The organism is Jatrophihabitans sp. (assembly GCF_035474675.1).
GTDB lineage: Bacteria > Actinomycetota > Actinomycetes > Mycobacteriales > Jatrophihabitantaceae > Jatrophihabitans_A.
Window position 1 is genome coordinate 1 of record NZ_DATINC010000062.1, and the last position, 42,780, is coordinate 42,780.

Annotated in this window: 46 protein-coding genes and 1 pseudogene; 34 read left to right on the forward strand and 13 right to left on the reverse strand. The window is 71.6% G+C overall.

Annotated elements, in window-relative coordinates; translation table 11 throughout:
* Nucleotides 1-344, forward strand: a pseudogene (locus tag VLJ82_RS07310) (hypothetical protein); the annotation flags it as partial.
* Complete coding sequence (locus VLJ82_RS07315) at nt 337-1,239, forward strand: lysophospholipid acyltransferase family protein (RefSeq protein WP_408662675.1); 903 nt, start codon at nt 337-339, stop codon at nt 1,237-1,239. The pseudogene VLJ82_RS07310 and the gene VLJ82_RS07315, both read left to right, overlap by 8 nt.
* Nucleotides 1,240-1,303: 64 nt before the next feature.
* Here the strand turns inward: VLJ82_RS07315 and VLJ82_RS07320 are convergent, their stop codons facing one another.
* The 3 genes from VLJ82_RS07320 to VLJ82_RS07330 all read right to left on the reverse strand — a co-directional run bounded on the left by VLJ82_RS07320 (nt 1,304) and on the right by VLJ82_RS07330 (nt 4,466).
* On the reverse strand, nt 1,304-2,158 hold the full coding sequence (locus tag VLJ82_RS07320) for an HAD family hydrolase (RefSeq protein ID WP_408662676.1): 855 nt from the start codon (nt 2,156-2,158) through the stop codon (nt 1,304-1,306).
* Nucleotides 2,159-2,215: 57 nt separating this feature from the next.
* On the reverse strand, nt 2,216-3,508 hold the full coding sequence (locus VLJ82_RS07325; protein ID WP_408662677.1) for a DUF5667 domain-containing protein: 1,293 nt from the start codon (nt 3,506-3,508) through the stop codon (nt 2,216-2,218).
* Between the two features lie 124 nt (nt 3,509-3,632).
* Entirely contained in the window at nt 3,633-4,466 is an 834-nt protein-coding gene (locus tag VLJ82_RS07330) for a sigma-70 family RNA polymerase sigma factor (RefSeq protein ID WP_408662678.1), read from the reverse strand.
* A 259-nt stretch (nt 4,467-4,725) separates the two neighbouring features.
* Here VLJ82_RS07330 and VLJ82_RS07335 point away from each other — a divergent pair, with 259 nt between their 5' ends.
* The 6 genes from VLJ82_RS07335 (at nt 4,726) to VLJ82_RS07360 (ending at nt 11,353) form a co-directional block, all read left to right on the forward strand.
* Nucleotides 4,726-6,327, forward strand: a complete 1,602-nt coding sequence (locus VLJ82_RS07335; RefSeq protein ID WP_408662679.1) for a class I adenylate-forming enzyme family protein — start codon at nt 4,726-4,728, stop codon at nt 6,325-6,327.
* Between the two features lie 3 nt (nt 6,328-6,330).
* The gene (locus tag VLJ82_RS07340) at nt 6,331-6,588 is read left to right on the forward strand and encodes a glutaredoxin family protein (protein WP_408662680.1); all 258 of its coding nucleotides are present in this window, start codon (nt 6,331-6,333) and stop codon (nt 6,586-6,588) included.
* A 169-nt stretch (nt 6,589-6,757) separates the two neighbouring features.
* A complete protein-coding gene (locus tag VLJ82_RS07345; protein ID WP_408662717.1) occupies nt 6,758-7,492 on the forward strand; it encodes a redox-sensing transcriptional repressor Rex in 735 nt (244 codons plus the stop codon).
* A complete protein-coding gene (locus VLJ82_RS07350) occupies nt 7,489-8,862 on the forward strand; it encodes a glutamyl-tRNA reductase (protein ID WP_408662681.1) in 1,374 nt (457 codons plus the stop codon). The genes VLJ82_RS07345 and VLJ82_RS07350 overlap by 4 nt, the downstream gene beginning before the upstream one ends.
* Nucleotides 8,862-9,803, forward strand: a complete 942-nt coding sequence (gene hemC, locus VLJ82_RS07355; protein ID WP_408662682.1) for a hydroxymethylbilane synthase — start codon at nt 8,862-8,864, stop codon at nt 9,801-9,803. The genes VLJ82_RS07350 and hemC overlap by 1 nt, the downstream gene beginning before the upstream one ends.
* Entirely contained in the window at nt 9,800-11,353 is a 1,554-nt protein-coding gene (locus VLJ82_RS07360) for a uroporphyrinogen-III synthase (RefSeq protein ID WP_408662683.1), read from the forward strand. The genes hemC and VLJ82_RS07360 overlap by 4 nt, the downstream gene beginning before the upstream one ends.
* A 117-nt stretch (nt 11,354-11,470) precedes the next feature.
* On the opposite strand, the gene VLJ82_RS07365 is transcribed toward VLJ82_RS07360, so the two are convergent.
* The 6 genes from VLJ82_RS07365 to VLJ82_RS07390 all read right to left on the reverse strand — a co-directional run bounded on the left by VLJ82_RS07365 (nt 11,471) and on the right by VLJ82_RS07390 (nt 17,213).
* Nucleotides 11,471-11,623 (reverse strand): hypothetical protein, encoded by a 153-nt coding sequence (locus VLJ82_RS07365; protein ID WP_408662684.1) that lies wholly within the window; start codon nt 11,621-11,623, stop codon nt 11,471-11,473.
* A 53-nt stretch (nt 11,624-11,676) separates the two neighbouring features.
* Nucleotides 11,677-12,216 (reverse strand): hypothetical protein, encoded by a 540-nt coding sequence (locus tag VLJ82_RS07370; RefSeq protein ID WP_408662685.1) that lies wholly within the window; start codon nt 12,214-12,216, stop codon nt 11,677-11,679.
* 344 nt (nt 12,217-12,560) lie between these two features.
* Nucleotides 12,561-13,175, reverse strand: a complete 615-nt coding sequence (locus VLJ82_RS07375; protein WP_408662686.1) for a DUF6318 family protein — start codon at nt 13,173-13,175, stop codon at nt 12,561-12,563.
* A gap of 177 nt (nt 13,176-13,352) precedes the next feature.
* Nucleotides 13,353-14,000: an FMN-dependent NADH-azoreductase gene (locus VLJ82_RS07380; RefSeq protein ID WP_408662687.1), complete on the reverse strand. Its 648-nt coding sequence runs from the start codon at nt 13,998-14,000 to the stop codon at nt 13,353-13,355.
* Between the two features lie 293 nt (nt 14,001-14,293).
* Complete coding sequence (locus VLJ82_RS07385) at nt 14,294-15,562, reverse strand: ArgE/DapE family deacylase (protein WP_408662688.1); 1,269 nt, start codon at nt 15,560-15,562, stop codon at nt 14,294-14,296.
* Between the two features lie 7 nt (nt 15,563-15,569).
* Nucleotides 15,570-17,213 (reverse strand): AMP-binding protein, encoded by a 1,644-nt coding sequence (locus VLJ82_RS07390; RefSeq protein ID WP_408662689.1) that lies wholly within the window; start codon nt 17,211-17,213, stop codon nt 15,570-15,572.
* 80 nt (nt 17,214-17,293) lie between these two features.
* Here VLJ82_RS07390 and hemB point away from each other — a divergent pair, with 80 nt between their 5' ends.
* The 13 genes from hemB (at nt 17,294) to ccsB (ending at nt 28,650) form a co-directional block, all read left to right on the forward strand.
* Nucleotides 17,294-18,295, forward strand: coding sequence for a porphobilinogen synthase (gene hemB / locus VLJ82_RS07395; protein WP_408662690.1), 1,002 nt, complete (start codon nt 17,294-17,296; stop codon nt 18,293-18,295).
* Nucleotides 18,296-18,311: 16 nt separating this feature from the next.
* Complete coding sequence (locus VLJ82_RS07400; protein ID WP_408662691.1) at nt 18,312-19,103, forward strand: GNAT family N-acetyltransferase; 792 nt, start codon at nt 18,312-18,314, stop codon at nt 19,101-19,103.
* A 64-nt stretch (nt 19,104-19,167) separates the two neighbouring features.
* Nucleotides 19,168-20,046, forward strand: coding sequence for an ABC transporter substrate-binding protein (locus VLJ82_RS07405; RefSeq protein WP_408662692.1), 879 nt, complete (start codon nt 19,168-19,170; stop codon nt 20,044-20,046).
* Entirely contained in the window at nt 20,046-20,936 is an 891-nt protein-coding gene (locus VLJ82_RS07410) for an amino acid ABC transporter permease (protein WP_408662693.1), read from the forward strand. Before VLJ82_RS07405 ends, VLJ82_RS07410 begins: the two co-directional genes overlap by 1 nt.
* Complete coding sequence (locus tag VLJ82_RS07415) at nt 20,933-21,730, forward strand: amino acid ABC transporter ATP-binding protein (RefSeq protein ID WP_408662694.1); 798 nt, start codon at nt 20,933-20,935, stop codon at nt 21,728-21,730. Before VLJ82_RS07410 ends, VLJ82_RS07415 begins: the two co-directional genes overlap by 4 nt.
* Nucleotides 21,731-21,775: 45 nt before the next feature.
* Nucleotides 21,776-23,080 carry a glutamate-1-semialdehyde 2,1-aminomutase gene (gene hemL, locus VLJ82_RS07420; protein ID WP_408662695.1) on the forward strand — a complete coding sequence of 435 codons (1,305 nt, stop codon included), beginning with the start codon at nt 21,776-21,778 and terminating at the stop codon, nt 23,078-23,080.
* Nucleotides 23,077-23,724: a histidine phosphatase family protein gene (locus tag VLJ82_RS07425; protein WP_408662696.1), complete on the forward strand. Its 648-nt coding sequence runs from the start codon at nt 23,077-23,079 to the stop codon at nt 23,722-23,724. The genes hemL and VLJ82_RS07425 overlap by 4 nt, the downstream gene beginning before the upstream one ends.
* Nucleotides 23,725-23,852: 128 nt before the next feature.
* The gene (locus VLJ82_RS07430; RefSeq protein WP_408662697.1) at nt 23,853-24,050 is read left to right on the forward strand and encodes a hypothetical protein; all 198 of its coding nucleotides are present in this window, start codon (nt 23,853-23,855) and stop codon (nt 24,048-24,050) included.
* Between the two features lie 26 nt (nt 24,051-24,076).
* Complete coding sequence (locus VLJ82_RS07435) at nt 24,077-24,442, forward strand: hypothetical protein (protein ID WP_408662698.1); 366 nt, start codon at nt 24,077-24,079, stop codon at nt 24,440-24,442.
* Between the two features lie 130 nt (nt 24,443-24,572).
* Complete coding sequence (locus VLJ82_RS07440; RefSeq protein ID WP_408662699.1) at nt 24,573-25,169, forward strand: TlpA disulfide reductase family protein; 597 nt, start codon at nt 24,573-24,575, stop codon at nt 25,167-25,169.
* Between the two features lie 9 nt (nt 25,170-25,178).
* The gene (locus VLJ82_RS07445) at nt 25,179-25,946 is read left to right on the forward strand and encodes a cytochrome c biogenesis CcdA family protein (protein WP_408662718.1); all 768 of its coding nucleotides are present in this window, start codon (nt 25,179-25,181) and stop codon (nt 25,944-25,946) included.
* Nucleotides 25,947-27,581 carry a cytochrome c biogenesis protein ResB gene (resB, locus tag VLJ82_RS07450; RefSeq protein ID WP_408662700.1) on the forward strand — a complete coding sequence of 545 codons (1,635 nt, stop codon included), beginning with the start codon at nt 25,947-25,949 and terminating at the stop codon, nt 27,579-27,581. It abuts the gene before it with no gap.
* A 1-nt stretch (nt 27,582) separates the two neighbouring features.
* Nucleotides 27,583-28,650, forward strand: a complete 1,068-nt coding sequence (gene ccsB / locus VLJ82_RS07455; RefSeq protein WP_408662701.1) for a c-type cytochrome biogenesis protein CcsB — start codon at nt 27,583-27,585, stop codon at nt 28,648-28,650.
* A 66-nt stretch (nt 28,651-28,716) separates the two neighbouring features.
* Here ccsB and VLJ82_RS07460 read toward each other — a convergent pair whose 3' ends face one another.
* Entirely contained in the window at nt 28,717-29,007 is a 291-nt protein-coding gene (locus tag VLJ82_RS07460) for a PLD nuclease N-terminal domain-containing protein (RefSeq protein WP_408662702.1), read from the reverse strand.
* A gap of 95 nt (nt 29,008-29,102) precedes the next feature.
* Here VLJ82_RS07460 and VLJ82_RS07465 point away from each other — a divergent pair, with 95 nt between their 5' ends.
* The 7 genes from VLJ82_RS07465 to VLJ82_RS07495 all read left to right on the forward strand — a co-directional run bounded on the left by VLJ82_RS07465 (nt 29,103) and on the right by VLJ82_RS07495 (nt 35,430).
* On the forward strand, nt 29,103-29,753 hold the full coding sequence (locus VLJ82_RS07465; protein WP_408662703.1) for an ArsR/SmtB family transcription factor: 651 nt from the start codon (nt 29,103-29,105) through the stop codon (nt 29,751-29,753).
* A complete protein-coding gene (locus VLJ82_RS07470; protein WP_408662704.1) occupies nt 29,750-31,015 on the forward strand; it encodes an MFS transporter in 1,266 nt (421 codons plus the stop codon). The genes VLJ82_RS07465 and VLJ82_RS07470 overlap by 4 nt, the downstream gene beginning before the upstream one ends.
* 20 nt (nt 31,016-31,035) lie before the next feature.
* Nucleotides 31,036-32,490: a menaquinone biosynthesis decarboxylase gene (locus VLJ82_RS07475; protein WP_408662705.1), complete on the forward strand. Its 1,455-nt coding sequence runs from the start codon at nt 31,036-31,038 to the stop codon at nt 32,488-32,490.
* 120 nt (nt 32,491-32,610) lie between these two features.
* Nucleotides 32,611-33,450 carry a menaquinone biosynthesis prenyltransferase MqnP gene (gene mqnP, locus VLJ82_RS07480; protein WP_408662719.1) on the forward strand — a complete coding sequence of 280 codons (840 nt, stop codon included), beginning with the start codon at nt 32,611-32,613 and terminating at the stop codon, nt 33,448-33,450.
* Nucleotides 33,447-34,136: a UbiX family flavin prenyltransferase gene (locus VLJ82_RS07485; RefSeq protein WP_408662706.1), complete on the forward strand. Its 690-nt coding sequence runs from the start codon at nt 33,447-33,449 to the stop codon at nt 34,134-34,136. Before mqnP ends, VLJ82_RS07485 begins: the two co-directional genes overlap by 4 nt.
* Before the next feature lie 12 nt (nt 34,137-34,148).
* A complete protein-coding gene (locus VLJ82_RS07490) occupies nt 34,149-34,607 on the forward strand; it encodes an Lrp/AsnC family transcriptional regulator (RefSeq protein ID WP_408662707.1) in 459 nt (152 codons plus the stop codon).
* Between the two features lie 82 nt (nt 34,608-34,689).
* Nucleotides 34,690-35,430: a 4'-phosphopantetheinyl transferase family protein gene (locus VLJ82_RS07495; protein WP_408662708.1), complete on the forward strand. Its 741-nt coding sequence runs from the start codon at nt 34,690-34,692 to the stop codon at nt 35,428-35,430.
* A gap of 4 nt (nt 35,431-35,434) precedes the next feature.
* Here VLJ82_RS07495 and VLJ82_RS07500 read toward each other — a convergent pair whose 3' ends face one another.
* Together VLJ82_RS07500 and VLJ82_RS07505 are read right to left on the reverse strand one after the other, a co-directional pair.
* Nucleotides 35,435-35,821, reverse strand: a complete 387-nt coding sequence (locus VLJ82_RS07500; RefSeq protein ID WP_408662709.1) for a type II toxin-antitoxin system VapC family toxin — start codon at nt 35,819-35,821, stop codon at nt 35,435-35,437.
* Entirely contained in the window at nt 35,818-36,093 is a 276-nt protein-coding gene (locus VLJ82_RS07505; protein WP_408662710.1) for a type II toxin-antitoxin system Phd/YefM family antitoxin, read from the reverse strand. Before VLJ82_RS07505 ends, VLJ82_RS07500 begins: the two co-directional genes overlap by 4 nt.
* 104 nt (nt 36,094-36,197) lie before the next feature.
* On the opposite strand from VLJ82_RS07505, the gene mqnE reads away from it, so the two are divergent.
* Together mqnE and VLJ82_RS07515 are read left to right on the forward strand one after the other, a co-directional pair.
* Complete coding sequence (gene mqnE / locus VLJ82_RS07510; RefSeq protein WP_408662711.1) at nt 36,198-37,343, forward strand: aminofutalosine synthase MqnE; 1,146 nt, start codon at nt 36,198-36,200, stop codon at nt 37,341-37,343.
* 93 nt (nt 37,344-37,436) lie between these two features.
* The gene (locus VLJ82_RS07515) at nt 37,437-37,835 is read left to right on the forward strand and encodes a DUF4229 domain-containing protein (RefSeq protein ID WP_408662712.1); all 399 of its coding nucleotides are present in this window, start codon (nt 37,437-37,439) and stop codon (nt 37,833-37,835) included.
* Here the strand turns inward: VLJ82_RS07515 and VLJ82_RS07520 are convergent.
* Nucleotides 37,821-38,594 (reverse strand): inositol monophosphatase family protein, encoded by a 774-nt coding sequence (locus VLJ82_RS07520; RefSeq protein WP_408662713.1) that lies wholly within the window; start codon nt 38,592-38,594, stop codon nt 37,821-37,823. The two genes, VLJ82_RS07515 and VLJ82_RS07520, sit on opposite strands and share 15 nt — an antisense overlap.
* A gap of 86 nt (nt 38,595-38,680) precedes the next feature.
* Here VLJ82_RS07520 and VLJ82_RS07525 point away from each other — a divergent pair, with 86 nt between their 5' ends.
* From VLJ82_RS07525 to mqnC, 4 genes are all read left to right on the forward strand, one after another.
* Nucleotides 38,681-39,523, forward strand: coding sequence for a menaquinone biosynthetic enzyme MqnA/MqnD family protein (locus VLJ82_RS07525; protein ID WP_408662720.1), 843 nt, complete (start codon nt 38,681-38,683; stop codon nt 39,521-39,523).
* 339 nt (nt 39,524-39,862) lie between these two features.
* A complete protein-coding gene (locus tag VLJ82_RS07530) occupies nt 39,863-40,840 on the forward strand; it encodes an alpha/beta hydrolase (protein ID WP_408662714.1) in 978 nt (325 codons plus the stop codon).
* Between the two features lie 51 nt (nt 40,841-40,891).
* Nucleotides 40,892-41,746, forward strand: a complete 855-nt coding sequence (locus tag VLJ82_RS07535; RefSeq protein WP_408662715.1) for a GNAT family N-acetyltransferase — start codon at nt 40,892-40,894, stop codon at nt 41,744-41,746.
* Nucleotides 41,743-42,780: cyclic dehypoxanthinyl futalosine synthase (mqnC, locus tag VLJ82_RS07540; RefSeq protein WP_408662716.1), on the forward strand; the 1,038-nt coding region annotated here is incomplete at its 3' end. The genes VLJ82_RS07535 and mqnC, both read left to right, overlap by 4 nt.

A 42,780-nucleotide genomic window follows, 5' to 3' on the forward strand; every position in this document is an offset into this window, starting at 1 on the left:
CCGTCGCGGTACCCGCACCGGCCGTGCAGTTCGTCGGCCGGGCGGTGCGACGCAGCGGCATGGTGGATTTCTCGCCCGAGCAGATGCAGTTCCTCAACTTCGGGCGGGTGGTGTCCAACGACCGGCTCAAGCGGGAGTTCGGCTACAACCCGCAGTACTCCACCGCGGCAGCCTTCTCCGAGTTCCTGACCGGGTGGCCGGTACGTCCGGTGGTCTCGGAATCGGTTCTCGACGCGGGCGGCGCGGTGCTGGCCCGGTTGCTGCGCACCACCCCGCCGCCGGCGTCGCGGACGCCGGCCTCGGTGACCCGGATCGGCTCGTCCGGGCGGCTGCGCCATGGCTGAGGCCCAGGTGATCCCGCTGCGGCAGCCGGCCGACGATGCCGAGCGCCCGGCCGAGAGCGACTGGGAACGCCGGACGGCCGCGGCGCTGGCGTTCCTGCGCCGCCGGATCACCGGCGACTACCCGGTGGACGAGTTCGGCTTCGATCCCGAGCTCACCGAGGCCATCGTGCTGCCGGCGGCCCGCCAGCTCTACCGCAGGTGGTTCCGTACCGAGGTGCTCGGCGCCCACCACCTGCCGGCCGGGGCCGGGCTGATCGTGGCCAACCACGCCGGGGCGCTGTGGGCGCTGGACGGGGTGATGACCGCGACCGCGGTGCACGACGCGACGCCGGACCACCGCTTCCTGCGGATGCTCGGCGCGGACCTGGTGTTCAGCACGCCGGTGCTCGGTGCGCTGGCCCGCAAGACCGGCAGCACGCTGGCCTGCAACCCCGACGCCGAGCGGCTGCTGGCCGCCGGCGAGCTGGTCGGGGTGTGGCCGGAGGGCTTCAAGGGCATCGGCAAGCCGTTCTCCGAGCGGTACAAGCTGCAGCGCTTCGGCCGGGGCGGGTTCGTCTCGGCGGCGTTGCGCACCGGGGCACCGATCATCCCCACCGCGATCGTCGGCTCGGAGGAGATCCACCCGATGCTCGGCAATGCCAAGACCCTGGCCCGGGTGCTCGGCGTGCCGTACTTCCCGCTGACGCCGACCTTTCCCTGGCTGGGCCCGCTCGGGCTGATCCCGCTGCCCAGCAAGTGGTACATCGAGTTCGGCGAGCCGATCGAGACCGGCGAGTACGGCCCGGACGCCGCGGAGGACCCGGCGCTGGTCTTCGAGATCACCGACCGGGTCCGCGAGCAGATCCAGGGCGGCCTGTACCGGCTGCTGATGCAGCGCCGCTCGGCCTGGCACTGACGTCTCGTCCGGGGCAGCGCCACTCGGCCTGGCACGACGTCTCGTCCAGGGGCGAGCCTGCGGATCAGCCAGCCGCGGCCCGGCTGAGTGCCTGCCGGCGCCCGATCGCCAGGCCGCCGACGATGGCACCGCCGGCCGCGGCCGCCGCCAGGGCGGTCGGCACCCCGATCCGGGCGGCCTTGCGTCCGGTGCGGAAGTCGCGGATCTCCCAGCCGCGCCGGCGGGCCTCGTCGCGCAGCGCCGAATCCGGGTTGACCGCTACCGGGCGGCCGACTAGCGACAGCATCGGGATGTCGTTGATGGAGTCGGAGTACGCCGCGCACTGGGCCAGGTCCAGGCCCTCGGCCAGCGCCAGATCCCGCACCGCGGCCGCCTTGGCCTCGCCGTGCAGCAGCTCGCCGATCAGCCGTCCGGTGAACATGCCGTCCTGCTCCTCGGCCCGGGTGCCCAGCGCTCCGGTCAGGCCCAGCCGGCGCGCGATGATCCGGGCCAGTTCCTCCGGGGTTGCGGTGACCAGCCAGACCCGCTCACCGGCGTCGAGGTGCAGCTGGGCCAGCGCCCGGGTGCCGGAGTAGATCCGGGCGGCAATGGTCTCGTCATAGATCTCCTCCGAGATCGCCACGATCTCGGCGACCGGCTTGCCGGCGATGAAGGCCAGCGCGGACTCCCGGGCGGCGGTGATGTTGTGCTGCGCCTCGCCGCCGGCCCGGAACTTCACCTGCTGCCAGACGAAACGGCGCAGGTCGCTGGTGGAGAAGTACCTACGGGCCGCCAGCCCCTTCGCGAAGTGGAAGATCGAGGCGCCGACCACGACGGTGTTGTCGACGTCGAAGAACGCGGCCGCCTGCGGGCGGGGCGGGACGGTCAGCGCCTCTTCCAGCTCGCGTACCGCCGATCCCGCGGATCCGGTGGTGGGCACCGGTGCCTCCTTCGACGCTGGAGCTCAGTGGGCAGGCCCCGAGCGTAGTCAGCCGCCTCAGTGACGCGGCACCGGCGGCAGCCCGCCGAGCAGCCCGGACGCGACGGATGCCGCGGCTCCCGGCAGATCGGGCAGGCTGGGCACCGGCAGCCCGGGTGCCGGAAGGCTCGGCAGGACGAAACCGGACGGGCTGCCGGTCGGGTCGGTCGGCAGCACGGTAGGCAGCGCGGCGGGCAGGATCGACGGCCCGGTGGTGGGCAGCACCGAAGGCTGGACCGGCGGCAGGCTGGCCGCGCGGGGCGAGCTCGACGTGCTCGTCCCGCCGCCGAGCTGGGGCAGCGAGACGGTGGGCAGCGGACCGGACGGGGTGGTGCCGACGCCGGGCACCGGCACCGGCAGCGTGGTGCCGCCACCGGGGTTCGGCGCCACGGCGCACGGGCTGCACGGCACCGGGCCCAGCTCGTCGGCCAGCGCCCTGGCCAGGCACGGGCAGCCCATCGCGGTGCTGAGCTGCCCGGTGCGGGTGGCGATCCGCTGCAGCAGCACCAGCGAGGTCTGGGCCCGGGTGCGCAGCGCACCGGCCGGAATGCGGTTGCGGACCTCGGTCATCCGGGTGTTCTGCCCGGGCCACCAGGTGGTCATCTTCGCCAGCGGGTCCTTCGACATCTGCGCCACCGCGGCCCGGCTGAGCAGCTGCATGCCGTGCACGGTCTCGTCGTCGGCACTGGCCAGCGTGTCGGAGACCAGGGACGCGGTGTGCGCGCTGATCTGCCCGCCGGCCGCCCCGGGGGTATTCGCGACCGGCATGGCCGAGGGCCGGGAGAGCAGCTTGGCCGCCTCCCGGACCCGGTTGCCGGCCAGCTCCAGGTAGGCCTGGCCCTTGGCGACGTCACTGCCGGCCATCGACAGCTGGACGTTCTCGCTGGCCCGCTTGACGCTGTACAGGGACTCGCCCGGCAGCGACCCGCTCGACATCCAGACCGCCATGCCGAGCAGCATCACCAGCACGGTTGCCGCACTGGCCAGTACCAGCACCGGCCGGCGCAACGCCCGGACGGCCCGGCCGCGGGAGTTCCGTCCGGTGGCGGAGGCAGCGCGGTGGGCGCCGGAAGTGGGGGCGGTGGCCGGGCCGGCGGGAGCGGTCTCGGACTCCGACACGATCCGTCCGGTGATGGCGACCAGCTGGGTGCGCAGGTCGGACCGGAAACCGGCCTCGGGAGTCGGCCCGGGCAACGTCCGCAGCCGGCTGACCAGCTTCGCGTCGAGGTCGTGCCGCCCGGCGTGGCGACCGCGTCCCCACCGGGTGGTGAAGTGACGGCCCCAGCCTGTGGCGAACCTGCCTGCGCTCATCGCACCCTCTCCTGGCTCACCGGACGCAGCATCCGGACGCCGGGGTGGCGGTTGCTGGCCTGCTCCGCAGCGTTCAACGAGGACAACCCGGTGCGGTTACTCGACAGCCGGGAGTTTCTGCTGCTCACCTGAGCTCGTCGCCGAGCACGCTGGCCAGCCGCTTGACGGCGCGGTGTTGCAGCGCCTTGATCGCCCCGTCGTTCTTGCCCATCACCGTTGCCGTCTCGGCCACCGACAGGCCGTTGAGGAACCTCAGGACGATGCACTCCTTCTGCTCCTCGCCGAGTGAGTTGACCGCCTCCAGCAGCCGGACGTTGGTCAGGTTGGCCAGCACCAGGTACTCGGGGCCGGCGTCGACGTCGTCGCCCTCGAGGATGTCGCCGGTGGTCAGCTCCAGCCGGTACCGCGCGGACTTGGCGTGGTCGAAGACGATGTTCCTGGCGATGGTGATGAACCAGGCGCCGATGTCGCGGCCCTGGTAGTTGATGGAGGCGATCCGGCGCAGCGCGCGCAGGAAGGTCTCGGAGGTGAAGTCCTCGGCCAGCGCGCGGTCGTTGACCCGGTAGTAGACGAACCGGTACACCGCGTCGACGTAGCGGTCGTAGAGCTTGCCGAACGCCTCGCCGTCGCCCCGCTGGGCCGCCCGCACCAGGGCCCAGGTCGCCGCATGCTCGGGGTCGATGTCCGCGGCGTCGTCGGCACCGTTGTCAGGGGGCGGCGGTAACTTCTCCGGCGCCGGATCGTTGGAGGATCGGAGATCGTCAGAGGTACCGGTGAAGGTCGAACCAGCCGAGGAGGCCGCCAACGGAACATTGACCGCCGAGTCGATGGCGTCCATCGAGGTGTGCAGCAGGTCGCGAGAGGCCCGCGCCACGTGCTGGGCGAGTTCCGCCCAGCACGCCGGCCAGCTCTGCGGCGGTGGCTGCCGAATGCCCACAGCCCCGCCGGGGATGCTCATCAGCCAAAGCCCCGCTTTCGTGTTGAGGTTCCTCTGGTGGAGATTCCAGGTGCCCTCGTCCGGGTGCTGGCGAGGACCGACGCATTCGTGCCCTCGACGCTACCCGGCCGATCGTTCCACCACGAGTGCCAGTTGGTTACTCTGTGTCGTTGTTTGACGCCGCCTTTCGACCCTAACGTGTCCTGGCGCGCTGGCATACCCGTCAGTAGCTTGTAGTCGAACTGGCGGATGCGACCTCATGGAACTTCAGGGAGGCCTCGTGGCAGTCGACCCGCTCGGCGCAGAACCCGCAGCCGGGCGCTCGCCGGCCTCCTTCGGCGCGCTGCTGCGCCGGGCGGCGGCCGAGCGTCCGGACCAGATCGCGCTGATCGACCCGGACGGCCGCTGGACCTGGGCGCAGCTGCGCGAGCAGGTCGGCGACCTCGCCGCCGGGCTGGTGGCCGCCGGTCTGCAGCCGGGGGACCGGCTCGCCGTGCAGGCGCCGGCCACCGCCGAGTTCGTCCAGGTCTACCTGGCCGCCCTGCAGGCCGGCCTGGTGGTGGTGCCGGTCAATCCCGGCTACACCCTGCCGGAGCTGGGGTACATCCTCGCCGACTCCGGCGCCCGGATGCTGGTCACCTCCTCGGTCGCCGCGGTCGGCGCCGCCGACGAGCTGCGCGCCGGGCATCCGCAGCTGGACCGGGTGGTGGTCGCCGCCCGGTCCGGGGCCGAGGGGCTGGCCACCGTCGCCGAGCTCGCGGCCACCGGCCGGCAGGCCCCGGACGGCCCGCCGCAGGGACTGGACCGCACCGGCGAGCAGCTGGCGGTGCTGCTCTACACCTCCGGCACCTCCGGCCGTCCCAAGGGCGCCATGCTGCCGGTGCGCGCGCTGCTGGCCAACCTCGCCCAGGTGGCCGAGCTGCGTCCGGTACCGGTCAGCGCCGCGGACCGGATCTACCTGCCGCTGCCGCTGTTCCACGTGTTCGGGCTCAACGCGGGCCTGGGACTGGCGCTGTACTTCGGCGCCAGCGTGGTGCTGGCGCCCCGGTTCGAGGCCGTCGCCAGCCTGCAACAGCTGCGCGACGAGCAGGTCAGCGTGGTGATCGGCGCCCCGCTGGAGTTCGCGATGTGGGCCGGCCAGCCGCAGTTCGCCGACGGCTTCGCCGGCGTCCGGTTCGCGCTGTCCGGCTCGGCTCCGCTGTCGGCGGAGCTGGTGAGCCGCTACGCCAACATCGGGGTGCCGCTGTTCGAGGGGTACGGCCTGACCGAGGCGGCTCCGGTGATCACCCTGAACCTGACCCCGGCCGGCCCGCACAGCTGGGCCGACCCGAAGGCCGGCTCCGTCGGCCGGCCGCTGCCCGGCATCGAGGTGCGGCTGGTGGACGCCGACGGCGAGGAGGTCGAGGTGGGCGACCTGGGATTGCTGGAGACGCGCGGCGCGAACCTGTTCCTCGGCTACTGGCCGGACGGCGCGGACGGCCCGGACCCCGACGGCTGGTTCGGGACCGGGGACCTGGCGGTGGCCGACGACGACGGCGACTTCTACCTGGTCGGCCGGCGCAGCGACCTGGTGCTGGTCAACGGCTTCAACGTCTACCCCGCCGAGGTGGAGGCGGTGTTCAGCAAGCTGCCCGGGGTGGCCGAGATCGCGGTGCTCGGGGTGAGCGAGACCGAGACCAGCGACTCGATCCTGGCCTACGTGGTGCCCGAGCCCGGGACGGCGCTGGACCCGGACGCGCTGCTCGAGCAGGCCGGCCGCTCGCTGGCCCGGTTCAAGCTGCCCAAGCAGATCATCGAGGTGACCGAGCTCCCGCACACCGCGACCGGCAAGGTGATGAAGTGGCGGCTGCGGGCGGCGGCCGGCCCGTCCGGGCGGAGCTGAGCGGTGGCCGGCACCGGGCCCGGCGCCCACCGCGTCACCCTGATCACCCGGGACGGCTGCCACCTGTGCAGCGACGCCGAGCGGCAGCTGGCGGCGCTGTCCGACGAGCTCGGCTTCGAGCTGGAGACGCTGGACGTCGACGCCGACCGGGCCCGGGCCAACGAGTACTCCGAGCGGGTGCCGGTGATCCTGATCGACGGCGCCGAACACGGCTACTGGCGGCTGGAAGAGGCCCGGTTCCGGGCTGCCCTGCAACGCTGAAACAGCCCCATACCACAGCACTCAGCGATTTTGTGAATGCCTTCACAAGAGCGTACGGTTTCTTGCTGTCCACCCCATTACCACACCGGTTCGCAGCCAGTACGCGGGCCTCGGCCCTCGCCGCGACCGGTCTGTTTTACAGGAGCAGACGATCGTGCAGCCAGGGCAGCTGAACGCGGTCGGCGAGCACGCCGGTCAGCGGTCAGTCGCGGCTGGCGACCAGCGTGTGATTCCCGAGGCGACCGTGGCGCGGCTGGCCACCTACCTGCGCGCTCTGGTCGGCATGGGTGAGCTCGGGGTGGCCACCGTCTCCTCCGAGTCGCTGGCCGCCGCGGCCGGGGTGAATTCGGCCAAGCTGCGCAAGGACCTGTCCTACCTGGGCTCCTACGGGGTACGGGGAGTCGGGTACGAGGTGGCGGTGCTGACCGAGCAGATCCACAAGACGCTGGGCCTGCACCAGAACCGGGCGGTCGCCCTGATCGGGCTGGGCCACCTGGGCCAGGCGCTGGCCGGGTATGCCGGGTTCGCCTCCCGTGGCTTCCGGATCGCCGCTCTCATCGACGCCTCGCCGGCCCTGGTCGGCACCCAGGTGCACGGGCTGATCGTCCAGCACGTGGACTCCCTCGCCGAGGTGGTCGAGCGGGAGAGCATCGCGATTGCCGTGGTGGCGGTGCCGGCGGTGGCCGCGCAGGACGTCTGCGACCGGCTGGTGGCCTCCGGGGTGACCTCGATCCTGAACTTCGCGCCGACGGTGCTCACCGTCCCGCCGCACGTCGACGTGCGGAAGGTTGACCTGGCCGCCGAGCTGCAGATCCTGTCCTTCCACGACAACCGCAAGGCAGCCCGGCCGGACTGCGCCGGCTCCGATGCCGCCCCGGCCACCAAGGTGGCGGTGGTCCGGTGACCCTGCTGGTCGTAGGCCTTTCGCACCACTCCGCGCCGGTCCCGGTGCTGGAGCGCGCCAGCATCCCGCCGGAGGGGGTGGCCAAGGTGCTCGACGAGCTGCACCGCAGCGAGGCCATCTCCGAGGTCGTGGTGCTCTCGACGTGCAACCGGATCGAGATCTACGCCGACGTGGCCCGGTTCCACCCGGCCGTCGCCGACATCTCCACCACGCTGTCCCGGATCGCCGGCATGGGGGTCACCGAGCTCGGCGACTACCTCTACGTGCACTTCGACGAGGCCGCCGCCGACCACCTGCTGCGGGTGGCCGCCGGCCTGGACTCGATGGTGGTCGGCGAGTCGCAGATCCTGGGTCAGCTGCGCGCCGCCTACGCCACCGGCACCGCCGCCGGGACGGTCGGCAGGGTGCTGCACGAGGCCAGCCAGACTGCGCTGCGGGTCGGCAAGCGGGTGCACACCGAGACCGGCGTCGGCCGGGCCGGCGCGTCGGTGACGTCGGTGGCGCTGCAGCAGGCGGCCGAGGTGGTTGGCGGCACCGAGGAGCTGGTGGCCAAGCGGATCGTGATCGTGGGCGCCGGGTCGATGGGCGCGCTGACCGGCGCCACCCTGCAGCGGCTGGCCGGCGGCGCGGCCCTGGACGTGGTGGTGGTCAACCGCAGCCCGGAACGGGCCGAGCGGCTGGCCGCCGCCCTGGGCGGCCGGGCCGGGTCCTGGGAGTCGCTGGCCGACGAGATCGCCGAGGCCGACGTCCTGATCTGCTGCACCGGGGCCACCGGCCTGGTGGTCGAGGCCCCGGACGTGCGCCCGCGGGCCGGCCGCCCGCTGGTGGTGCTGGACCTGGCGTTGCCGCGTGACGTCGACCCGGCGGTGTCGCTGATGGCCGAGGTCCACTACGTCGACTTCGAGGTGCTGCGCAGTTCCGGGGCGATGGTCAGCGACGCCGAGGTGGCGGCCGCCACCGCGATCGTGGCCACCGAGCTGCGTGGTTACCTGACCAGCCAGCACGTCCGGGGCGTCGCGCCGACCGTCACGGCGTTGCGGGCCCGGGCCGCGCAGGTGGTCGACAGCGAGCTGCTGCGGTTGGACAGCCGGCTGCCCGGGCTGGATCCCAAGGTGCGCGACGAGCTGGCGAGCGCGGTCCGCCGGGCGGTGGACAAGGTGCTGCACGCCCCGACGGTCCGGGTGAAGGAGCTCGCCGCGACGCCAGAGGGCGGCACCTACGCGGCGGCGCTGCGCGCGCTGTTCGACCTCGACCCGGCGCGGGTGGGTTCGGTGATCGCAGTGCGGCATGCCGAGCTGGTGGACCCGGACTCCTACGACGACCAGGTGTTCGACGGCCCGGATGCGTCCGGGGAGGTGACCGAGCCGTGATGGCCACCCGGACCCTGCGGGTCGGCACCCGGGCCAGCCTGCTGGCCCGCACCCAGACCCAGTGGGTGATCGACGCCTTCGCCGGCAGCAACCCGGACGTGCCGGTGCAGACCGTGCTGGTCAGCACCGAGGGCGACCGGTCGGCCCGGCCGCTGGAGCAGATCGGCGGCACCGGGGTGTTCGTCTCGGCGCTGCGCGAGGCGCTGCTGGCCGGCGAGATCGACGTCGCGGTGCACTCCTTCAAGGACCTGCCGACCGCTCCGGCGCCGGGCATCGCGCTGGCAGCGGTGCCGCGCCGCGAGGATCCGCGGGACGCGCTGTGCGCGCGGGACGGGCTGACCCTGCTGGAGCTGCCGGTCGGCGCCCGGGTCGGCACCGGCTCGCCACGCCGCACCGCGCAGCTGCACGCGCTGGACCTGGGGCTGCAGGTCGTGCCGATCCGCGGCAACGTCGACACCCGGCTGTCCCGGGTGGGCAGTGACGCCGGCCAGCTGGACGCGGTGGTGCTCGCGGTGGCCGGCCTGCAGCGGCTCGGCCGCGGCGACGTGATCACCGAGCTGCTGGACCCGATCCAGCTGCTGCCGGCCGCCGCCCAGGGTGCGCTCGCGGTGGAGTGCCGGGAATCCGACGCCGAGGCCCGGACGCTGCTGGCGCCGCTGGACGACCACGCGACCCGTGCGGCGGTAGCCGCCGAGCGGTCGCTGCTCACTGCCCTGGAGGCAGGTTGCACCGCCCCGGTGGGGGCACTCGCCGAAGTCAGCGAGGCTGACGACGGCGCGCTCGAAGTTTTCCTTCGTGGCTCGGTCACCGCGATCGACGGCAGCGATGCCGTCCGGTTGTCGGCGTCCGGTCCACTTCACACTGCCGAGGAAGTCGGGCAGCGGCTGGCCGCTGAACTGATCGATCTCGGCGCGAACACCATGATGGGGAGCTCGACATGACCCGAGCGCGTAAATCCGTCGGCAGGGTGTCCTTCGTGGGCACCGGCACCGGAGACGCCGGACTGCTTACCGTCCGCGCCGCCGAGGTGCTGGCATCGGCCACCGTGGCCTATGTCGATGCCTCGGTCTCTCCTGCCGTCCGGGCTTTGATAACCGGCGAGATCCGTCCGGCCGAGCCGATACCCGCCGACGGTGCCAAGGCGGTGCTGGCCGAGGCCCGCAACGGCGCGGTGGTGGCCCGGGTGGTGGACGGTGACCCGTTCGGTTCCGAGGCGGTCACCCGTGAGGCGCTGGCCATCGCCAAGACCACGGTGCCGTTCGAGGTGGTCCCGGCGCTGTCGGTGTCCGCGGCGACCGCGACCTACGCCGGCATCCCGGGCGGGCCGGTCCGTACCGAGGTCGACCTGCGGCAGGGCCCGGTGGACTTCGAGCAGCTGGCCAGCGCGCCCGGCACCCTGGTGCTGACCGTGGACGCCGCCGAGGTGGGCCGGGTGGCCGAGCAGCTGGTGGCGTCCGGGCTCAAGCCGGACAGCCCGATGGCGGTGACCTGCGAGGGCACCACGACCTCGCAGATCACGGTGGCGGGTGCGCTGTCGGAGGCGGAGCTGTCGGCCACCGGCATGTGCGGCGTGGTGGTGCTGACCATCGGCAAGGCCGCCACTCACCGGGAGAAGCTGGGCTGGTGGGAGTCCCGGGCGCTGTTCGGGTGGAAGGTGCTGGTGCCGCGCACCAAGGAGCAGGCTGGCGCGATGAGCGACCGGCTGCGCGACTACGGCGCGGTGCCGGTGGAGGTGCCGACCATCGCGGTCGAGCCGCCCCGCACGCCCACCCAGATGGAGCGGGCGATCAAGGGCCTGGTGACCGGCCGGTACGAGTGGATCGTGTTCACCTCGACCAACGCGGTGAAGGCGGTGCGGGAGAAGTTCGAGGAGTTCGGCCTGGACGCCCGGGCGTTCGCCGGCGTGAAGATCGCCTGCGTGGGCGAGCAGACCGCGGAGGCGGTGCGGGCCTTCGGCATCCGGCCGGAGCTGGTGCCGTCCGGCGAGCAGTCCTCGGAAGGCCTGCTGGCCGACTTCCCGCCGTACGACGACGTGCTCGACCCGATCGATCGGGTGCTGCTGCCGCGGGCCGACATCGCCACCGAGACGCTGGCCGAGGGGCTGCGCGAGCGGGGCTGGGAGATCGACGACGTGACCGCCTACCGGACGGTGCGGGCGGCGCCGCCAGCGGCCGAGATCCGGGACGCCATCAAGTCCGGCGGGTTCCAGGCGGTGTGCTTCACCTCGTCCTCGACGGTGCGCAACCTGGTCGGGATCGCCGGCAAGCCGCACTCGAAGACGGTGGTGGCCTGCATCGGTCCGCAGACGGCGGCCACGGCGCGCGAGTTCGGGCTGCGGGTAGACGTGCAGCCGGAAACCGCGAACGTGCCGGCGCTGATCGAGGCGCTGGCCGAGTTCGCGGTCAAGCGGGCGGCCGAGGCGCGGGAGAAGGCGGCGGCTGCGCCGGCCCGCCGGTCCCGGAGTGGTGCGAAGGCTCGCACCGTTCGCTAGCTCGTTTGTTGCTTCGCTGACGCGGGCACCGTTCGCACTCTTCGGGGATGCGGCGGTGCCCGCGGTCGTTCGTGCGGGTCGCGGCGTCCTTGCCGCGCCGTGCTTGTCGGGCAGTTGTCAGGTGGCCCGGCTGTACAGGAACAGCGCCGTGAGGATAAGGACCGCCCCGACGGCGCTGATGAGGTAGGCGTAGGTCGGTGCTCCCGCCGCGGCTTCCAGGATGAAGCTGGCGAGAACGGCCAGCGCTGAGACCGTGAGAACTATCGGCACGTTTCACCTCCACCGGGCTGGAGCAGGTCGGCGTGCCGACGATACTGACCAGTTCAGCGCGGTGCGGTGAGGGTGCCGCGGGACTGCTTGACGGTCAGGGCGGTCCGGGACGGCTGATTGGCGGTGACCTCGCCTGGGATGTCGGTCCAGGCGCCGGTGCCGATCCGGAACTGGGCGTGCCAGTAAGTCCGGGCGGTGATATCGACCGTGCCGCGCTGGGTGTAGTTGTGGCCGAACCGCTCGGTGCAGGCACCGCAATCGTGGGCCGGGTCGTAGGCGGTGCCGGGCGTTGCCGCGAGGGTGTCGGTGGTTCCGTCGCCGAAGTCGAACTCGGTGCGGTCGTAGCTGACCCGGAGGTCGACCGGAAAGCCGATCAGTTGGGCCTTGCCCAGTTCCACCTCGGCGGCGGTGTTGACCCAGAACAGGGTGCGCAGATTGACCAATGCCGTTCCGGTGCTTGGTGAAACACCCAGGGTCGGAGGGCGTAGCAGCCTTATCACCTCGTCGCGCAGGGCGGCGGCCGACGGCATGGGCGTGTTGGCGCCGGCGCACCAGGCGGCGATCGGAACGGCGGTGTCGTTCAGCGACACCACGGTGATGAACTGGTGCGGATTGGGAGTGCCAGGAACGGGCGGACAAGGGAAACCGGTTGGTCCACAAGCGGGATTCCAATGCGTGTGGTCGTCGGTTGCGGTGGCGTAGCCGCAGTCGATCACCAGCACTTGCGAACCGCCGCTGCCGCCCAAGTCGGTCGGCGTAACCCCACAAGTACCAGACACTCCCACGGATCCCATGCCTAGGTTGCCGGTGAGCGTGCCTCTGCTTTCAGATCCACATGGTGAACTAGCTGCGGCGCTAGACATAACCGGCGCCATCCAACTGATAGTGATGACAGCAAGGGCAAGCCCCACCTGCCGGGACAACCCGATAGCTCGGTTCATTTGGTAGTACCGATTAGGTATGTAGCGAGCCATGAAGTTGAAGTCGCTTTAGCGCACAACTTAAAGGTTTGTTTTACAAGGGCACCCTGACCGTTGTAGATCTTGCCGGTCTTGTCCACGACTGATGTAGCTGATATGTCAACCATGGTGGTCGAGCAGAAATCTGCTGGTGCCGTCACTGGGCCGACGGGCGTCGCCGTGGCGGCATGGACCGTCAAACGTCCGCCCATGTACCAGAGATGTTCTGCGGCGGTCTTGCTGATGCCGGTCGCCAACCCGGTGCACAGTCCGCACGACGGGCCCGTGTAGTGCTTCATGTACGACGGATTGGTGGTTGCGTAAGCCCAGTCAAGGGTGCGCATGTAGAACTCTGCGAAGGCGTTCGCGCCGGCCTGGGTGCGCGACCGGGCCGCCGCCGGATAGAGCGGTGGCTTCTCGCCGGGCTTGACGTTGTGGCCGGTCAGCGGCACGTCGGCGGGATAGGGCCGCGGAGTCGGCGTCGGGCGTGCCGATGTCGGCGGAGCACTGGTCGAAGGCGTCGAGCCGGATGGCGTCACCGTCGAGGTGTTCGGCTTGGCATCGCTCGTGCAACCGCCGAGCAGCAGCGCCATAGCACCGATCAGCGCCGTGACGGCCAACCACCCACGCGTGCCCATAACGGGCATCATGCCGTATTGGATCTTGAACTGCTCACTCGGGCTATGGCCTGTGGATAACCCCGTTCCAAGATGGGCGATCAGCTCGCGTCGGAAAAGCCGGACACCGACACCGGCCGGCTGTCTACCGGTTTAGGCCACGGAGTAGGCGTCGGCGAACTGGTCGGCGAGCAGGCACGCCGCGCGGGTCGCGTCCTCCAGCGCGGCCGCCCGGGTACCGGGTGCCAGGTCCATCGGTTGGGCGTTGATGCACTGCAGATCGGTGATGCCGACAAACCCGAAGATCTGCCGTAAGTACGATTCTTGGGCGTCGTAGGCATTCATCGGAGTGCCGAGGGAGTAATCGCCACCTCGCGTGGTGATGCACACCATTTTCTTGCCGTGAACCAATCCGACCGGCACGCCGTGCTCGTCATAGCCGAATAGGTAGCGAGGCTGGACGATCGCGTCGATGTAGTACTTTAGTACGTAAGGAATGCTGAAATTCCACATGGGCGCGCTGACCAGGTATATGTCGGCCTCGAGGAATTCGGCGATCAGGGCCTCGATGTGAGCCCAGGACTCGGCATGGCCCGGGTCGATGGGCCGACCCACCATCAACCGGTACTTCGAGTCCATGTTCTGCCCGTCGACAGGCGGCAGGTCCGCCGCGAACAGGTCCCTGGTCTGGACCTGCAGCTCGGGGTGTTTCGCCTGCAACTGCTGCAGGAAGGCGTTCGCGATCGTCAGGGTGCGTGATCGGGTGCCGCGGGGTGAAGCGACGACGTGCAAGAGCTTCATGATCCCCTCCGAGGGGACGCGTCCGGTGCGCTGAATTGACTACGCCAAAATGGGTTAAGCCCGCTCTCTGTGGAAGAACCTGTCGACGCGTACTTTTACGTTCAGGAACGAAATATGTGCGTAGACACCGGCCGGCCCCAGTCGCGCGGTGAACCTGTATTTACCCCCGTCCAGCGCCCGGCGCAACCCTCATGTGTCCGCTTCGGTAAGCCCTATGTGGCAATCACGCCGTTATCACCGGCACAAGATGTACAAGTGGGCGCCCATAACGCGACGGTAATTTGGGAATCTCGTTATGGGGTAGCCGAGCTGCCGGTCAGGCGGAGCGCCGCCACGATCAGCGTCCGGGCCGCCTGCACGGTCTCGGTCAGCGACACCCGCTCGTGCGAGGTGTGCGCGTCGGCCGGCTCGCCCGGCCCGTAGTGCAGCGTCGGAATCCCAGCCCCGGCGTACAGCCGCAGGTCGCTGCCGTACGGCACCCCGCGCTCGACAACCGCACCGCCCACCACATCGGCATCCGCGCCGGCCACCACAGCGCGCAGCGGATCACCGGCCGGCAGCCGGCCGCTGGCGAACTGCCCACCGCTCCACCGCACGGAAGCAGGGTGCGAACGCAGCCACGGGTCGGCCTCGCACACCTCGGCCACCCGCTGCTCGAACGCCGCCCGGGCCGCCGCCGGGTTCTCGTCCAGCAGCACCCCGTACCGCCCCTGCGCGACCAGCAGGTCCGGCACCGTGCTCGGCCAGTCCCCGGACGACACCTGCCCGATCGACAGCGGCGCCGCGATCTCGTACCCCGCCAGCAGAGGGTCGCGACTTGCGTTCCGCTCGGCCTCCAGCGCCCGCAGCCCGGCGAACAGCGGCAGGAACTTCTCGATCGCGCTGACCCCGGCCGTCCGGATGCTGCCGTGCGCCGCTGACCCCGGCACGCTCAACTCGAACGTCAGCGCCCCGCAGTTGGCGGTGATCAGGTTCAGCGCGGTCGGCTCCGGGATCAGGCAGGCGTCGCCCCGGTGCCCGCGCCGCAGCGTGGCGAACGCGCCCAGCCCGCCGTCCTCCTCGCTGGCCACCAGGTGCAGCGCGATCCGGCCGGCCAAAGCCACCCCGCTGGCCCGGATCGCCGCCAGCGCCGCCAGGTTCGCCGCCACCCCGGCCTTCATGTCGCAGGTGCCCCGCCCGTACAGCACATCACCGGAAATCCGCGGAGTGAACGGATTCCCCGGCCAGGCGGCCGGATCGCCCGGCGGCACCACGTCGACATGCCCCTGCAGGATGACGGTGGGGCCGTCCCGCTCCTCACTAACCGCCACCAGACCCCAGATCTCGCTCCGCTCGGCCTCGGTGCCGGGGAAGTCCGGGTCGGCCCGCAGCTCGGCCAGGTCCGGCTGCCACAGATCCACCTCCAAGCCCAGCCGCTCGGCCTGTCCCGCCAGTCCGTGCAGCAGCTCGGACTCGGCCGCGCTGCCGGTGATGGACGGCACCGCCAGCAACTCCAGCAGGCTGCGGTGCAGCGCCGCGGCGTCCAGGCAATCCAGCGCGTGCCGTTCGGGATCGGTCAGCATGCCCGGCTCAGCTGCCCAGCCCCAGCTCGGCCACCGCGGACTCCCGGATCTTGAACTTCTGGATCTTGCCGGTCACGGTCATCGGGTACTCGTCGACGAACCGGACGTAGCGCGGCACCTTGTAGTGGGCCAGCCGGCCGCGGCAGTACTCGCGCACCCCGTCCTCGGTCAACGCCGCCCCGGCCCGAAGCCGCACCGCGGCCAGCAGCTCCTCGCCGTACTTGGCATCCGGCACGCCCACCACCTGGACGTCCTCGATGTCGGGATGGGAGTAGAGGAACTCCTCGACCTCGCGCGGGTAGACGTTCTCCCCGCCCCGGATGACCATGTCCTTGCTGCGCCCCACGATGGCCAGGTACCCGTCGGAATCCATCACCGCCAGGTCGCCGGTGTGCATCCAGCCGTTGCGCAACACCTCGGCCGTCTGCTCCGGGGAGTTCCAGTAGCCGCGCATCACCGAATACCCCCGGGTGCACAGCTCTCCGGTGCTGCCGCGCGGCACCAGCCGTCCGGTGACCGGGTCGATCACCTTCACCTCGACGTGCGGGTGCACCCGCCCGACGGTGGCGGTCCGCCGGTCCAGCGAGTCGTCGGCCCGGGTCTGGGTGGACACCGGCGAGGTCTCGGTCATGCCGTAGCAGATGGTCACCTCGCTCATGTGCATCTCGCTGATCACCCGTTTCATCACCTCGACCGGGCAGGGCGAGCCGGCCATGATGCCGGTGCGCAGCGAGGACAGGTCGTAGGAAGCGAAGTCAGCCAGTGCCAGCTCGGCGATGAACATGGTGGGTACCCCGTACAGGGACGTGCAGCGCTCGTCCTGCACCGCCCGCAGGGTGGCAGCCGGGTCGAAGCCGGCGGCCGGAATCACCACGCAGGCCCCGTGGCTGGTGGCCGCCAGGTTGCCCATCACCATGCCGAAGCAGTGGTAGAACGGCACCGGCACGCAGATCCGGTCCTCGTGGGTGTAGGAGCAGCCCTCGCCGACCAGGTAGCCGTTGTTCAGGATGTTGTGGTGGCTCAGGGTGGCGCCCTTGGGGAAGCCGGTGGTGCCCGAGGTGTACTGGATGTTGATCGGGTCGTCGGAGTCCAGCCGGTCGGCCACCGCCTGCAGCTCGGATGCCGGCACCGCCTGCCCGTCGGCGATCAGCTGGTCCCAGCCGGGCTCCCCGAGGTAGACGACCTCGCGCAGCTGCGGGCAGTCGGCGGCCACCTCGGAGACCATCGCCCGGTAGTCGCTGCCCTTGTGCTCGACCGCGGAGAACAGCACGCTGACCCCCGACTGCTCGAGCACGTAGGCCAGCTCGTGGCTGCGGTAGGCCGGGTTGATGTTGACCAGGATCACGCCGGCCCGCGCGGTGGCGTACTGGACCAGCATCCAGTCCACGCAGTTCGGGGCCCAGATGCCCACCCGGTCGCCGACCTGCAGCGCATGCGCGAGCAGGCCACGGGCCAGCTCGCTCACCGCTGCGTCGAACTCGGCATAGCTCAACCGGCGGCCGGTGCCGTACTCCACCACTGCGTCCCGGTCCGGGTGGCGGGCGACGGTGCGGGCCAGGTTCTGCCCGATCGTCTCGCCGAGCAGGGCCACGGCCGAGGTGCCGCTGGAGTAGGAGGGCAGGGCGGGCGGCGCGGTGGTGGCAGCGGTCATGGTCGGATTCAACTCGCCGGGCCGAAGCCGCGCCACTGTCGAAGGCTGTTCCCGGCCCTACTGCCGAGTACGTTGAACGCGTGACAGAACTACCCGCCCTGCCCCCCTTCCCGGCGTCCCGGCCCCGCCGGTTGCGGCGGACCGCGGCGCTGCGCCGGCTCACTGGCGAAATCTCGGTACGTCCCGCCGACCTGGTGCTGCCGATGTTCGTGGCCGAGACCGCCGCCGAGCCGCGTCCGGTCGCCTCGATGCCGGGCGTCGTCCAGCACTCGCTGGACTCCCTCGCCAAGGCCGCGATCGCCGCGGTCGAGGCCGGCGTGGGCGGGCTGATGCTGTACGGGATCCCTGCGCACAAGGACCCGACCGGCTCCGGCGGGGACGACCCGGACGGCATTCTCAACCGCGCGCTGGCCCGGCTGAAGTTCGAGCTCGGCGACGCGACGGTGCTGATGGGCGACCTGTGCCTGGACGAGTTCACCGACCACGGCCACTGCGGGGTGCTGGCCACCGACGGCTCGATCGACAACGACGCCACCCTGCAGCGGTACGCCTCAATGGCGCTGGCCCAGGCCGAGGCCGGCGCCGACCTGCTCGGCACCAGCGGCATGATGGACGGCCAGGTCGGCGTGATCCGCCGCGCCCTGGACGGGATCGGCCGGTCCGACGTCGGGGTGCTGGCCTACGCGCCCAAGTACGCCTCGGCGTTCTACGGCCCGTTCCGGGAGGCGGTGGACTCCTCCCTCACCGGCGACCGGCTCACCTACCAGCAGGACCCGGCCCGCGGCGTGCGGGAGGCGCTGGCCGAGGTGGCGCTGGACGTGGCCGAGGGCGCCGACCTGGTGATGGTCAAGCCCGCGCTGCCCTACCTCGACATCCTCACCGCGGTTGCCGCGGCCTCGCCGGTGCCGGTGGCGGCCTACCAGGTGTCCGGCGAGTACGCGATGGTCGAGGCGGCGGCCGAGCGCGGCTGGATCGACCGCGAGCGGGTGCTGCTCGAGACGCTGCTGTCCATCCGGCGGGCCGGTGCGAGCCTGATCCTGACCTACTGGGCGCACGAGGCAGCTCTGCTGCTGCAGCAATGACGGCTCCGTCGTCGCGATGACCTCCGGGCGGACCGGGTACCGCAACGCCGCCCTGCTGGCCGGCCTGGTCGTCCTCGGCTGGCTCTGGGACCTCGCGCTGGGCGGCGGCCGGGCCCATGCGCTGGGCTGGTCGGTCGCGCTGGTCGTGGTGGGCGGCATCGGGCTCCTGACCGCCCGGGCCCGCGCCGGGAATCCCGCCGCCGAGGAAGCCTCGCCGCCGGCTCCGCAACCCACCGGATTCGTCATCGGGCCGGCCACCCCGGCGGACCTGCCCCGGCTGGTCGAGGTGGAGGTCGCCGCCGACACCCTGTTCGAAGTGGCCGGCTACGGCCGCACGCCGGGGCCGGCCAGCCCGGACGAGCTGGCCGCGGCCGAGTTGCTGCTGGTGGCCCGGCAGGTCGACCAAGCCGACCCGGTCGACCAAGCCGACCCGGTCGACCAGGCCGACCCGGCCGGCCGACCGATCGGCTACGTCCGGGTCGAGCTGGTGGACGGCCAGCCGCACATCGAGGGCCTGTCGGTCCGGCCCCGGAACATGCGGCGCGGCGTCGGCACCGCGCTGGTCGACGCCGCCTGCCGGTGGGCCGCCGAGCACGGCTACCGGCAGATCACCCTGTGCACCTTCGCCGACGTGCCGTGGAACGGGCCGTTCTACGCCCAGCAGGGCTTCGCCGAGGTCACCGACATCCCGCCCGGCATCCGGGAACTGCGCGAGCGCGAGGTCGAACTCGGCCTGGACGCGATGGGCCGGCGGTGCGTGCTGGCCCGGGAACTCGGGCCGTCGGCACCAGGTTCATCCCGTCCCTGACTTGCCTATCTGCCAGGTAGACAAGCGGCCTATGCTGTGCTTTCCCGCCTACCGAGGAGCCGGCATGCCCGTCCGTTCCGTAGCCGCCCCGTCGCTGTCACTCGCCGCCCTGCTGGTCGCAGGCAGCCTGGCCGCCTGCTCGCCGACCGACAAGACCGACTCGCCGGCGATCAGCGCCGCGCCCAGCGCCAACGCCTGCGCGAAGTCCGGGCTGAGCCTGATCACCCCGGGCACCTTCACCGTGGCCACCGACAACCCGGCCTACGAGCCGTGGTTCTCCGACAACAACCCCAGCAACGGCAAGGGATACGAGTCCGCCGTCGCCTACGCGGTAGCCAAGCAGCTCGGCTTCGCGGCCACCGAGGTCAAGTGGGTCACCGCGTCCTTCAACAGCGTGGTGACGCCCGGCCGCAAGAACTTCGACGCCGACATCAACCAGGTCTCGATCAGCGAGGAACGCAAGAAGGCCGTCGACTTCTCCTCCGGCTACTACGACGTCGCCCAGTCGGTGGTCACCTACGCGGGCAGCCCGATCGCCAACGCCAGCTCGCTGGCCGAGCTGAAGAACGCCAAGCTCGGCGCCCAGGTCGGCACCACCAGCTACAACACCATCCTCACCACCATCAAGCCGGCGAAGAAACCGGCCGTGTACGACACCAACGACCTGGCCGTACAGGCCCTGAAGAACAAGCAGATCGACGGCATCGTGGTGGACCTGCCGACCGGCTTCTACATGAGCGCTGCCCAGCTCGACAACGGCAAGATCGTCGGCCAGATCTCCTCCGGCAGCTCGCCGGAGCAGTTCGGGTTCGTGCTGAGCAAGGGATCGAAGCTCACCTCGTGCCTGTCGCAGGCCGTCGACGCGCTGCGCACCGACGGGACGCTGGGCCGGCTGCAGGAGCAGTGGCTGGCCACCGCCGGCGGCGCACCCGAGCTGAAGTGATGGCGCGGGCGCCGCAGTCGATCGCGCCAGCCGGCCGGACCGACTGGCAGCCCTCGCCACTGCAGCGCCAGCGCCTGGCCTACCGGCGGGGCCGGACGATCCGCTCGGCCGTCACCGCCGCACTGAGCACCCTGGTGCTGCTCGCGGTGGTAATCGGTGCGGTCACCTCGTCACCGGGCTGGCCGCGGGTGCAGGAGACCTTCTTCAACTGGGACAAGGCGAAAGAGTCGTTCCCGGCGGTCGCGGCAGGCCTGTGGCTCAACATCCGGGTGATGCTGGTCTGCGCGGTGGCGGTGGTGATCCTGGGCCTGGCGCTGGCCATCCTGCGCACCCTGCGCGGGCCGGTGTTCTTTCCGCTGCGGATGTTCGCCGCCGCCTACACCGACCTGTTCCGTGGCCTGCCGCTGATCCTGGTGCTGTTGCTGCTCGGCTTCGGGGTGCCGGCGCTGAGCCTGGCCGGGGTGTCCTTCCAGCCGGTGGTGGTCTACGGCGGTGCCGCACTGGTGCTGACCTATTCCGCTTACGTGGCCGAGGTGTTCCGGGCCGGCATCGAGTCGGTGCATCCCTCGCAGCGGGCGGCGGCCCGTTCCCTCGGGCTCAGCAACGCCCAGGCGCTGCGGTACGTGGTGCTGCCGCAGGCGGTCCGTCGGGTGCTGCCGCCGCTGCTCAACGACTTCGTCTCGCTGCAGAAGGACTCCGGGCTGATCTCCATCCTCGGCGTGGTGGACGCGATCCGGGCGGCGCAGATCTCCACGGCCACCGACTTCAACTACACCCCCTACATCGTGGCCGGTTTCCTGTTCGTCTGCCTGACCATTCCGCTGACCCGGCTGACCGACTGGGTGGCCCGCCGGCAGGGCTGGTACGGCGTCGGCGGGGGAGCGGTATGAGACGGCGGGCGGCCGGCGCCGGGGTGACGGGCAGCCCGGTGGCGCCCGGTGCGCCGCTGCTGTCGATCCGCAACCTGCGCAAGTCCTTCGGGTCCAACCTGGTGCTCGACGACGTCAGCCTGGACGTCGGACCGGGCGAGTGCGTGGTGCTGATCGGGGCGTCCGGCTCGGGCAAGTCCACCCTGTTGCGCTGCGTGAACCTGCTGGAGGTGGTGGACGACGGCGTGATCGAGCTGGCCGGCACCGACATCACCGACCCGCGGGCGGACGCCGATACGGTGCGCTCCCGAGTCGGCATCGTGTTCCAGGCGTTCAACTTGTTCCCGCACCTGTCGGTGCTGGCCAACATCACGCTGTCCCCGGTCAAGGTGCACGGGGTGCCGCGCGCCGAGGCCGAGGCCCGGGCGCTGGCCATGCTGGAACGGGTGGGCTTGTCGGACAAGGCGAACGCCAAGCCGGACGAGCTGTCCGGCGGCCAGCAGCAGCGGGTCGCGATCGCCCGGGCGCTGGTGAACTCACCGGTGCTGATGCTGCTGGACGAGGTCACCTCGGCGCTGGACCCGGAGCTGGTCGGCGAGGTGCTGAGCCTGCTGCGCGAACTCAAGGACGAGGGCATGACCATGCTGATCGCCACCCACGAGATGGGCTTCGCCCGGCAGGTCGCCGACACCGTGTGCTTCCTGGACGGCGGCCGGCTGGCCGAGGTCGGCCCGCCCGAGCAGCTGCTGGCCGAGCCGCGCGAGCCGCGGACCCGGCAGTTCCTGGCCCGGATCATCGAGGCCGGCCGGCTGTAGACGGCTGTAGCCAGTGCCAGAACGCCGGTCTGGAACACTGGTCCGGTGAGCGATGCACCCGTCTCGGCCGAGCTGTTCGCCCGGGCCCAGAAAGTCATTCCCGGTGGGGTCAACTCACCGGTCCGGGCCTTCCGGGCGGTCGGCGGCACGCCCCGGTTCATGGTGGACGCCAAGGGCCCGTACCTCACCGACGCCGACGGACGCAGCTACGTCGACCTGGTCGCCTCCTGGGGCCCGATGATCCTCGGCCACGCCCATCCGGCGGTGGTGGCGGCGGTCCGGGAGGCGGCCGGCCACGGGCTGTCCTACGGCACCCCGACCGTCGGCGAGGTGGAGCTTGCCGAGGAGCTGATCGCCCGGGTGGCACCGGTACAGGAGGTGCGGCTGGTCAACTCCGGCACCGAGGCCACCATGTCGGCGATCCGGCTGGCCCGCGGCGCCACCGGCCGGTCCAAGGTGGTCAAGTTCGCCGGCTGCTACCACGGCCACGTCGACTCGCTGCTGGTCAGTGCCGGCTCCGGGGTGCTCACCCTGGGGCTGCCCGACACCCCGGGCGTCACCGGTGCCCAGGCCGGCGAGACCATCGTGCTGCCCTACAACGACGTCGCCGCCGTCGAGGCGGCCTTCGAGCTGGACGGCCCCGAGATCGCCTGCGTGATCACCGAGGCGGCCGCCGGCAACATGGGCGCGGTGCCGCCGCTGCCCGGGTTCAACCAGGCACTGCGCGAGATCACCGCCCGGCACGGCGCGCTGCTGGTGATGGACGAGGTGATGACCGGCTTCCGGGTTTCCCGATCCGGCTGGTACGGCCTGGACCCGGTCGAGGCGGACCTGTTCACCTTCGGCAAGGTAATGTCCGGCGGGCTGCCGGCGGCGGCGTTCGGCGGCCGCGCCGAGGTGATGTCCTACCTGGCACCGGCCGGGCCGGTCTACCAGGCCGGCACCCTGTCCGGGAACCCGGTGGCGGTGGCGGCGGGCCTGGCCACCCTGCGCAACGCCGGCGCCGAGGTGTACGCCCGGCTGGACGAGGTCGCCGCCACGGTGGGCCGGCTGGCCTCCGAGGCGCTGGCCGCCGAGGGGGTGGCACACCAGCTGCAGTACGCCGGCAACATGTTCTCGATCTTCTTCGGCGAGGCGCCGGTCACCGACTACCTGCAGGCCCAGGCCAGCGAGAGCCACCGGTACGCCCCGTTCTTCCACGCGATGCTCGACGCCGGGGTGTACCTGCCGCCGAGCGCGTTCGAAGCCTGGTTCGTCACCGCCGCGCACGACGACACCGCGATCTCCCGGATCGCCGACGCGCTGCCGGCCGCCGCCCGGGCCGCCGCGGCAGCCCCGGCGCCGGCATGAGCACCAGCCGGACCACCGTCCACCTGCTCCGGCACGGCGAGGTGTTCAACCCGGACAAGGTGCTCTACGGCCGGCTGGTCGGCTTCCGGCTGTCCGAAGCCGGCGAGGCGATGGCCGAGCGGGCGGCGAGCTACCTGGCCGGGCGGGACGTGACCTACGTGGCGTCCTCGCCGCTGGAGCGGGCCCAGCAGACCGCCAAGCCGATCGCCGCCGAGTTCGGCCTGGACGTGGTGCTCGACGACGACCTGATCGAGGCGGCCAACGCCTTCGAGGGCAAGCGGGTGGCCGGGCCTGGCGGGGTGCTCAAGCGCCCGTCCAGCTGGCCGCTGTTCCGCAATCCGGCCCGGCCGTCCTGGGGCGAGCCGTATACCGAGATCCTGCGCCGGATGCTGGCCGCCGCCGAGCGGGCCCGCGGCAAGGCCGAGGGGCACGAGGCGGTCTGCGTCTCGCACCAACTGCCGATCGTGTGCCTGCGCCGGTATGCCGAGGGCAAGCGGCTCTGGCACGACCCGCGGCGGCGGCAGTGCTCGCTGGCCTCGGTCACCTCGCTGGTGTACGAAGGCGAGCAGATCGTCCGGGTGGACTACGCCGAGCCGGCCGGCTCCACCCCGAACCGGATGGACCAGCAGCCGCCCGGCGCCTGACCGGAGTTATCCACAATTGCGAAATCGAACGCTGGCAGCGGATATGATCAACTTCTACGCTCCTCGAACGATGAGTGCCGACGACGAGCACGGTGCAGGTTCCGCGGACGACGGGATGGGCTCCTTCCATGAGCATGCTGGGCAAGATCAGGGATCGCTACCGGAAGAGCGTCGCGATCAGGTCGGCGCTGATCGGGGCCGGGTCACTTCTCGACCTGCGGGGCGAAGCGTCCTACCAGCGCCTGCACGCCGAGATGCAGGCGAACCGCCGGAGGACTTCGCCGAAGGAGAGCTTCATCAAGGCGATGCAGAACCGGCCGCGCTAGGCAGAACCGGCGAGCTGCCGCAGTTCGTGCTGGACATCAGGAACGATGTCCAGCACATCAAGAACGAACTGCACCTCCATGCGGCTCACTACAGCGTCCAGGATTTGCGCGAGTTGCGGGAGCTCGATGTCCGGGCGTACGAGATGCAGCTGCGGCTTATCGAGCGGCAGTACGAGCACGACCTAGCGATGGACCGGGCATTGGTCGAACGGCCCGGCAAGTTCGCGACCCGGGGACAGTACCTCGCGCTACTGGTCGTGCTGAGCGTCCTCGCACTGGCCGCCTACGCGCTGCACGAACACGAGCCGTGGTTGTCCGGGGTACTGGGCGCGATCGATCTCATCGGCTTGGCTGCGATCTTCAACTCCTCCGCCAGCAAGCGTCACCCCTAGGTCTCGCCGGCGCCAGGCCCGGATCGCTTCCCCGCGGCACAGCGGGTGCTCAGGAACGCGGCCCACTTCGGATGTGCCGTGGAGCACGCCTCACACTGGAGGCGTGAAGGCGCTGCACACTGGGGGAGCTATGCCGCCGGTTACCACCCGAGGGACCGCCCGGCTGGCCGCCGCGCTGCTGGCTGCCGCCGTCCTGGTGGGCTGCTCCGGCGGCAAGGACGCCGTCGACCAGAGCTCGGGCAACCAGTTCCGCTACGTGCAGGCCACCGACAAGGGCTCGGTGATCGAGGCCGCCAAGCGCAAGCAGGCGGGCCCGGTGGCCGGCAGCCTGCTGTCCGGCGGCGAGTACCGGCTCTCCGACGACCGGGGCAAGGTCGTGGTGCTCAACTACTTCGCGTCCTGGTGCCCGCCGTGCCAGACCGAGACGCCGCAGTTCGACTCGATCTACCGCGAGCGCAAGTCCGCCGGGGTCCAGTTCGTCGGGATGGACGTCAAGGACCCGTCCAAGAGCGCGGCCCGGTCCTGGCTCGAGGACAAGAAGATCACCTTCCCGGTGGTCTACGACGAGGCGGCCAAGAGCGCCATCCAGCTCGGCGACGTGCCGATGGCCGCGCTGCCGTCCACCGTGGTGATCGACAAGCAGGGCCGGGTCGCGGCGGTCTACGTCGGCTCGGTGCTGCCCGCCGACCTCACCCCGGCGCTCGACCAGTTGGTCCGCGAGGCCTGATCGGTGTCCATGCTCGCCAGCGGGTTCAGCGACACCGTCACCGACGGCGCGCTGGTGCCGGCCGCGGGCGTGGCGCTGCTGGTCGGGGTGCTGGGGTTCCTCTCGCCGTGCGTGCTGCCGCTGGTGCCGGGTTACCTGTCCTACGTGGCAGGCCTGGCCGGGGCCGGCGATCCTGCCGGTAGCGGCACCCACAACCAGCGCCGGATGCTCGGCGGGGCGCTGCTGTTCGTGCTCGGGTTCACCGCGGTCTTCGTCGCCACCGGCGCGCTGTTCGGCACCCTCGGCTCGGCCATCACCGTGCACCGGCTGCTGCTGGAACGGATCTTCGGCGTGGTGACCATCGGGATGGGCCTGGTGTTCCTGGGCCGGTTCCGGTTCCTGCAGCGTGAGGCCAAGCTGCACCGGCTGCCCCCGGCCGGCCTGCTCGGCGCCCCGCTGCTCGGCCTCACCTTCGGCCTGGCCTGGACCCCGTGCCTGACCCCGACCTTCGGCGCGGTGTACGCGCTGGCCGCCAGCCAGGGCACCGCCGGCCGCGGCGCGCTGCTGTCGGCGGTCTACTGCCTGGGCCTGGGCGTGCCGTTCCTGCTGGTCGCGATGGGGCTGGGCTGGGTGAGCAGCGCGCTGGCGGTGGTGCGCCGGCATGCCCGGCTGGTCAGCCAGCTCGGCGGCGCGGTGCTGATCGTGATGGGCGTGCTGCTGCTCAGCGGGGTGTGGGACCACTGGATGAACTACCTGCGGCTGGAATTCGCCGGCGTCGGCGTCGGATCGGACCTATAGATGGCTCCCCAGCTGCCCAGGACAGCGCAGCCGTCGGCCCGGTCCCGGCTGCTCCGCCCAGCCCGCCGGCTCTGGCGGCGGCTGATCTCGATGCGTACCGCGCTGGTGCTGCTGTTCCTGCTGGCACTGGCCGCGGTGCCGGGCTCCCTGCTGCCGCAGCGGCCGCTCAACCCGCCGAAGGTGCAGGCCTACATCGCCAGCCACGGCGCCTGGGGCCGGTTCCTGGACCGGATCGGCGCCTTCGACGTGTTCGGCTCGGTCTGGTTCTCCGCGGTCTACCTGCTGCTGTTCGCCTCGCTGATCGGCTGCCTGATCCCCCGGATCGCCGTCTACGTCCGGGCCCTGCGCGCCCGACCACTGAAGGCGCCGCGCCACCTCGACCGGCTCGCCGAGCACGCCACCCTCGGCACCGGCCTGGCCCCGGACGAGGCGGGAATGAGGATCAGCCGGACGCTGCGGCCGCGCTGGCGTACCGAGGTGCGTGCCGAGGACAGCGGTGCGGTGGCCGTCTCGGCGGAGAAGGGCTACAGCCGGGAGGCCGGCAACCTGCTGTTCCACGTCTCGCTGCTGGCCGCGCTGGTGCTGATCGCCGCCGGCCGGCTGCTGAGCTACGAGGGCTCCATCGTGGTCACCGAAGGCTCCGGCTTCTGCAACCGGCCGATCTCCTACGACACCTTCTCCGCCGGCCGGCTGGTGCAGGCCGGCCGGCTCGCCGACTTCTGCATCGACCGGCTGGAGCAGTTCCGGGCCAGCTACCGCGACGACGGCACGCCGGCCCAGTTCCAGGCCAGGGTCAGCTACTCCGAGGGCCTGGACGGCACGTCCCGGCCGCACGTGATCGAGGTCAACCACCCGCTGCGGCTCGAAGGCGACCGGGTCTACCTGCTCAACCACGGCTACTCGCCGACCGTGACGATCACCCGGCCCGGCCGCACCCCGGTCACCGACACCGAGCCGTTCCTGCCCGAGGACGACCTGCTGACCAGCGAGGGCGCCTTCAAGCTGCCCGGCCGGGACGGCACCTCCGACGACGACCTGGGCCTGAGCGCGATCTTCGCGCCCACCGCGGTGATCACCGGGGGCGTCGTCTCCTCGATCTCGCCGGTCGCCAACGCCCCGGTGCTGGCGGTGCTGGCCTACACCGGGGAGCTGAACCCCGGCGGCCAGCCGCAGTCGGTGTACAGCCTGGATGCCAAGCAGATCGCCGCCGGCAAGCTCAAGCAGGTGGCAGCGCAGAACCTGGGGCTCGGTGAGTCGATGCGGCTGCCGGACGGCACCGTGGTCCGCTTCGACGGCTACCGGCAGTGGGCCAACCTGCAGGTCTCCCACGACCCCAGCCAGACGGCACTGCTGGTCGCCGCCGTGCTGATGGTGCTGGGACTGCTCGGCTCGCTGGCGGTCCGCCGCCGCCGGCTGTGGGTACGGATCGCGCCACCGGTTCCCGGGGCTCGTAGTGTGGTGTCGGTGGGTGGCCTGGCGCGCAACGACAGCGGTAACTTCACCGCCGAGTTCACCGCGCTGGTGGCACAGCTGTCGGCAGCGCTCGACGCCGGGCCGCCGGTCGCCCCGGCGGCTGCGCCGGTGGGTTCGGCGGCCGGTTCGGCGGCGGACAAGATCGGCGCGGGAAGGGACTGAGATGGCCATCAACGCCGGCCTGGCGTCGTTGTCGGAGTCGCTGTGGACGGCGGCGACCGGCACCTACATGCTCGCCGTGGTGGCCTACACCGGCGAGTACGCCTTCGGCAAGAACGGCCGGATCGCCCGGACCAGCACCGACCGGACCGCCCAGGCCAGCGGCGTCCGGCAGCCTGCGCTGGTGGGCAGCAGCGAGGCGACCGGCGGCATCGCCGACCGGCTGGACGGGATGGCCGACCAACCCGACCTGGCGAGCCAACCCCGGTTCGGCGCCGGAACGGTCGAACCCGCCGGGGACGCCGGCCGGCGCTGGGGACGGGCCGCGGTCGGTTTCACGGTGCTGGCGGCGCTGTTCCACCTGGCCTCGGTAGCCATCCGCGGCATCGCGGTGGACCGGGTGCCGTGGGGCAACATGTACGAGTTCACCCTGGTGGTCGGCCTGATGGCGACCGTGGCGTGGCTGGCGACGCTGGTGAAGATGCCGCAGCTGCGCTACCTCGGCCTGTTCGTGATGATGCCGGTGCTGCTGGTGATGTTCCTGGCCGGCACCCTCTACACCAAGGCCTCCAAGCTGGTGCCGGCGCTGCAGTCCTACTGGCTGGCCATCCACGTCTCCTCGGTCGCGGTCGCCGAGGGCATCCTGCTCACCTCGGCGGCGATCACCACCATGTACCTGGTGCGGGCCCGCTTCGAGCGGCATGCCGCGGCCGGCACGGCACCGGCCCGGTTCGCCGCGCTCGGTTCCCGGCTGCCGGCCGCCGCGGCGCTGGACAAGGCCGCCTACCGCACCGTCGCGTTCGCCTTCCCGATCTACACCGCCGGGGTGATCTTCGGCGCGATCTGGGCCGAGGCGGCCTGGGGCCGGTACTGGGGCTGGGATCCCAAGGAGACCTGGGCCTTCATCGCCTGGGTCATCTACGCCATGTACCTGCACGCCCGCGCGACGGCCGGCTGGAAGGGCAACCGGGCCGCCTACATCAACCTGCTCGGCTTCGGCGCGATGACCTTCAACTTCTTCGTGGTGAACATCGTGATCTCCGGCCTGCACTCCTACGCCGGCCTGAGCTGAGCCGCGTCAGCCGGACCGGCCGAAGCACGGCCAGCGGCGGGCTCGCTGCCGCTCGATGAGCCGGAGTCAGGACTGGCCGAGGTTGCGCAGGAAGTCCGGATCGTCGTCCGGGCCGACCGGCCTGCCGGACGGCGGCTGCGACCGGCTGCCGCCGGCGACCAGCGGGCCGCGCCGGGGCCGGCCGAACAGCACCCAGGCCAGCGCTCCGAACTCCAAGAAGACCAGGACCAGCACCACCCATGCCCACCGCGGCAGGTTGCGTACCCGCTTGTCGTCGCAGGTCAGGCAGTCGAAGATCGCCCACAGCCAGAACACCATGCTGACGAGGAAGAACAGACCACCCAGCTTGAGGAGCATGGCGACAGCTTATGTCGTCCGCGGCCGGACAGCGCCGGATTGGGCAGCGGAGAACAGATTGCAAAGGCTCCTTTGCAAAGAGTAGTTTGCATAGCATGTCGGCAGTCCATGATCACCCGCTGTTCGACCCCGACCGCGACGTGGTCACCGATGCGGCCTCGCTGCACGGACTGGCCCATCCGGTCCGGATCCAGCTGCTGGGACTGCTGCGCCGGTACGGGCCGTCCACCGCCTCCAAGCTGGCCGCCGAGCTCGGGATCTCCTCCGGGCTGTCGAGCTACCACCTGCGCCAGCTCGCCGCGGCCGGTTTCATCGTCGACCACCCGACCGGTGCCGGCGGCCGGGAGCGCTGGTGGCAGGCCAGCCAGCGCTCGACCATCGTGCTGTCCCCACCGGTCACCGACCCGGACGCGGCGGCCGCGACCACCGAGTACCTGGACGCCGTGCTGGTCGCCAACTTCGACAACGCGCACCGGTGGTTGCAGGCCGCCGAACAGTGGCCGCAGCGGTGGCGGGAGGCCAGCGACCTGAGCGATCTGATGTTGCGGCTCACCGTGGCCGAGACCGAGGCATTGCGCAGGGAGATCGCGTCGGTGATCGCGCGCTATCCGCGGCACGATCCCGACCGACCCGATGGCGAGGACGGCGCGGTGGTCGTGCACGTGCAGTACCAGCTCTTCCCGGCTCCGGGCCAGCAGCCGCCGGACGAGCAGGGCCCGTCCCGCCGGTCTGCCGACGTCCCATGAGCTCCGGGCGCGTTCCGTTCATCGCGCTGCTGACCGCAGCGACCGTCTCGCAGGCCGGCACCCGGATGTCCAACCTGGCCGTTCCCTGGCTGGTGCTGACCGAGACGGGCAGTCCGGTGCTGACCGGCCTGGTCGGCACCGCCGAGATCGCGCCCTACGTGGTGTTGCAGATCCTGGGCTCCCCACTGGTGGATCGGCTCGGCGGTCACCGGGTCGCGCTGGTCGGCAACCTCGTCGCGGGCCTGGCGATGGCGGCCATCCCGCTAGCCTGGCACACCGGCTGGCAGCAGCTCTGGGCCGTGCTGGCGCTGGTGTTCGTCGTGGGGCTGGTTCGCGGACCGGCCGATACGGCAGCGCACATCCTGCTGCCGCCGGTCGCCGAACGGGCCGGCATCAGCATCGACCGGGCCACCGCGTTGTCCGAGGGTGCCCTGCGGCTGGCCGGCCTGCTGGGCGCGCCGGCCGCCGGCGTGCTGATCACGGTGATCGGCCCGGCGAACGTCGTCGCCTTCGACGCGGCGAGCTTCCTGGCCTGCGCCGCGCTCCTGCTGCTGGTGCCGGTCGGGGCGGGACTGACCGAGCGGAACGGCCTGGGCTACCTGCGCCAGCTGAGCGAGGGCTTCGGCTTCGTCCGCAGGCACCCGCTGCTGCGGTCGATCTCGGGCATGGTGTTGTTCACCAACCTGGCCGACGCCGCGATGTCCGGCGTGCTGCTCCTGCTCTGGGCCGAGCGGCACTACGGCAGCGCCGGCCGGGTCGGGGTGATCTCGGGCGTGTTCGGCGCGGCGGCGGTGGCAGGCACCATGGTCATGGTGGCGATCGGGAGCCGGCTGCCCCGACGGTGGACGTTCGCGGTGGCCTTCCTGGTGGGCGGAGCGCCGCGGTTCGTGGTGCTGGCGCTGCCGGCGCCCTTCGCCGTGGTGCTGGCCGTGTGGGGCCTCAGCGGCCTGACCTGCGGCGCGATCAATCCGGTGCTCGGCGCCGCCGAGTACCAGGTGATCCCCCGGGCGCTGCAGGCCCGGGTGCTCGCCACTGTCAATGCGCTGGCCTGGGCCGGCATACCTTTCGGCGCGCTGCTGGCCGGCGCCCTGGTCGAGGCGACCGGACTGGGCACCGCGCTGGCGGTGGGTGCCGTGCTGTACCTAGCGGCGACGCTGGACCCGTTCCTGCGCCGGAGCTGGGACCTGATGAACCGGCCGGCGCAGGTGGAGGTGGCCGAGCCCGACGCCGGGGACGCGCTCGTCGGCCGTTCGCCGTCCTGACGCTCCGCCATACTGCTGGGGTGGCATACACCGACCTGGCCGACTTCGTCCGTGCCCTGGAGCGTTCCGGCGAGCTGGTCCGGGTCAGCGCACCGGTCGATCCGCACCTGGAAGTGACCGGCATCGTGCAGAAGGTGGTGCGCGAGCAGGGCCCGGCGCTGCTGTTCGAGAACCCCACCCGCGGTGCCATGCCGCTGCTGATGAACCTGTTCGGCACTCCCTCGCGGATGTGCCAGGCGCTCGGCGTGGCCAGCCTCGACGAGATCGGCGACCGGATCGGCGAACTGCTCAAACCGGAGCTGCCGCACGGCTTCAGCGGGCTGCGCGACGCGCTCGGCAAGGCCGCCCAGCTGCGCAACGTGCCACCCCGGACCGGCAAGCGGGCCTACTGCCAGGAGGTGGTGCGCAAGGGGGACGAGGTCGACCTGGACCTGCTGCCGGGCATCACGTCCTGGCCCGGTGACGGCGGGGTCTTCCTCAACCTGGGGCTGACTCACACCCGGCATCCGGAGACCGGCGCCCGCAACCTGGGCATGTACCGGCTGCAGCAGCAGGACCGCCGGACTGTCAGCCTGCACTGGCAGATCCACAAGGACTCCACCTCGCATGCCGCCGTCGCCGAGCGGCGCGGCGAGCGGCTGCCGGTGGCGATCGCGTTCGGTTGCCCGCCGGCGGTCACCTACGCCGCGTCCGCGCCGCTGCCGGCCGACATCGACGAGTACCTGTTCGCCGGCTTCCTGCAGCGCGAGCGGGTCGAGCTGGTGGACTGCCTGACGGTGCCGCTGCAGGTGCCCGCCCACGCCCAGGTGGTGCTGGAGGGCTGGGTGGAGCCCGGCGCCCGGCTGCCCGAGGGCCCGTTCGGCGACCACACCGGCTTCTACACCCCGGTCGAGCAGTTCCCGTACCTGCAGGTGGACGTGATGACCACCCGCAGCAACCCGATCTACCAGTCCATCGTGGTCGGCCGGCCGCCGCAGGAGGACGGGCCGCTGGGCAAGGCGACCGAGCGGATCTTCCTGCCGCTGATCAAGCTGAGCATCCCCGAGATCGTCGACTACGACCTGCCCGAGGCCGGGGTGTTCCACAACTGCGCGATCGTCTCGATCGACAAGCGCTTTCCCAAGCACGCGCACAAGGTGATGAACGCGATCTGGGGCGCCGGCCTGCTGTCGTTGTCCAAGCTGATCGTGGTGGTGGACGCCGACTGCGACGTGCACGACTACAACGAGGTCGCCTGGCGGGCGTTCGGCAACGTCGACTACGCCCACGACGTGGTGCACATGACCGGGCCGGTGGACCATCTCGACCACGCGTCCTACCAGCAGTTCTACGGCGGCAAGCTGGGCATCGACGCCACCGCCAAGCTGCCGTCGGAGGGCTACTCCCGGGACGGCGGCTGGCCGGAGCCGTGCGTGCTCGACCAGGCCACCCAGGAGCTGGTGGCGCGCCGCTGGCGGGAGTACGGCATCAGCTGAGCCGGTGACATGTGGCACCTGCCTTTGTGGCAGGTGCTGGATGGCAGACTCGACGGCGTGTCAGCCACGTCCGTCACCAGGCCGGAGCCCAGCAGGGTCCGGGCGTTCCTGCGGCTGGTGATGATCGAGCACTCGGTGTTCGCGCTGCCGTTCGCGCTGATCGCCGCCTGCACCGCGATGTGGGAGGAGACCCGGTCGGTGCACTGGCTGCAGCTCGCACTGATCGTGGTGGCGATGGTCTCGGCCCGGACGGTGGCGATGGCCGGCAACCGAATCCTGGACCGCCGCTTCGACGCGCTCAACCCGCGCACCGCCCAGCGCGAGCTGGTGACCGGGGCGCTGTCGGTGTCGGTGGCCTGGCGGGGCTTCGCCGTTGCCCTGGTGATCTTCGCAGCCTGCGCCGCCGCGCTCGGGCCGCTGCCGTTGCTGCTGTCACCGGTCGCGGTGGGCCTGCTGATCCTCTACTCCTACGGCAAGCGGTTCACCGACTTTCCGCAGGTGCTGCTGGCGCTGGCCCAGGCGGTGGCCCCGATCGGCGCCTGGATGGGCGTCACCGGCGGCTTCGCCTGGCCGTCCACCGCGCTCGGGCTCGCGGTCGGCAGCTGGATCGGCGGCTTCGACCTGATCTACTCCTGCCAGGACGCCGAGATCGACCGGGTGATCGGCTCGCGGTCCTTCCCGGCCCGGTTCGGCATCCCCGCCGCGCTGCGCTGGTCGAGCATCACCCACCTGGTCACGGTCGGCTGCTTCGCCTGGTTCGGGCTGGCCGCGGGCCTGGGCTGGGTGTGGTGGCTGGGCCTGGTGGTCACCGCCGCGGTGCTGGCCTACGAGCACTGGATCGTCAGGCCCGCGGACCTGTCCCGGGTGAACCGGGCGTTCTTCACCGCCAACGGTTTCGTCGGCATCCAGCTGTTCGCCTTCGCACTGGCCGACCTGATCGTGCAGGGACTGCGGCCATGACCGAGCATCGCAGCGGCGGCATGGACCGGGTGCCGTGGGTGGTCGGGGTGTCCGGCGCCTCGGGCACCCCGTACGCCAAGGCGGTCATCACCGCGCTGCTGCAGGCCGGCCAGCCGGTGGACGTGATCGTCTCGCGGGCGGCCCGGCTGACCCTGCTGGACGAGACCGGCATCGCGTTCCGCGACAACCACTGGGCCGCCGACCTGGCGTCCTGGCTCGGCCCGGCCGGTGCCGTCGACGGCGGCGAGCCGCTGCGGTACTGGACGGCCACCGATCTCAGCGCGGGACCGGCCAGCGGCTCGTACCCGACCCGGGGCATGGTGGTGGTGCCGGCCTCGACCGCGGCGGTGGCCGGCATCGCGCTGGGACTGTCGAAGGACCTGCTGCAGCGCGCCGCCGACGTGACCCTCAAGGAGCGCCGGCCGCTGGTGGTGGTGCCCCGCGAGACGCCCTACGCGCGGAGCACCCTGGTGAACCTGTTGGCGCTCTACGACGCGGGCGCGGTGGTGCTGCCGGCCAGCCCGGCGTTCTACGCCGGTGCGGGCTCGGTCCAGCAACTGGTCGACTTCGTGGCGGCCAAGGTGCTCGACGTGCTCGGCGTGCCGCACTCGCTGATCACCCGGTGGACCGGCGAGCTGGGCGCCGCGCGGGTGGCCCAATCCGGCCCCGCTCCCGGCTCGGCCTGACAGACTCCAGGAATGGACGCCGTCGACCGCGCGATTCTGGACGCCCTGCGGGCCAATGCCCGCGCCACCTTCGCCGAGCTGGCCCGCGAGGTGGGCCTGTCGGCGCCGGCGGTGCACGAACGGGTGAACAAGCTGGAGGCCCAGAACATCATCACCGGCTATCACGCGGCGGTGGCGCCGGAGTCGCTCGGGTACTCGATGAGCGCGCTGGTCGGGATCTTCCTGTCCGACACGGCAGACGAAGACCATGTGGCCGACCAGCTGGCCGCGCTGCCGGCGGTGGAGGACTGCTGGTTCGTGGCGGGCGAGGAGTCGTTCGTGGTCAAGATCCGGGTGCCCGACATCAGCGGCCTGGAGCACGGCATCCGGGCGCTGTCGAAGATCGACGGGGTGGCCCGGACCCGCTCGACGGTGGTGCTGTCCACCCGGTTCGAGGGCCGGGTCCAGTCCGCCGGCCGCCAGCACGCCTGACTCGGCCGCCCGGCACCGGGCACTACATTGGCCGTGCGGCCTTCGAGCGGAGGCCTTGTCGCAGATCCGAGGAGACGAGCGGTTGTCCGGTGCCGGCTATTCCAGCCCACCAACGCCCTCGGCCCTGACAGCCGGCCCGCGCGGCAACTTTCTCGACGTCTGGGTGCTGTCGGTGCCCGAGGTGCGCCTGGACCGGGTGGACCTGTCGGTGCTCGACGAACAGGAGCGGCAACGGGCCGCCCGGTTCGTCCGGGACGGTGACCGGCACAGCTACCTGTCGGCGCACCTTGCGCTGCGCCACCTGCTGGGCCGGCAGCTGGCCGTCCCACCCCGGGAACTCGCCTTCGCGCGGGAGCCCTGTCCGCTCTGCGACGAGCCGCACGGCCGTCCCCGGGTGGCCGGTGCCGATCCGGCGGTGCACTTCTCGCTGTCGCACAGCGGCGAGCTGGTGCTGCTCGGCATCGCCGGCACGCCGGTCGGGGTGGACGTCGAGGAGGTGCCCGAGGAGCAGGTGGTGCTCGACCTGAGCAGCCGGCTGCACCCCGCCGAGCAGGCCGAGATCGCCGCCGCCGGGCAACCGCGGCTGGCCTTCGCCCGGGTGTGGACGCGCAAGGAGGCGTACCTGAAGGGGATCGGCACCGGGCTGCCGGGAGGCCTGGCCGCCGACTACCTGGGCGGCACCGGGTTGGCCCCGTTGCCGGCCGGCTGGAGCGTGCTGGACGTGCCGGTGCCGGCCGGGTACGCCGCCGCGGCCGCGGTACTGGGCGCCGCCCTCGACACCCGGGTGCAGGAGCTGGCGCCGGAGATCCTCGAGGCCGGCTGACCCGCTACCGGGGTGCGACCACCGGTAGTCCGTAGCCGGCTGCCGCGTCGGCCAGCCGGCGGTCGTAGCTGAGCACCACCTGCAGGTCGAGCAGTTCGGCGGCCGAGCCGAGGTGCAGCGCGTCCAGGGTGCGCAGCTCGGCGGGCGGCAGCTGGGCGGCCAGCGCCAGGGCCGCCGGGGTGAGTGCCAGCCGGTCGATCCGTCCCAGCAGCTTGGTGGCGGTGCCGACGGCCTGCTGGCTCACCCGGGCCGCCAGCCGGCGCAGTTCCACCACGCCGACCGTGTTGGTCACCAGCCGGGCGTCCTGCTGGGAGATCCAGTGCCGCAGGGCCGGCGTCTCGGCCTCGGCGACCACCAGCTTCGCAAGCGCCGAGGTGTCGGCGTAGATCACCGGTCCGCGCGCTGCTCGGCCAGCAGCTCCTCGGTGCTCAGGACGCCGGCCGGGGCCGCGACGGGCTCGACGTCGAGCAGGTCACCGCGTCCGGGCTGCAGCTCGCCGCTGGCGATCAGGTCGGCCCGGCTGGCGCGCTGCTCGCCGACCGGCGTCAGCTGGGCCACCGGACGGCCGTGGTTGGTGATCCGGATCGTCACCCCGGTGGCCACCTTCTGCAGCAGCGCGCTGGCCTGCTGGCGCAGTTCGCGCACCCCGACCTCTTCTTCCATGTAGCACATGGTAGCACAACCGTGTTTGCTAGGTGTGACCAGGTTGGCGGCCCGATCGCCGCCGTCCGGCGCAACCGTCCGGCAGCGAAACGTAGGCTGATCCCATGGCATGGAACGCGGCGCGCAAGGCCGAACTGACCGACAAGATCGCCGCCGGCGAGCGGTTGACCCGCCAGGACGGCGAGGACCTCTACGACTGCGACGACCTGGCCTGGCTGGGTGCGCAGGCGCACGGGGTACGCACGGCCAAGAACGGCGACGTGGTGTACTTCAACGTCAACCGCCACCTCAACCTGACCAACGTCTGCCGGGCCTCGTGCGCGTACTGCTCCTTCGAGCGCAAGCCGGGCGCCAAGGACGCCTACACCATGCGGGTCGAGGAAGCCGTCGAGCTGGCGCTGGCCATGAAGGACGACGGCCTGACCGAGCTGCACATCGTCAACGGCCTGCACCCGACACTGCCGTGGAAGTACTACCCGCGGGTGCTCCGCGAGCTCAAGGCGGTGCTGCCCGGAGTCGCGCTCAAGGCGTTCACCGCCACCGAGGTGCACTACTTCGAGGAGATCTCGGGCCTGCCGGCGACCGAGATCCTGGACGAGCTGATCGACGCGGGCCTGGAGTCCCTCACCGGCGGTGGGGCCGAGATCTTCGACTGGGAGGTCCGCAAGCAGATCGTGGACCACAACACCCACTGGGAGGACTGGTCGCGGATTCACCGGCTGGCCCACTCCAAGGGGCTCCGGACGCCGGCCACCATGCTCTACGGCCACATCGAGGAGCCCCGGCACCGGGTCGACCACGTGCTGCGGCTGCGCGAACTGCAGGACGAGACCGGTGGGTTTCAGGTGTTCATCCCGCTGCGGTTCCACAACGACAACAACCGGCTCTCGCACCTGCGGATGGCAGCACCCGCCGACGTGCTCAAGACCTTCGCGGTGTCCCGGCTGATGCTCGACAACTTCGGCCACGTCAAGGTCTTCTGGGTGATGCACGGCCTGTCCACCTCGCAGCTGGCGCTGAACTACGGCGCCGACGACATGGACGGCTCGGTGGTGGAGTACAAGATCACCCACGACGCGGACGGTTTCGGCACCCCGGACAAGCTGACCCGGGACGACCTGCTGCGGCTGATCCGCGACGCCGGCTTCCAGCCGAAGGAGCGCAACACCCGCTACGAGGTGATCCGGGAGTACGAGCCGCCGACCCCGCTGGCCGAGCGCCGCGCCGAACCCCAGGCCGTCTGGGCCTGAGACGAATGAGCGAGGATCGCAGCGAGCGGCAGCGAGCGAGGACCGGAGCGAATGGTGCGATGAGCGCTTCCGCGAAGAGCCAGAGGTAGACAGATGAGTGCGCAGGGCGATCCGCCGGCCCCGGCCAAGGCCCGAGGGCCCGGTCCCGGCCAGACGCTGGGCGCGATGTGGCTGTACACCGTGCTGCGGTTCGGGCTGTTCCTGGCGCTGTGGGGGCTGCTCTGGATCGCCCGGGTGCCGGGCCTGCTGGCCGCCACCATCGCGCTGGTGCTGTCGATCCCGCTGTCCTACATCCTGCTGCGCAAGCAGCGGGCGAAGCTGGCCGCCAACCTCGAGGCCCGGGTGATCGCCCGGCAGGCGCAGCGGCACACCCTGGACGCCCAGCTGGCTGGCGAGAACACCGGGGCAACCGGCGAGAACGGCGCGACCTCCGAGCCGGCCCCGCGCCCGGTCCGGCCGAAACGGCGCGCCGGCGGGTCAGCCGAGCAGTAGCGCGCGAGCCTCGGCGACGGCCTGCCGGTTGCCGGCCAGGTGCCAGCGATGCCCGCGGTGCTGCAAGACCTCCACCGCACCGCCGGCCCCGAGCACCAGCGCGGCGCCGGGCAGCCAGTCCCAGTCCAGGGTGTCCAGCTGCGCCCACAGGCCCAGCCGGCCGCCGGCCACCGCCGCCAGCTCCAGCGACCCCGAGCCGAGCATCCGTACCGTGGCCGCCCCGCGCAGCATCGCCAGCAGCGGTTCCCGGGCACCGTCGTCCGGCAGCGTCGCCGGGTGCAGGTAGCTGGCCAGCGACAGCCGGGACAGCGGGGTGTCCACCAGCGGCGTCACCGGCACCCGGTTGCAGCTGGTGGGATGGTCCGGCCCGCCCAGCCACAGTTCGTCGGCCGCCGGGCCGTAGACCGCGCCGAGCACCGGCTCGCGCGCGCCGCCCGCCCGGTGCTCGGCCAGCGCCATCGCCGAGCACCAGTACGGCAGCCCGGACAGGAAGTTGTAGGTGCCGTCCACCGGGTCGATGTACCAGGTGCGGCCGTGCTCGCCGGCGTGCTCGGCCCCTTCCTCGCCGACCACCCCGTCCCCGGGCCGGGCCGAACGCAGGGCCTGCACGATCAGTTCCTCGGCGGCGCGGTCGGCGTCGGAGACGACGTCGGACACTGAGGTCTTGTGCTGGACGTCCAGGCCCTGGCGCAGCATCCAGGCCGCCAACCGGCCGGCCTGCCGCACCAGCTCCCCGGCCAGCTCCAGATCGTCGGTCACCCGTCTCCTCGTTCTCCTCGCCCGTCCGGAGCCTAACCCGGTCGGCTTCCGGGCCGGTTCCGGCCGCGTAACCTCGGGGTGTGACAGTGCCGTCCAACGCCAGGCCGCGGGTCGGCCACATCCAGTTCCTGAACTGCCTGCCGATCTACTGGGGCCTGGTGCGCTCGGGTGCCCTGCTGGACCTGGAGCTGACCAAGGACACCCCCGACAACCTCAACCAGCTGCTCGTCCGGGGCGACCTCGACATCGGCCCGATCTCGCTGGTGGAGTACCTGCGGCACGCCGACGAGCTGCTGCTGCTGCCCGACATCGCGGTGGGCTCGGACGGCCCGGTGCTGTCGGTGGACCTGGTCTCACAGCGCCCGCTGGCCGAGCTGGACGGCCGGCCGGTCGCGCTCGGCTCCACCTCGCGCACCTCGGTGCTGCTGGCCCAGCTGTGGCTGCGCGAGGTGCACCGGGTGGAGCCGGAGTACTTCAGCTGCCCGCCGGACCTGACCGCGATGATGCTCGAAGCCGACGCCGCGGTGGTGATCGGCGACGTGGCGCTGCGGGCGACCTACGAAGGAGCCAGCCGGGGGCTGGACGTGCACGACCTGGGACAGGCCTGGCGGTCCTGGACCGGGCTGCCGATGGTCTTCGCGGTCTGGGCGGTCCGGCGCGAGTTCGCCGCCGAGAACCCGGGCCTGGTCAAGGACGTGCACGCCGCCTTCGTCGCCAGCCGGGACTCTGCCCTCGCCCACGTGGACCAGGTGGCCGCCCAGGCCGCCCGGTGGGAGGTCTTCGACGCGCCCACCCTGGCCAACTACTTCCGGACGCTGGACTTCTCCCTCGGCGAGCGCCAGCTGGCCGGTCTGGCCGAGTTCGCCCGGCGGGCCGCCGCGGTAGGCGCCGTGGCCGGCCCGGTAACGCCGGAGTTCGCCCCGGTCTGACCGACGCTGACGGCTTGCTCCGGCGGTTGCCTCGAGAAGCGGGGTCTGACGGCGGAATCCGCCATCGGCCGGGCCGGAGAGTGACGGAGCCTCGTGCGCGGGCAAGCGAAACTCCGCCACTCCCCACGGGGTAGCAGCAAGACGGGACTAGCTGCCGTTCCCCAGCCCAGGGCCGTCTGCGGGATGGAGCTCATCTATATGACTCAGCGTAGTGCTCTGGTGGAATTTCGGTAGTCGTTTCCTCAGCCAATCCTCGCCAACGTGTCGATCCGGTCAGCCCGGCGGTCGGCTGGCGGCGGCTGCTTGAATGGACGAGGCAGCGAAGCGGAAGGGCCGGTCGTGACAGAACCCACCATGGACGCGGAACTGGCGGACTGGCTGGCGGCCACCCCGCTGGAAGCCGACGAGGACGCCACCATCGAGGAGTCCCGGGAGATCTCCGGCCGGGCGCACCTGCTGGCCGGCCAGCGGCTGAACCCGGCGCTGATCCCGGCCTCGGAGACCGACCAGGTCATCGACGGTCCCGCCGGGCCGCTGCCGATCCGGGTGCTGCGGCCGGCCGGCCCGGACACCAGAAGGCCGACCGCGGTCTACTTCCACGGCGGCGGCTGGATCGCCGGCACCATCGACACCCACCTGCACCACGCCCGCCGGATCTGCACCCAGGCCGACGTGGTGGTGGTCTCGGTGGGCTACCGGCTGGCGCCCGAGCACCCGTTCCCGGCCGCCTTCGACGACGCGGTGTTCGCCACCGAATGGGTGGCCCGGCGCACCGAGGAGCTCGGCGGCGAGCCTGGCACGCTGATCCTGGCCGGGGACAGTGCCGGCGGCCAGCTCGCGGCGTCGGTGGCGATCGCCCGCCGCGACGCCGGCCAGCCGGTGACGGCCCAGCTGCTGCTCTACCCGGTCACCGACGTCTCCGGCCGGTACGCCGACCCCGAGGTCAACGCCCGGTACATGTCGCGGCGCACCACCGGCACCAACTACGGGCTGACCCTGCAGGGCATGGTCACCTTCGCCACCAACTACGTCGACGAGGAGTCCTCGACCGACTGGCGGGTCTCGCCGATGCGGGCGGCCGACCTGACCGGTGTCGCGCCGGCGGTGATCCACACCGCCACCCTGGACGTGCTGCGCACCGAGGGCAACTTCTACGGCGACGCGCTGCGCCGGGCCGGCGTCCGGGTGATCAGCCGGGAGTGGCCCACCCTGAACCACTCCTACTTCGGCTTCGGCGGGGTGTCGGCGGTCGCCGACAGCGCGGCGGCGCAGGCCGCCGAGGACCTGCGCGAGCTGCTGGCCGGCGGGGGCAACTAGCGGCGTGGGCCCCCGCCGGGCCGGGTTGCCCGGTACCGCACACTGTGGCACGTGAGTACCGCAGCCGAACTGCTCGACGCCTACCACCGGCAGGTCCGCGGCGTCCTGCCCGTGACTCAGCCCGAGGGCGTGACCGTGGACCGGGACGGCCCGCTGCTGCGGGTCAGTGGCGGCAAGCACTGGGGCTACGTCGAGTACCGGGACCTGGCGGGGCTGACCGGCCCGGCGCTGGACGAGCTGATCGAGCGGACCCGTGCCTACTTCGGCAGCCGGGGCGAGCGCTTCGAGTGGAAGACCCACTCCTACGACGAGCCGGCCGACCTGCCGGCCCGGCTGACCGCCGCCGGGTTTTCACCGGGCGAGGCCGAGACCGTGGTGGTGGGGCTCGCCGAGGAGCTGACCGGAGAACCGCAACTGCCGGACGCGGTGCGCATCCGCCGGGTCAGCGAGCCCGCCGACTTCGACCGGATCGGGGCGCTGCACACCGAGATCTGGAACGAGGACTGGACGTGGCTGGCCGCCGACCTCGCCGAGCGCCAGGCCAACTCGCCCGACCACCTCGCGATCTTCGCCGCCGAGGCCGGCCCGCAGATGATCAGCGTGGCCTGGCTGGTGCGCGACCCCGGCAGCGAGTTCGCCACCCTGTGGGGCGGCGCCACCCGTCCGGAGTGGCGGGGCAAGGGCATCTACCGGGCGCTGGTGGCGCGGCGGGCCCGGTTCGCAGTGAGCACCGGGGCCCGCTACCTGCAGGTGGACGCCTCCGACGACAGCGCCCCGATCCTGCAGCGGCTGGGGTTCGTGGCGGTGGCCACCACCACGCCGTACCTGTGGACGCCCCCGCAGAGCCGGCCGGAGCAGCCGCCGGGGCAGGCGGCAGCCGAGCAGCCGTCTACCCTGGGCAGGTGACCCCGCACTCCCAGCCCGCCGAGATCGCGAACCTGCTGCAGCATGCCGCTGACGGCGGCCGGATCACGCCGGAGCAGGCGCTGCTGCTCTACACCGACGCCCCGCTGCACGCGCTCGGCGAGGCCGCCGACACGGTGCGCCGCCGCCGATTCGGCGAGCTGGCCGGCATCGCGACCTACATCATCGACCGCAACATCAACTACACCAACGTCTGCCTGACCGCCTGCAAGTTCTGCGCCTTCTACCGGGCGCCGGGGCACCGCGAGGGCTGGACGCACACCGACGCCGAGATCCTGCGCCGCTGCGGCGAGGCAGTCGAGCTCGGCGCCACCCAGATCATGTTGCAGGGCGGCCACTCGCCGGAGCTCGGCATCGAGTTCTACGAGCGGATCTTCGCCGCCATCAAGGCCGAGTACCCGTCGCTGACCCTGCACTCGCTGGGCGCCTCCGAAGTGGTGCACATCGGGCGGGTGTCGGGGCTCTCGCACGAGGAGGTGATCCGCCGGCTGCACGCGGCCGGCTTGGACTCCTTCGCCGGCGCCGGTGCCGAGATCCTGGTCAGCCGGCCGCGCACCGCGATCGCGCCGCTCAAGGAGTCCGGCGAGACGTGGCTGGAGGTGATGGAGACCGCGCACCGGCTCGGCGTCGAGTCCACCGCCACCTTCATGATGGGCACCGGCGAGACCAACGCCGAGCGGATCGAGCACCTGCGGATGATCCGGGACGTGCAGGACCGCACCGGCGGCTTCCGCTCGTTCATCCCGTGGACCTACCAGCCGGAGAACAACCACCTCAAGGGACGCACCCAGGCGACGTCGCTGGAGTACCTGCGGATGGTGGCGCTGGCCCGGCTGTTCTTCGACAACGTCACCCACCTGCAGGGCTCGTGGCTCACCACCGGCAAGGACATCGGCCAGCTGACCCTGCACTTCGGCGCCGACGACCTCGGCTCGGTGATGCTGGAGGAGAACGTGGTGTCCTCGGCCGGCGCCCGGCACCGGTCCAACCGCACCGAGCTGATCGAGCTGATCCGC

Excerpts from the sequence above, each read along its gene's own strand:
- VLJ82_RS07315 (WP_408662675.1), top strand. The coding sequence starts at position 337 with ATGGCTGAGGCCCAGGTGATCCCGCTGCGGCAGCCGGCCGACGATGCC.
- VLJ82_RS07325 (WP_408662677.1), bottom strand. The coding sequence starts at position 3,508 with ATGAGCGCAGGCAGGTTCGCCACAGGCTGGGGCCGTCACTTCACCACC.
- VLJ82_RS07330 (WP_408662678.1), bottom strand. The coding sequence starts at position 4,466 with ATGAGCATCCCCGGCGGGGCTGTGGGCATTCGGCAGCCACCGCCGCAG.
- hemC (WP_408662682.1), top strand. The coding sequence starts at position 8,862 with ATGGCCACCCGGACCCTGCGGGTCGGCACCCGGGCCAGCCTGCTGGCC.
- VLJ82_RS07360 (WP_408662683.1), top strand. The coding sequence starts at position 9,800 with ATGACCCGAGCGCGTAAATCCGTCGGCAGGGTGTCCTTCGTGGGCACC.
- VLJ82_RS07375 (WP_408662686.1), bottom strand. The coding sequence starts at position 13,175 with ATGGCGCTGCTGCTCGGCGGTTGCACGAGCGATGCCAAGCCGAACACC.
- VLJ82_RS07380 (WP_408662687.1), bottom strand. The coding sequence starts at position 14,000 with ATGAAGCTCTTGCACGTCGTCGCTTCACCCCGCGGCACCCGATCACGC.
- VLJ82_RS07385 (WP_408662688.1), bottom strand. The coding sequence starts at position 15,562 with ATGCTGACCGATCCCGAACGGCACGCGCTGGATTGCCTGGACGCCGCG.
- VLJ82_RS07390 (WP_408662689.1), bottom strand. The coding sequence starts at position 17,213 with ATGACCGCTGCCACCACCGCGCCGCCCGCCCTGCCCTCCTACTCCAGC.
- VLJ82_RS07400 (WP_408662691.1), top strand. The coding sequence starts at position 18,312 with ATGACCTCCGGGCGGACCGGGTACCGCAACGCCGCCCTGCTGGCCGGC.
- VLJ82_RS07405 (WP_408662692.1), top strand. The coding sequence starts at position 19,168 with ATGCCCGTCCGTTCCGTAGCCGCCCCGTCGCTGTCACTCGCCGCCCTG.
- VLJ82_RS07410 (WP_408662693.1), top strand. The coding sequence starts at position 20,046 with ATGGCGCGGGCGCCGCAGTCGATCGCGCCAGCCGGCCGGACCGACTGG.
- VLJ82_RS07415 (WP_408662694.1), top strand. The coding sequence starts at position 20,933 with ATGAGACGGCGGGCGGCCGGCGCCGGGGTGACGGGCAGCCCGGTGGCG.
- VLJ82_RS07425 (WP_408662696.1), top strand. The coding sequence starts at position 23,077 with ATGAGCACCAGCCGGACCACCGTCCACCTGCTCCGGCACGGCGAGGTG.
- VLJ82_RS07430 (WP_408662697.1), top strand. The coding sequence starts at position 23,853 with ATGAGCATGCTGGGCAAGATCAGGGATCGCTACCGGAAGAGCGTCGCG.
- VLJ82_RS07440 (WP_408662699.1), top strand. The coding sequence starts at position 24,573 with ATGCCGCCGGTTACCACCCGAGGGACCGCCCGGCTGGCCGCCGCGCTG.
- VLJ82_RS07445 (WP_408662718.1), top strand. The coding sequence starts at position 25,179 with ATGCTCGCCAGCGGGTTCAGCGACACCGTCACCGACGGCGCGCTGGTG.
- resB (WP_408662700.1), top strand. The coding sequence starts at position 25,947 with ATGGCTCCCCAGCTGCCCAGGACAGCGCAGCCGTCGGCCCGGTCCCGG.
- ccsB (WP_408662701.1), top strand. The coding sequence starts at position 27,583 with ATGGCCATCAACGCCGGCCTGGCGTCGTTGTCGGAGTCGCTGTGGACG.
- VLJ82_RS07460 (WP_408662702.1), bottom strand. The coding sequence starts at position 29,007 with ATGCTCCTCAAGCTGGGTGGTCTGTTCTTCCTCGTCAGCATGGTGTTC.
- VLJ82_RS07465 (WP_408662703.1), top strand. The coding sequence starts at position 29,103 with ATGTCGGCAGTCCATGATCACCCGCTGTTCGACCCCGACCGCGACGTG.
- VLJ82_RS07470 (WP_408662704.1), top strand. The coding sequence starts at position 29,750 with ATGAGCTCCGGGCGCGTTCCGTTCATCGCGCTGCTGACCGCAGCGACC.
- mqnP (WP_408662719.1), top strand. The coding sequence starts at position 32,611 with ATGATCGAGCACTCGGTGTTCGCGCTGCCGTTCGCGCTGATCGCCGCC.
- VLJ82_RS07485 (WP_408662706.1), top strand. The coding sequence starts at position 33,447 with ATGACCGAGCATCGCAGCGGCGGCATGGACCGGGTGCCGTGGGTGGTC.
- VLJ82_RS07490 (WP_408662707.1), top strand. The coding sequence starts at position 34,149 with ATGGACGCCGTCGACCGCGCGATTCTGGACGCCCTGCGGGCCAATGCC.
- VLJ82_RS07505 (WP_408662710.1), bottom strand. The coding sequence starts at position 36,093 with ATGGAAGAAGAGGTCGGGGTGCGCGAACTGCGCCAGCAGGCCAGCGCG.
- mqnE (WP_408662711.1), top strand. The coding sequence starts at position 36,198 with ATGGCATGGAACGCGGCGCGCAAGGCCGAACTGACCGACAAGATCGCC.
- VLJ82_RS07515 (WP_408662712.1), top strand. The coding sequence starts at position 37,437 with ATGAGTGCGCAGGGCGATCCGCCGGCCCCGGCCAAGGCCCGAGGGCCC.